Raw genomic sequence first — 55,745 nt, 5'->3', positions numbered from 1 at the left:
AGCCGCTGTGCGGAATGATCCCTCACGTTAGGCCCGGCGCATGAGGCTTTCGACGAGCAAGAGGCTTCCCTTGAACTTTGAGCAGTATAGTATGTACACAGATGTATATACGGAGATCAGGGATGGCGACCGCAAAGGTTTTCCGGTCCGGCAACAGTCAAGCCGTCAGACTGCCCAAGCAGTTTCGGCTGACGAGCGACAAGGTCGAGATCTATCGGCGGGGCGACGAAATTGTCCTGCGGGAGAAACCCAAAAGTTTGGCCCGTGCGTTCGAGCTGCTGTGTGATCTTCCGGATATCGAGCGCGAGGATGGCCCACCGCAGGAGCGCGAAGGCCTCTGATGGCTCAACCCCGTCACCTCCTCGACACCAACATCTGCATCTACATCCGCCGGGAGCGGCCGCAAGCTGTCATGGAGCGGTTCAAGATACTGCCTCCCGGCTCGACGGCGATTTCAGTCATAACCTACGGGGAGCTGGCCCATGGGGTTCGGAAAAGCCTAGATCCCCACAGAGCCATGATGATCTTGGAAGAGCTGATAGCGCTGATCCCGGTCATGCCGATGGCCGTTGATGTGGCCGAGACCTATGGAGCCATCCGATCCGATCTGGCCGCTCGCGGCGAACTGATTGGCAACAACGATCTCTGGATCGCCGCCCATGCCAAGCGCCTCAAGATGATCCTGGTTACCAACAACGAGAACGAGTTTCAGCGGGTGGATGGCCTCACAATCGAAAACTGGGCCAAGGGATAAATGCTCTTGGTTGGGCCTGGGATTGCCGCTGCGCTCGTGGGATTGCGGCGGGCGCACTTGTCGATGAGGCGGAGAGTTACTTCCGTGGCACGACGGTACCGTCGACCTTCTTCTTCCAGCGGCTCTGTCTACCGCAGGGGAGGGGGCGTTTGGTCTTCGCAGCGCCCAGATGGCGGATCTTCTGCCGTTTGGCTTTGGCGGAACGATGATGGTCGTTGCGTGTCTTGGCAGCTGCACACGTTTCGTGCGCAGGGCCCATGTTGTCGGGCTCGTCCGCGCCTCCCAATTCCAGCGCCCGAATGTGCTCGATGATCCAGCGTTCCCGGACACCATCAATGCGCCGATCACACAGGACGCAGATCCCTTTAGCCCTTTCCCAAATGGCAAGGCGCACCCGTGGCGAGAGCCGAGACCTTCGGGTCGTCCCAAGTTCTGATGGTTCAACAAGAGGCATGCCCCCGACCCTCAGTCGCTGATGGCATCAGGAGGGGCTTTGTCCACCGCCGGTGCAGACGCGCTGTCCTTCCGCTCTTCGGCTCGAGGGCTAGTGCTGCCATCAATCTCATACGGAACGAGCCGAACCCGCAGCCCGATTGAGGCGACGGTGAGCCCTGGGAGGTCATGAGGGGCGGACAGCAACTCGCCCTTGAGGGTCTGGCTTCCAGAGGGGGCACCGCACGGCTGACGAGCCTGAACTGTTTCGCCGTCTTGGCCGCGGTCCGACGTGACCGAAGGCAGGTTACGTGACGGCGAAGCGTCAACAAGGGCAAGCACGCGGTCTGCGCGGCGGACGAGAGCCGCCGTCATGACGGGATCCAGTCCGAATCGCTGATTGAGCGGATCCCGTAGCAGCAGCGCAAGCTCCCGGATCAGGCGGATCAGGAGATCGCAATCACGGCATGTACGCAGAGCCGCTTCCTCGGCGGCGTTGCTGTCACGGGCGATCAGAGCCTCAACAACGGCGCGAGCCGAGTGGATGGCATAACGGAGGTCAGCATGTAGATATAAGGGATGAGTGGATCGATCTCGATCATCAGTCATGCGAAGAACTCCCAAACAGTAAACTAACGATATAACGTTAATTTGCGTTAGGTCAACTTCTGTTGGAGTGAAAGGTTCCCTTGAACCGTTGGGTGCTTCTGCCTTTCAGCCTCTGGGTGTCTGATCTCGTAATCCCACGCCGAGAAATCGCAGATCATTTTTGGCAGAACGAAGCCAAATACCTCCGTCGTGGTTGATCCACGGACGCCACATGCTGCAATGCCTCAACCCACCCGACCTTTTCCCCGTTTCGGGTGTTGTGCCTCCTGTGACACCGGCGGGAGGATCGGAGAGGCATGGCGACCAATGGGGATATTCTGGACTGCCTGATCGTCGGCGGTGGGCCGGCGGGGCTGACGACGGCGTTGTATCTGGCCCGCTTCAAGCGCCGGTTTGCGGTGGTTGACAGCGGGACGCCCCGGGCGGCCTGGATCCCGACGAGCCATAACATCCCCATGTTCGCAGAAGGGATTTCCGGCAAGGACATCCTGGCCCGGGCCCGGACCAATCTCGAGCAGTACGGGTTCGCGATCCAGGCCGGGCGGATCACAGGCTTGAGCAAGCAGCCCGACCGTTTCATCGCGGTGGTGGAAGGGAATGACGGATCCACCAGTCAGATCGCCGCGCGCCGGGTGGTGCTCGCCACGGGAGCGGTTGACATCGAGCCCGACCTGCCGGACGTTCCCAATGCGGTCCAGCGCGGCCTCGTCCGCTATTGCCCGATCTGCGACGGCTACGAGTCCCGCGACCAGAAGATCGCCGTCATTGCCTTCGGTGCCCACGGCATAGGGGAGGCAGTCTTCATCGCCCGCACCTATTCGCGGGATGTGACGCTCCTGACCTTGGGGCAGCGTCTGGAGCTCGACCCGGAGCAGCAGGGGAGGCTCGACGAGCACGGGATTAAGGTGGTCGAAGCCCCGGTCGAGGCACTCGCCATGGAGAACGACCGGATCTCCGCTGTAAACGTGGCCGGCAAGGAGCACCGCTTCGACGTGCTTTATTCGGCGCTCGGCCTCAAGTACCGCTCGGACCTCGCCATCGCCTTGGGCGCCGAGCACGACCCGACGGGCAGCCTGATCGTCGACAGCCATTGCCAGACCACTGTCAAAGGCCTCTACGCGGCCGGTGACATCGTGCGGGGGCTCGACCAGATCGTCGTCGGCATGGGCCATGCGGCCTTCGCCGCCGCCCACATTCACAACCATTGCGAACTGCCCACCGAGGACGAGCCCGGCGGCACGTAAGCGCCGACCTTAAGTGAGCGCCTTCGCCAGGAGCGACAGGCTGACATCCATGCGATAATCGACGGAGGAGTGGTCGTCGTGGAATTCCTCATAGGTATGGGGGATGCCCGCGGCCTCAAGCTTCCGGCGCATGATCCGCGAGCCGTAGACCATGTTGTACTGGTCGATGTCGCCGCAATCGATGTAGAAGGCCTTCAACTTGCGCAGGTTCGCCTGCTGCTGCGCGTCGTCCACCATCCGCAACGGATCCCAGCGAAGCCAGTTGGCCCAGCGCTCCTCGATGATCTCGCAGGTCTCGAGATCCACCGGCAGGCGGATGCCGTAGAACTGGCTCGGGTCGGGATCGAAGCTCGCCGCCTGGGCAAGCAGCATCAGGGTGTGCCAGTCCTTGTCCTTCGCCTTGGGCCCCGTTTCGAACTTGCGCATGAAGGCCTCGATGGACATGCCATGATCCACCAGATGGCGGAGCGCTCCGGCGAACTCGCCCAGGTGATAAAGGTACTCGAAACCCACATCCCCCGAGTGCGAGGCGGCCGCCGACCACACCGAGCCGCCATGGCGGAGCGCATGCACCATGCTGCCATAGCCGCCCGAACTCTTGCCGAACACGCCACGGCGCCCGTCTCCGCCGCACCCGAAGCGCCCCTCGACGAAGGGCAGCATCTCGCGGATCAGGAAGGTCTCCCAGAGCCCCATGGCGGCGCTGTCGACATATTGGTTGCCGCCAAGGCGTGTGAAGCAGTCGGGGAAGGCCACCACGACCGGCGGCATGGCGCCGGTGCCGATCAGCCGGTCGAGTCGCTCAGGGACATTCTCGCCGTAGTTCTTCCAGTTGGTATGCGCAGGCCCCCCGGCCGTGTAGCCGACGAGGTCAACGAGGAGGGGAAGATCGCGGCCATCGTGGCCGGCCGGCACATAAACATCGACCCGGCGCCGGGAGGGATCACCGAGCAGGTTGTCTTTCAGGCAATCGCTCTCGATCCAGAGGCCGTGCACCGTTCCTGCCGGTACATCATGGTTCTTGCGCATCCTGATCCCTCGTGAGGCTTATTGTCCGAGATTTGCCCGTTGAAACGGCACTTGTCCAGGATCTGGGGCATCGCGCCGGTTAATAAGTCCTTACCGCACCTAGCCATTCCACAGGAGCTAAGTCTACGGTGCAGCCCCAGGTGTCAGACATTGATGTCATACTTGGGGGTGCAAAAATGAGCGATGGTTTCCTGCCGCGGTGGAGCCTGAAGACCGAAGGGCTCGTCATGCCGGACGAGCGGCTGCCGACCGGCCAGATGGTGGTGGTCGGCCTGCAGCATGTGGTGGCCATGTTCGGCGCGACCGTGCTGGCCCCGATCCTGATGGGCTTCGATCCGAACGTCTCGATCCTGTTCTCGGGCATCGCGACGCTGATCTTCTTCTTCGTGGTCGGCGGCCGAGTGCCGAGCTACCTCGGCTCGAGCTTCGCCTTCATCGGTCCCGTCCTCGTCGCCACCGGCGCGAGTGTCGGCAGCCCCAATCCCAACATTCCCCTTGCGCTCGGCGGCATCATCGCGGCCGGCGCGCTCTACTTCCTCATCGGCCTCGTGGTGCAGCTGGCGGGACACCGCTGGATCGAGCGCCTGATGCCGCCGGTGGTCACGGGTGCCATCGTGGCCGCTATCGGCCTCGTGCTCGCGCCGATTGCGATCAACAGCGCCTCCGGCATCACTCCCGATAACCAGAACGGCAGCGACTTCGCCCGGTGGATTGCGCTTGCTACCGTCGTGGCGGTCGGTCTCATGGCGGTTTACGCGCCGGGCATATGGCGCCGCCTGCCGGTGCTGATCGGCGGCGTGCTCGGCTACCTGATCTACTTCATCTGCGCGAACCTGCTGGGACTCGGCCAAGCGATCGATTTCTCGAAGATCGGCGCGGCAGCTTGGTTCGGCCTGCCGTCCTTCCAGAGTCCCGTTTTCGACATGCGCGCCATGAGCCTGATCGCCCCGGTGGCCGTGATCCTGGTGGCTGAGAACCTCGGGCACATCAAGGCCATCGGCGCCATGACGGGCCGCAACCTCGACCCGTATCTCGGCCGGGCCTTCATGGGCGACGGTGTCGCCACCATGTTGTCGGGTGCGGCCGGCGGCACGGGCATGACCACTTATGCCGAGAACATGGGCGTGATGGCCGTGACCCGCATCTATTCCACCCTGGTCTTCCTCATCGCCGCGGCCTTCGCGCTGCTGCTCGGTCTTTCGCCCAAGTTCGGCGCCTTCATCGGTACGATCCCCGGGCCCGTGCTCGGCGGCCTCTCCATCGTGGTGTTCGGCCTCATTGCCGCGACGGCCGGGCGGATCTGGGTAGAGAACAGGGTCGATTTCTCGAACCCGCGCAACCTGATCACGGTCGCGGTGGCGTTGGTTCTGGGCGCCGGCAACTTCAAGCTGAACGTGGCAGGCTTCACCCTCGACGGCATCGGGACGGCAACCTTCGGGGCCATCATCCTGTACCATCTCCTGAACATGGCATCGGGCACGGCAGACCGCACCGAGACCGTGCACTAGCATTCGGCTTTCCCAGGAACACGCTTTTCGAGCCCGCGTTGAGCTTCAACGCGGGCTTCTTCGTATGGTCCGGCCTTTCCACGAGGGTCGCCAGGAGGCTCGCATCCTCTTCGCACAAGGGATGTCAGCATGAGCTCCGACCAGAAACAGACCCTGCCGCCTCAGGTTCAGGACCAGCAGCCCGGCCACGAGACCGAGATGAACCCGCGGCCCGATTACGACCCGCGTTACCCGGGCAGCAACCGGCTGCAGGGCAAGGTCGCCCTCATCACCGGCGGCGACAGCGGCATCGGGCGCGCGACGGCCGTTCTGTTCGCCCGCGAGGGCGCCGATCTCGCGATCATGTATCTGAACGAGAACGAAGACGCGCAGGAGACGAAGCGTCTTGTGGAGAGGGAAGGGCGCTCCTGCCTGACGATTGCAGGCGATGTGGGCGATCCCGGCTTCTGCCGCTCGGCGGTGGATCAGGTGATCCAGCGCTTCGGCAAGCTCGACGTGCTGGTCAACAACGCGGCCGAGCAGCACCCGAAAAAGGAGATTGAGGAGATCACGCCCGAGCAGATCGACCGCACCTTCCGCACCAACATCTTCGGCTACTTCTACATGGTGCAGGCGGCCATGCCCCACCTCAAGAAGGGTGCTGCGATCATCAACACCACGTCGGTCACCGCCTATCGCGGCAGCTCCGAGCTTCTCGACTACAGCGCCACCAAGGGGGCTATCGTGGCCTTCACGCGGTCATTGGCGCAGAAGCTCGCGGGCGAGGGCATTCGCGTGAACGGCGTGGCGCCGGGACCGATCTGGACGCCGCTGATCCCTTCGACCTTCCCGGCCGAAAAGGTGAAGCAGTTCGGTGCCAACACGCCCATGAAGCGCCCTGGCCAGCCGAACGAGGTGGCGCCGTCCTACCTGTTCCTGGCGTCCGAGGATTCCTCTTACATCACAGGTTCGGTTTTGCACCCGAACGGCGGTGATCCCACAGAGGCCTGAAACAAGAAGGGCGGCTCAAAGGAGCCGCCTAATTCCTTGGGGTGCTGGGCAGGAGATCAGCGTCTGCGGCGCACGCGCACCGGAACCGGGCTTTGCGCAGGCGTCATCAGAACGAAGAGCAGCATGACCGCCGAGAGGGAGCCGCCGATCAGAAACAGCACTTCCGCGATCTCAACTTGGGAAGCCATCCCGGTGATCGCAGCAAAGGCAGTAACAACTGCAAAGATGAAAAGTGCGCGAAGGGCAACCGAACGATTCATTGGTCATCTCTCCCAAGTGTTCTTGAAAACGTGCTGGGGTAAGTCGGGTTCCATGCGAATAAAAGCCTGAAAGATTACTTTTGAACGACTGATGAACAGGTCCAAGAATTTGCAGAAGGCGGAACCTTACAGTCGCGCTTGGCGTTGTTTGAACATCGTCGGCTTACAGTCGATTGTCATGTTTAGCGAGGTAACACCATGCTCGGTTGGGCAGTCACTTTTCTCATCATCGCTCTCGTCGCAGCCCTGTTCGGCTTCGGCGGCATCGCCGGCACCGCCGTCGAAATCGCGAAGCTGATTTTCTTCGTTGCGATCGTGCTCTTCGCCATCTCCGCCGTCATCGGCCTGCTGCGCGGACGCAGCCCGATGTGATGCCGCTACGGCATACCTGACATCGAACGCCGCCCTCGAAGGGCGGCGTTTGTCATTCAGGACATTGTGGAGTTTCCTGCGTCAGCCCTGCAGAGCCGCTCGTGTCATGCTGTCAGGGCCAAGATCATCGATATCGTCGACATTCAGAAGCAAAGCGAGGCGCTGGCGTGCCCGGTTGACGCGGCTCTTGATGGTGCCGACGGCACAGCCGCAGATGTTTGCGGCTTCCTCATAGGAAAAGCCCGATGCTCCCACCAGCAGAAGGGCTTCGCGCTGGTCGGAAGGAAGCTGGGAGAGGGCGCTGCGGAAATCCTCGAAATCCAGATGGGAGCCTTGCTCGGGCTGAGCCTTCAGCCGTCCGGCATAGGATCCGTCGGGATCCTCGACCTCGCGGCGCCGCTTTCTGTATTCGGAGTGGAAGAGATTGCGCAGGATGGTGAAGAGCCAGGCATTCAGGTTCGTGCCGGGTTCGAACCGATGCAGGTTGGAGAGGGCTCGCAGGAGCGTATCCTGGACGAGGTCATCAGCTCTGTCGACCTGGCCTGAAAGTGAGATCGCAAAGGCGCGGAGGCTGGGGACCGCCGCGAGAAGAGCCTCCCGTAACTCGGGCTCCGGCTCAAGGGTCATTGAGACCCACCCTTTTGCCCGCTCTTGTCCAACTGGTCGAGCAGATCCCTGAAACGATCCGGAACGGGCTGCTGCATGAGCTCGTCGTACATGGCGCGGAGTTGGTCGCCGATCCGTTTCTGGCTGCCGCTGTCAAGTTTAGGATCGGTTGCAAGCTTTTCGCCGGAGCCATTGTCGAGACTGGCCCGAGCGAGCTTGTTCCCCTTATCAACCGTCATATTAGTCCCCTTGCCACCCCTCATTTGTCCGGGGTAGCCAACCTTGGCAGTATCCATATATTCGTTTTCGAGCAATAACGCTCATTGCTGCGCCCGGTTCCCAAGCTGCGGAACTTTTGCAGCTTTGCCGCGTTGAACGAACCATCGGTACAACGAGTCAAAAGCACAGTTAAGGGGAAGCGAATGTCGACAGCCCAGCTTGTCGTCCAGCACTTACCATACCTTCGTCGCTACGCGCGCGCTCTCACAGGCAGCCAGATGGCTGGGGACGCCTATGTGGCTGCCACTCTTGAGACGCTCGTGAGCGAGCCTGAGACCATCGGCCCTTCCGGAAACGTGAAGGTCGAGCTCTTCCAGGTGTTCACGCGGATCTGGAATTCTCTGTCGGTGAACGGCCGGAGCGAGCAGATCCAGCGCGACCTGCCGGCCGAGGTTCGGCTCGGGCAGATCACACCTCTTCCCCGTCAGGCTTTCCTTCTCTCCTGCCTTGAAGGCTTCGGAGAAGAGGAGGTCGGCCAGATCCTCGATGTCGACACGCGGACCGTGCGTGACCTCGTCGACGAAGCGGGCCGCGAGCTTGCGGCCGACATGGCCACCGACATCCTCATCATCGAGGATGAGCCTCTGATCGCCATGGACCTCGAGGCCCTCGTCGAAGGCTTGGGGCACAACGTCACCGGCGTCGCCCGTACGCGGACGGAGGCCGTCAAGCTGGCCGCCGCCAAGCAGCCCGGGCTGATCCTCGCGGACATCCAGCTGGCGGACGGAAGCTCCGGTCTCGATGCGGTGAACGACCTCCTTAAATCCTTCGAGGTCCCGGTCATCTTCATCACGGCCTATCCGGAGCGGTTCCTCACGGGCGAGCGCCCTGAGCCGGCCTTCCTGATCGCCAAGCCGTTCCAGCCCGCGAATGTGTCTGCGGTCATCAGCCAGGCGCTGTTCTTCCAGCAGAGCGCCCGTCGGCGCGAGGCTCGCGCGGCGACGGCATAAGACCAAACGGATACCAGCCCGAATAGTAATAGCCCGGCTTAAAGGCCGGGCTATTCTTTTGTGCTGATGTATTGGGCGCAAAAAAAGACGGGCTCTAAAGCCCGTCTAAGGTGCCGGCCAATGCACAAGGGGAATGCGGGGAGGACCAGGAGGCCGGTACCTTAAGAACGTCCTACCGAAAACAAAGGTTCCAGGCTTTTTATCCCTCTTTTTATTCTCCTCTCCTACGTAAGGATGCAGGAACATCAAAGATGTGGTCGCGTTGAAATTTGAAACGCTGAGGTTGAAGAGCAGGAGAGAGGGATGTTCCGTATCCCTGTGGCACTCGTAGGACTGGCTGGAATTTTCTTCGTTGCCGGAAGCTTCGTTCCCGCATCCTTTAACATATCGCATCAGGCCCAATCCGAAGTTCTGGTTGATGCTGGGCTGCCCCAGCGCTTGAACACTCCCGCCAAGGGAGACCGCATGATGGCCCCCGTTCCGAGCGCTAATCCAGCAAGCGTGTCGATCGTCGAGCTCGTGGGTGTTGCACAGGCGACGGTGATCCTGCGCGACCGGGACGGGAAGGTGCTCTACAAGTCCGACCCTCACGCAGGCACCACCATCTACGCCCGGGATACGGATCTGCCGGTGGTCACTCTTAAGGAAAACGTGCAGACGCCCGCAATCCAGCATCCCGTCAGCCGACGGGAGGGCAATGAGGCTCCCAGCGAGCAGAAGCAGAAGACGCGCAAGCCCGTCGGCTGCTTCGGCGATGTCAGTCCCCTGGCTAAGGCCAGCGCCGACCGGATGCCGAGCCTCTGCTTGGCGCTGCTCCAGCAGTCTCTGTCCTGACCGGCTCGGGCGAGCGAGGCCCACGCTTACAGAACGCAACCAAGAGCATTCATGAGACAGGCGCTGCAGCGACCAGGATCCTCATGCCGGATCTTGGCCGGTCCGCGCAGGAACCAATTCTCCCGGCAACGGTTTTTATTATCGGACCCGACGTTGCTGCTTCTCACGAGAGACGGCAAAGAAGCTTTTGTTATCTCAAAAATATTGAGAAGTATTCACATTGTGTTGGAATGTTAAACGGGCCATTCACATTGCCTTGAATAAGACAATGTTCGGAACGGTTGCTCAGGCTGAGCGTTTAACCCTCGCGCACTTTGGCGCTTAACGCGATTTAATGTACCCTCAGGAGAAATAAGCAATGCTGAAGAAGCATATGGCAGCTTGCCTTGTAGTGACGGCTTTCGCGGCTGCGCCCGCCCTTGCACAGACCTCCACCACTCCCTCGGCTCCGACCGATCGTCCGGCCGCCTCGGGCACCGGCACCACCACGACCGGCTCCCCGGCCATGCAGCCCGGCGCCTCTGGTTCTTCGTCGACGATGAGCCAGTCCTCGTCCACCATGAGCCAGAGCGGCGGCATGCAGGGTCAGTTCATGACCAAGATGGAAGCCAATCAGATGATGGCGTCCGATCTGATCGGCACCCGCGTGATTGGCGCCAACAACGAGTCGATCGGTGACATCAACGATGTGATCATGGACCGTAACGGCCAGATCATGGCGGCCGTGGTCGGCGTCGGCGGCTTCCTGGGCATCGGTGAGAAGGATGTGGCCGTTCCGTTCAATGCGCTCGAGTTCATGAACGCCCAGCAGGCCCAGGCCATGAACAACAACAACGCTGGCAGCAACAACAACGTGGCGACCACGGGCTCCACGACGGGCACGACCACCACGACGGGCAACACCGCCACTACGGGTGCAGGCACGGCCGGCACTTCCAACATGACGGCCAGTAACACTTCGAGCAACCAGAACCAGCCTGAGCGCGTGGTTCTGCGCATGACGAAGGATCAGCTTCAGGCTGCTCCGGCGTTCGACGATGACGGCGACAACGCCAACAACTCGAGCACCGGCTCCGCCAGCCCGGCGGGCACCACGACGGCTCCGAAGCAGTAATCTTTCACTCGGTTGAGAGACGATGCGGCGCCTGGGGAAATCCAGGCGCCGTTTTCATGCCTGCAGAAAGCCAGGGGGCGTTGAGCAAAATAAAAGGCGCAGCCAATGGCTGCGCCTCAAAGGTGCCAGTCCAAGGGGGCATTCGGACCGGTTATGGACATAACAACGAGCAGACACCTCGGTTCCGCAAGACAGCAAAAAATTTCCGCCGTCCACTCAGCCTGTACCGCCGCCGCCTCCGGACTTGTTGACGCACAAGGAACCGGGAGTCCGAGGCATACGTTGCCGTTTCAAGGACGATGCGGAGGACATCATGACTGCGACGAATGAGCTGGATGCCGTCTTGTGCCAGGAGGAGTTGCCGGACGAGTTTTCCCGGCTGACCTCGAGTTCCTCCGCCAGGGATAAGCCATCCGTGGCGTCCATGCTCAGTGGCATCATCCCGGTCTATCACCAGGATGAGGTGACCTGCCCCCTGATGCTGAGGCGGCATCTTGTCGTTCCGGCTTGGCCCCATGTCCTGCCGACCGGAGGAAGCCCCGGGCTCTGAATGATCGGCACTTCAAGGTTTTCTGTTTATGGTTGACGCCCTGTCATATCCGTCCGCAACCAACCCGGTAGCGATTTTACTCCATCCGAGCACCGTGCCGGTCATCGACGTGTTCCGTTCCCTGAACCGTCTCGAGGACCAGTATGATCTGGCCATGCTCGATGGTCCCGAGCAGGCGCTGGCAACCTATACCCAGCCTGAGACCGCGAAGGGGATCGTCTCGGACGCGCTTCTTCTGGCCTTTGCCATGACGCGGCAGCGTGGGCGCCCGTTCGTCCACAGGCCGGTCGGATCCAGGTATGGAAGCCTGGACGAATACTGCCTTTTGACGCTGATTGGAGCCTCGCGCGACCATGCGTCGGGGGTGGCCCTCGAGGCAGCCCGCTATCTGGAGATTGTCTCGCTCGACTTCATGTCTGCTCTAGCAGGCGATTTGGTTCGGCAGATCGATCTCGGGGCCGTTGCGTTCGAGGTCCCGAGCCTTCCCGAGTTCCGGGCCATCATGGGTCTCGGAGCGGCCGAGGAGGTTCTGGTGGAGGCCGCCCTGACCCGTGCCGAGTTCAACTTCCGGCACCAGTAATCATTCAACTGAATACAGCACCAAAAAAGTAAAGGGGCCGCTGAGCGGCCCCTTTGGTTGTTGCAATCGGCGAAACGATTATTCCTGATTGCCGCGGGTATTGCCCGAGGCCTGACCGCCTTTGCGGCCGGCTTCCGAGGCGAGTTCGCGATCCTGCGAGAAGGACCGCTTCTCGGCGGGAACGCTCTTGCCGCCCTTGCTGGCGATTTCACGCTGCCGGTCGGAATCCATCGACGCGAAGCCACGCTTCGAGGTCGAACCACCTGCCATTTATGCCTCCTAATCGAGTGGTGTTCGTGCATCATCAACCGCTCGCGGATTCGATGGTTCCGGTTGGGAAGGGTCAACCTTTGCAAAAAATTTTACGAAATTATTCAGCTCCTACGAATTGTTGTGCTTCGCGCAAATGTTTGCGTGAGCGAAACAAGGCAACATCTTGTTTGTAGGAATAAGAGCCAAGAAGGTACTTACCTCGATACAGGAGGTGAAGGGCATCTATATTTGCCAATAGACGAGTCTTGAAGAGAAAGTCATGGAGAGCTGAATATTCAGGCGACGATCTCGATTCGAATTCAAGGCATACGGGAACTGACGATTGCACGGGGTGAGAAGGTGGAGATCCGGCCGCCTACGCCCGTATAAGGAACAGAGCGCGGCGACCGAGCGCTCCGGGAGAAATGGTGAAGCATGGAAGACAGGATGACTTACGACGACAACAACGTGTTCGCAAAAATCCTTCGCGGCGAGCTGCCGTGCCACAAGGTCTATGAGACGGACCGGATCCTGGCCTTCATGGATGTCATGCCCCGCGGCGACGGGCATGTGCTGGTGATCCCCAAGGCGAAGGCGCGCAATCTTCTCGACATCGATCCGGACGATCTCGCGGAACTCGCAAAGGCCGTGCAGGTCGTCGGCAAGGCGACCAAGGCTGCATTTTCGGCCGATGGCCTGACGATCCAGCAGTTCAATGAGAGCGCAGGCGGGCAGGTGGTGTTCCATATCCACTTCCACGTCATCCCCCGGTTCGAGGGCGTGGCACTGAAGCCCCATACTGGCCAAATGGAAAAGCCGGAGGTCCTGGCGGGAATGGCCGACAAGATCCGGGCTGCGCTGCCGGACGCGTGATCGGCCGGCTCCGCTGATCACTCCCCACGTCATCACCGGCCTTGTGCCGGTGATCTCGATCTGTGAGGCGCTGCGCTTGCCTGATCGGGATGGCCGGTACGAGGCTGGTGATAACGTGGAGGATTCACGCCTCTGAATCAGTCCGTCCAGTCGAGGGAGCGGGACACGGCCTTGTTCCAGAGGGCGTTCAGGCGCTCGCGGCGGGAGGCGTCCATGGCGGGCGTCCAGCGCTTGTCCACGGCCCAGTTCTGCACCAGCTCGTCCGTCCCGCTCCAGAAGCCCGTCGCCAGACCGGCCGCATAGGCGGCGCCGAGAGCCGTGGTCTCGATCACCTTCGGGCGCACCACCGGCACATCGAGGATGTCCGCCTGGAACTGCATCAGCAGCTCATTGACCACCATGCCCCCGTCCGTGCGCAGCTCCGTGGCGGTGATGCCGGCGTCCTTGGTCATGGCGTCCAGCACCTCGCGGGTCTGGAAGGCCGTCGCCTCCAGCGCTGCACGGGCGATGTGCGCCTTGGTGGCGTAGCGCGTCAGGCCGCCGATGAGCCCGCGGGCATGCGAGTTCCAATGCGGTGCATAGAGGCCGGAGAAGGCCGGCACGATGGTGACGCCGCCATTGTCCTCGACGCTGCGGGCGAGGGTCTCGATATCGGAGCTCTTCTCGATCATGCCGAGATTGTCGCGAAGCCACTGCACCAGGGCGCCGGCAATCGCGATGGAGCCCTCCAGGGCATAGACAGCCTTTCCCTGGCCGAAACGGTAGCCCACCGTGGTGAGGAGGCCGCATTTGGACGGGTAGGGGGTCTCGCCGGTGTTCATCAGCATGAAGCAGCCGGTGCCGTAGGTGTTCTTGGCCTCGCCTTGTTCAAAGCAGGCCTGTCCCACGAGCGCCGCCTGCTGGTCGCCGAGAATGCCGGCAATCGGCACGCCGGCGAGATTGTCGGTGGCCTCGCCATACACTTCGCTCGACGAGCGGATCTGCGGCAGGCAGGCGCGCGGGATGTTGAAGGGGCTCAGGATCTCCTCGTCCCAGTCGAGAGTCCGCAGATTCATGAGCTGCGTGCGGCTGGCATTGGTCACATCGGTGATGTGGCAGCCGCCATTGACGCCGCCGGTCAGGTTCCAGACCAGCCAGGTGTCGATATTGCCGAACAGCACATCGCCGGTCGCGGCCTTCTCCCGGGCGCCGGGCACGTTGTCGAGGAGCCAGCGCAGCTTGAGGCCGGAGAAGTAGCTCGCCAGCGGCAGGCCCGTCTTGTCGCGCAGGCGATCGTGGCCCCCATCCTTCGCGAACTCCTCGACGATCGGATCGACGCGGGTGTCCTGCCAGACGAGGGCATTGTGGAGGGGCTTGCCGGTGCGCCTGTCCCAGATCAGCGTCGTCTCGCGCTGGTTGGTGATGCCGATGGCTGCGAGGTCCTGCGGCTTGAGGCCTTTCTTCGCCAGGGCTTCCTGGATCACGGCTTGCGTGTTGCGCCAGATCTCGAGCGCATCGTGCTCCACATAGCCGGGCCTGGGGTAGATCTGCTCGTGCTCCTTCTGCCCGACCGAGACGATGCTCCCGGCCTTGTTGAACACGATGAAACGCGAGCTGGTCGTGCCCTGATCGATGGCACCGACGTATTGAGCCATGACTATCCCCGAATTTTTGCCCCGAATTTATTGAGCCGCGACGGCTGCCGCTTTTGTCCTGGCCAAATAGGCATCGATCTTGGCCGGAGCGTCAACCGGCACATGCAGCCCGAGCTTGGAGCGGCGCCAGAGGATGTCCTCGGCGGTGCGCGCCCATTCGCGGCGCACCAAGTAGTCGACTTCCGCGGCGGTGAGCCCGGCGCCGAAATCCTCGCCGAGATCGGCCATGGACTTGGCGGAGCCCAAAAGCTCCTCGATCCGCGTGCCGTAGGCTCGGGAGAGACGGTGGGCGATCTGTTCGGGCAGGAAGGGCCAGCGCTGGCGCACGGTGGCGAAGAAACGGTCGAAATCCGCATCCGGCATGTCGCCGCCGGGCATCTTGGCCTTCTCGGTCCATGAGGGCTTCATGTTCGGGAAGTAGGATTTCAGCTCGTCGAGGGCGTGTTCCGAGAGCTTGCGGAACGTGGTGATCTTGCCGCCGAAGATCGACAGCACCGGTGCCTGACCCGGCGGTCCGTCCATGTCGAACACGTAGTCGCGGGTGACTGCCGAAGCGTTGCTCGATCCGTCGTCGAAGAGCGGACGCACGCCGGAATAAGTCCACACCACTTCGGCCGGGGTGACCTCGCGCTTGAAGAAGTGGTTCACCACATTGCAGAGATACTGGATCTCGTCCTGCGTGATCTCGACCTTCTTGTCCGGCACCGATTCAACCGGGATGTCGGTGGTGCCGATGAGGGTGAACTTCTCCTGATACGGAATCGCAAAGACGATCCGCTTGTCCGTGTTCTGGAGAATGAACGCTTCCTTGGTGTCGAAGAGCTTCGGCACCACGATGTGGCTGCCCTTCACGAGGCGCACGTTCTTGGTGGTGTTCAGCCCAAGCTTGGCATTGAGCACGTCGGCCACAAAGGGGCCGCCCGCATTGACGATCACCTTTGCGCGAACCTCCTCGGTTTCGCCGGTCTCCACGTTCTGGAGGGTGGCGACCCAGGTCTGCCCGGCGCGCCGGGCAGTGGTGAGCTTGGTGCGCACCCGAATGTCCGCGCCCTTCTCGAAAGCGTCGATGGCGTTGAGGGCCACCATGCGGCTGTCCTCGACCCAACAATCGGAATAGACGAAGGCGGTGTCGAAGCCGGGCTTGAGGGCTTGGCCGGCGGGATGCCGGGTGAGGTTGATACCCTCCGTGCCGGGCAGCTTCTTGCGGGGAGCGAGGTGGTCGTACATGAACAGGCCCAGGCGCACGAACCAGGCCGGGCGGATGCCCTTCTCATGCGGCAGGATAAAGCGCAGGGGCCAGATGATATGCGGGGCGGATTCCAGAAGCCGCTCCCGTTCGAACAGGGCCTCGCGGACCAGCCGGAATTCGTAATACTCGAGGTAGCGCAGGCCGCCGTGGATCAGCTTCGTGGAGGCTGAGGAGGTGTAGCCGGCGAGGTCGCCCTGCTCGCAGAGCACCACCGAGAGGCCCCGGCCCACCGCATCGCGCGCGATGCCTGCGCCGTTGATGCCGCCGCCTACAATCAGAAGATCGGTCACTGTCGTCACGGAATGCGTCTTTCCTTCATGCCGGGCTGTCCCGGTGCCCTGCACATGGTTTCTTTAGCCGCCTAAGGCAAGACAATTCTTGAACTTGTTCAAGGCTCCTTCGCCAAGGCCAAGTTTAGCATGAAAGCCACCAGGGAACACACGGCCATGACCAAGCATAGGATCAGGACGGCGTCGTAATTACCCCACCACGCCCAGAGCGTCCCGAAGGCAAAGGGCGCGATGGCCATGGTGATCCGGACCGGCATGGCGATCATGCCCTGGATGGCTCCGTAGTCCTCGCGTCCGAATAGCTCTGGCGGAAGCAGAGCCCGCACGATTGTCAGCATCCCATTGGAGGCGCCATAAAGCCCCGCGAAGACGAGGATCAGCCAGGACCCGGCCGGAATGAACGGCAGGAGCAGGAAGCCGAGGGCGCTCAGGCCCATGGTCACGACCCCGATTCCCCGCAGACTCATGGCTCGCTCCCCAAAGCCAGTGAGGAACCGCGCAGCCACCTGGGCCGGCCCGATCACCGCGTATGCGGCGACAGCCGCCTCGATGGAAAATCCCCGCTCGAGGAGGATCGGGATCAGGTGGACGGGAATTCCAACCGAGATGATCCCCTGGAGGACGCTGGTGATCACGAAGAGCCAGAAGGCGGGCTTGGCGAGAACACGGCGTGGGTTCGAGGCGGAGGGAAGACTTGAGCGGCTTTCGCCGGTATGCCTCGCCTTTGCGGGGGCGGCCGGGATGCCGAAGGCATGCAGCGCGGCGCCGATCCCGATATTCAGGGCCGCCATCACGAGGATCGTATCGCGCCAGCCGTAGCGGTCGATGAGCACGTGCAGGAGCGGGATGAACACCGTGCTGGCGAACCCGGCCACCAGGGTGATGATGGTGATGCCCCGGCGGGCCAGGAGGCCGAGGTTCAAGGCCAAAACGGCAAAGCCCGCCTCGTAGAAGAGGGCGCTCGTGGCAGCCCCCAGGCCGAGCCAGATCAGGACGAAGATCGGGTAACTGTCCGTATAGGCCCAGAGGACGAGGAGGAGGGCGGCCAGCACCGAGCCTCCGGTCATCACCGCCCGCCCGTAGCCCTGGTCGATCAGCCGTCCGACCGGCACGGCGAAGAAGGCAGAGGAGATGAGGGCGAGCGAGAAGGCGGCGGTGAGCGCCGTCTTCGACCATCCGAGATCCCGCTCCATCGGCTCGATCAGGAGCGCAAAGGCATAGAACAGCGTCCCGTAGGAGATCAGATGCGTGATCGACAGCGCCGAGACGATGCGCCAGGGCATGGATCCGGGAGGTGACATTCTTGCTTTATGTCAGGCCTTGAGGTTGACGGATAGGTTTTTACCCCCCATATGCACAGCAGGCGACGGCGCTTGGCATCCAAGCCGCTTGAGCGGGACTGCGTGACGGATATTCGCATGAGCGATGACCCCGGTCCCCTTCTTCAATCGCTCCATCATAAAACGGCCCCATCACGCGGGCTGTTTCCCAAAGAGCCCTGAAGCGCCTTTGCTTTATGAAGCCGACCTGCTTTCCGGCTCACTGTATCCGTTCGAAAGATACCTCCTTTGACACTCTTCACTGATTTCGGGTTGGCCCAGCCGATCCTGAAGGCCCTGACGGCCGAGGGCTATGAGAAGCCCACGCCGATCCAGGCCCAGACTATTCCATATGCCATGGAAGGCCGTGACGTCTGCGGCATCGCCCAGACGGGCACCGGCAAGACAGCCGCCTTCGCGCTGCCGATCCTGCATCGCCTGTCCGAGAGTCCGAAGCCGCGCCGGGCCAAGAGCCCCCGCGTGCTGGTGCTCAGCCCGACCCGTGAGCTGGCGAGCCAGATCGCCGACAGCTTCAAGGCCTATGGCCGCAATCTCAGGCTCAGCACCGAGGTGGTGTTCGGCGGCGTCACCATCTCCCGCCAGGAGAAGGCGCTGATGAACGGCGTCGACGTGCTCGTCGCCACGCCGGGCCGCCTGATCGACCTCATCGACCGCAGGGCGTTGTCCTTGCGCGAGATCGAGATCCTCGTCCTCGACGAGGCCGATCAGATGCTCGATCTCGGGTTCATCCATGCGTTGAAGCGCATCGTGACCCTGCTGCCGAACGAGCGCCAGAGCCTGTTCTTCTCGGCCACCATGCCGAAGACGATCTCGACGCTCGCCGAGTCCTTCCTGCGCAATCCGGCTCATGTGGCCGTCACCCCCGTGGCGACCACCGCTGAGCGCGTGGAGCAGAGCGTGATCTTCGTGCAGACCGGCCGCAAGCAGGTTCTGCTCGAGACGCTCCTGCGCGATCCGACCATTGATCGCGTGCTCGTCTTCACCCGCACCAAGCACGGCGCGGACAAGGTGGTGCGCGGCCTCGACAAGGCGGGCATCGCGGGCGCCGCCATTCACGGCAACAAGTCACAGCCGCAGCGCGAGCGTGCGCTGGCGGGCTTCCGTGACGGCTCGTGCCGTGTGCTGGTGGCCACCGACATCGCGGCCCGCGGCATCGACGTTGAGGGCGTGTCTCACGTGATCAACTATGACCTGCCGAACGTGCCGGAGTCTTATGTCCACCGCATCGGCCGCACGGCCCGCGCGGGCGCCACGGGTTCTGCCATCTCGTTCTGCAATGACGAGGAAAAGGCGTACCTGAAGGACATCGAGAAGCTGACCCGCCTCAAGGTGCCGGTCATGCCGTTGCCTGAGGGCCTTCCGGCCGGTTCCGCCCCGTCGGAATCGTCCGAGCCGCGCCGCGAGCAGCGCAATGGTCAGCCGCAGCGGGGCCGTCCGGCTCCTCATGCCCGCGGGCATCAGGGCCATGGCCAGCCGCGCAGCGCCGATCCGAACGCCGACCGGGGGCCGAAGCGCCGTCGCGGTCGCGGTGGGAAGCCTGCGGGCAACGGCCAGCCGCAGGGCGGCCAGCCTGGTGGCAACCAGCAGCGTCCCGCACAGGGACAGCGTCCGGCCCAGGGCCAAAGGCCTGCGCAGGGTCAACGCCCCGCACAGGCAAAGCCTGCAGCAGCCCGCCAGGATGGGCGCCGCGGAGACGGTGCCCAGGTGGCCTGGCTCGAAAAGAGCCCCCGCCGTCGCTAAGACAGTTTAAGGCGCCTTCGGGCGCCTTTTTCTTGCGTGCTGTTGATGGCATAGAACCTGCTCAAACACCCAAAACTCTGAGGAGATATTGCTCGATGGCGAAGCGCGCCGGAAGCGCCGATCTGCCGCTGCATTCGGGGCATGTGCCGAAATGGCTGGCCGACCGGATGACGCGCCTCGGCGGCGTGGTGTCTGAGGCCATCGTGCACCATTACGGGCGTGACGAACTGCTGCGCCGGCTCGCGCATCCGTTCTGGTTCCAATCCTTCGGCGCCGTGATGGGCATGGACTGGCACTCTTCCGGCATCACTACCAGCGTGATCGGCGCCTTGAAGCGCGGGCTGACTCCGCTCTCGAAGGAACTCGGCATCCATGTCTGTGGCGGACGCGGAAAGCATTCGCGGCAGACGCCGCACGAACTCGTCGCGATTGGCGAGCGCGTCGGCTTCGACGGCGTGGCGCTTGCGAATGCAAGCCGCCTCGTGGCGAAGGTCGACAGCGCGGCGATCCAGGATGGGTTCGACCTTTACCTTCATGGCTTCATCGTCACGGATGACGGCAAATGGGCGGTGGTCCAGCAGGGGATGAACGACACGTCCCGGGTCGCACGCCGCTACCACTGGCTGTCGGAAGATCTGAAGAGTTTCGTGGACGAGCCGCATACGGCCATCGACGGCAAAGGCCAGGGCACGATCGTCAATCTCACGGACCGGCGGGCGGCGGCGTCGCGCAAGGCGCAGATCGAGATCCTGGATTCACTTGGACCTGACGGCATCGCCCGCAAGTTCCTGGCGCTTGAGGAGCGCGAAGCGGCGCCTGCCGCGAGCCCGCAGCCCCTGCTGCCGCATCTGGTCATGCCCGAGCATCACGATGTGCGAGCAAAGGATGTGGTGCTGCGGCGGCTTCATGGGACACTTGCGGCTGCGGCCGACCGCGGACCTGAAGACTTCCCCGATCTGTTGATGACCCCAGGCGTCGGGCCGCGCACCGTGCAGGCGCTCGCCATGGTGGCCGAGGTCGTGCACGGCACGCCCTGCCGCTTCAGCGACCCCGCCCGCTTCTCCTTCGCCCATGGCGGCAAGGACCGGCACCCGTATCCCGTGCCGGTGCGGGTTTATGACGAGACCATCCGCGTGCTGAAATCCGCCGTGCTGAAGGCGAAGCTCGGGCAGCAGGAGGAGCTTTTCGCCCTCAAGCGTCTCGACGATCAGGCCCGGGCGCTTGAGCGCCATGCCACCGGCCCTGACGTGGAGGACCACATCAGGCAGGAGACAGCGAAGTCGCATGCTTACGGCGGCCGCTCGATCTTCGGTGACGAGCCGCCGCCGGAAACGGTTTAGCGTTGTGCTTTCTGCAACAGGCTCTTGTCGAGCATCACATGGACGCCCTTGTTGCCGTTGACCACCTGGGTGATGCGCAGGTCTGCCCCGAGGCTGCACAGGGCGTAAGCCTCAGCCTTGGTAATGCCGGTGCGTTCGACGATCAGGTCGATCATGCTGCGCAGCGCAATGACCACGCAATCGTCGAGGTCCGGATCGAACGCCATGGTCATGACGTGCGTCGGCGTCTCGGCCATGGGCCAGATGAGGCTCATGCTCTCGCGCAGATGCAGCTCGAAGGTGCCGATGAGGCCCGTCTCGATGGCCGTGACGCAGACCTCGCCGTCGCCCTGCACGCCGTGCCCGTCGCCGACTGAGAACAGCGCACCGTCCGTATGGATCGGCAGATAGAGAATCGTGCCTGCTACCAGCTCCTTGTTGTCGAGATTGCCGCCGTTGCGGCGCGGCGGTAGGGTGTTCACGCTGCCCCAGGAGGCTGGCGGCGCCACAGCCATCACGCCGAAGAATGGCTTCAGAGGGAGCTCCAGCCCCCATGGCAGCTTGCCGGTCATCCGCTCGCTGTCGAGCGGGATCGTCATGAAATGGATCTCGTCGAAATCGTCGGGAAGGGCGCCTTTCTGCGGGGCCGAATAAGTGAAGCCCCAGTCGTAGTGCAGCTGGATGTCCTTGATGCGCACTTCCAGAACCTGACCGGCCTTGGCGCCGCGCACCGCGACGGGGCCGGTGCAGATATGGCCCGGCAGCTTCGGCTTATGAACGGCATGGATGTCCGACAGCGCCCGCGGGATGACGAAGGGAGCCTTGGGCATCGCCTCCGGGCCGCCGGAGACGGTCGAGATCGTGACCGTGTCGCCTGAATCCACTGTGAGGAGCGGGGGAATGCCCGCGTCGAAATAGCCCCAGTGAACGCTCTCGGGCGACGCATCAATCCGGTATTCGGCCACGAAACACCTCTGCCGTTTTCATCGATGCAGGATGTCTCGCATTCCCTTGGATCCAGGACAACAGGCTTTGCGCCTAATGGTAAGGATCCGCCGCATCGCGCAGGCCGTCGCCCATGAAGTTGAAGGCGAGCACGACGAGCACCACGGGAAGCATCGGGAACAGAAGCCAGGGATGCAGTTGCACGGCTGCGAGGTTCTGCGCCTCGTTGAGCAGCACGCCCCAGCTCGTCACCGGCGGCCGCAGGCCAAGCCCCAGGAAGGACAGGGCGGTTTCGCCGAGGATCATGGACGGGATCGAGAGCGTCGCCGAGGCAATGAGGTGGCTCATGAAGTTGGGAATCAGGTGACGCGAGATCACGCGCTGCTTGGAGGCCCCCATCAGCTCGGCGGCCTTCACGAAATCCTCCTCGCGCAGCGAGAGCAGCTTGGAACGCACCGCGCGGGCAAGGCCCGGCCAGTCGAGCAGGCCGAGGATGATCGTGATGCCGAAGAACACCAGAATCGGGCTCCAGTTCGGCGGCAGGGCAGCCGAGAGCGCAAGCCACAAGGGCAGCTCCGGCAGGGAGCGCAGGATCTCGATCATGCGCTGGATCACATGATCCACCCAGCCGCCGAGATATCCGGCAAGCCCTCCGAAGAAGAGCCCTAAGGTGAACGAGACCGCGATGCCCACGATGCCGATGGTGAGCGAGATCCGCGCTCCATAGATGATGCGCGAAAGCAGGTCGCGCCCGAGCCGGTCGGTGCCGAGCAGGAACATCGTTCCGTTCTCCGGCGGGCAGACGAGATGCAGATTCATCCGCCACATCCCCCAGAACTCGTATTCGTCGCTCTGGCACAGGAAGCGGATGGGCTGCGGCCTCGATGTGTCCGCCGTGTAGACGCGCCGGAAGTTCTCCAGGTCGAAGCTGTAAGTGTAGGGATAGACGAAGGGGCGCATGAGCTGCCCTTCGTGCATCAGGTGAATCCCCTGCGGAGGCGCATAGAGGAAGTCGCCGTGCCGCTTGGTCTGGTTGTAGGGCGCCACCACCTCGACGAAGGGTACGAGGGCGTAGAAAGCCAGCAGCACGAAGGCGGCGGCGAGCGCCACCTTGTGCCGCCGGAACTTCCACCACATCAGCTGCCACGAGGAGGCGCGATAGAAGCTTTCGCTTTCCGCACCCACGGGCTCCGTGGCGCCCGGATCGAAGGGCCCGGGATCGACGTAGTGCCGCCGGGAGGTCACGACGTTGTTCATCGCGCGCCTCCCATGCGGATGCGTGGATCAAGCCACGCCAGCAGGAGATCGGAGACCAGCATGCCGACCACGGTGAGCACCGCGACGAACATGAGAATGAAGCCTGCCAGGAACTGATCCTGGCTCTTGAGCGCGCTCAACAGGATAGGCCCGACCGTCGGCAGGCTCAGGACCAGCGACACCAGCACCGACCCCGAGACGAGCTGCGGCAGCAGGTTGCCGATGTCGGCGATGAATGGATTGAGCGACATGCGGAACGGATATTTCAGCAGGGCCTTGGTGGGGCCGAGGCCCTTCGCCTTGGCGGTCACGTAGTACTGCTTGCCGAGCTCGTCGAGAAGGTTCGCGCGCATGCGCCGGATCATGGCGGCGGTGCCGCCGAGGCCAATGACCACGGTGGGAACCACCAGATGCGAGAGGAGGGACTGGACCTTGTCCCAGGTCCATGGCTGGCCTGCATATTGCGCATCGAAGAGGCCGCCGATGGAGATGCCGAACCAGCGGTTCATGTAATAGAGCAGGATCAGCGCGAGCAGGAAGCTCGGGGTCGCGAGCCCAATATAGCCGATGAAGGTCGCGATATAGTCGCCGATGGAATATTGCCGCGTGGCCGAATAGATCGCGATCGGGATCGCCACGAGGTGAATGAAGATCACCACCGCGAAATTGACGAGGAGCGTCAGCCACAGGGCATCACCCACCACGTCCACCACGGGCTTGTCGTATTCGAAGGACCAGCCCCAGTCGCCCTGCAGCAGGCCGGAGAAGCCGTTCGGGCCCGGCATCACGCCGAGCCAGACCAGGTATTGCTGCCAAGCCGGCTTGTCGAGGCCGTATTGCCGGATCAGGAACTCGGCCTTGGCAATGGATGCGGATTCCCCCTGCGCCCGCAGCTCGGCGATCTGGTTGGTCAGGAAGTCGCCCGGCGGCAGCTTGATGATGAAGAACACCAGGGCCGAGATGATCAGCATGGTCACCGCCATGGTGGCGATGCGACGCAACAGGAAGCGGATCATCGACGGGCCTCTTTGCCGGCGGCTTTGTTCCAGGAGATTTCATCGAGCCGGTAGATCCCAAGCATCGCCGTCGGCTCCCAGCTGTAAAGGGCCTTGGCGGGAAGGCCCTTGAGACCATTGCGCACCACGATGGGCTGGAGCGCGCCCGCGATGGTGCCGATGATCCACTGGTTCTCGGCATGGTTCTGCAGCATCTCGCGCCATGCCGCCCGCTGAACCTCCCGGTTTCCGGTGGTCATCCAGGTCTCGTAGGACTTGAGAAGGCGCTCCGCCTCGGGAAGGTCGACCGCCTCACCGTTCTTGCCCTTGGTCTCCACGTACTGCCCCCATTTCGGCCAGGCGTAGTTGTCCTGGCGCATGGGAGCAAGCTCTGTCGGAGGCATGATGGCGGTCGGGATGGCGTTGTCGAGGCCTGGAGCCGCCACCATGATGGTGAGGCCCGCATAGGAACGGTTGCGCAGCACCGTCCGGTCCTGCGGCTTCACGAAGAGCCGCACGCCGATCTCGCGCCAGAACTCCCCAATGAGCGTGAGCCCGTCCACCACGAGGCTGCTTTCGCCATCGGTCTCGACGATGATCTCCAACTCGCGTCCGTCCGGCAACAGGCGGATGCCGGCGCCGTTGCGCTTGGTCAGTCCGATCTCGTCGAGGAGGCGCGAGGCCTGGTCCGGATCGTAGCCTGCGTATTTTGTGCGCAGCTCCGGCATGAAGAGCGGGCTTTCCGCCACGATGGTGTTGTTGCCCTCGACGCCGAGCCCGAAGAGCAGCGCGTTGTTGAGGGTCTTGCGGTCGATGCCGAGGGACAGGGCGCGGCGGAAGCGGACATCCCGGTTGAGCCCGCGCCAGACCGGATCCACCGTGTTGAGGTTGGGATAGAGCGCAAGCTCCGTGCCGCGGGCATAGGGCCAGAGCAGGGTCGTGTAACCCTTCGCCTTCTCACCTTGCTTCAGCACGGGAATGTCGCCCATGTTGAGGCCGCGGAACAGCAGGTCCTCTTCGCCCGCATTGGCCTTGGCGGCAAAGAGCCCGCTCGCCGACACGTCCATGAGGATGCGGTCGACGTAAGGAAGCTGCCGGCCCTCGGCATCGACACGGTGGTAATAGGGGTTGCGCTCGAAGATGAAGCGGTTTGCCGGCGCCGCATTCATCACCCGCCATGGCATGAGGGTCGGCAGGTCGGGATTGGTCTGCTCCTTCATATCGTCCATGCGGTTGTGGAGCGCAGCCCAGGATTTCAGCTTCTGCTGCTTGGCCCTCTCCTCAAGGGCGGCCTTGTCGGCGTATTTGGTGTGGAACTGCTTGAGATAGGCCGACGCCCGGTAGATGCCCGGATCGAGCGGTCCGGCGAGCTGCGGCAGGAAACGCGGATTGGGCTTGTCCCAGGTGTAGCGCAATGTGCGCTCGTCGAGCACCTCGAAGCGGGGCGGCTTGCCGTCCACCAGCATGAACTCGGGCGGGCCCGCGGGCGAGAGTTCGAGGTTGTGCGCCACGTCTTCCCAGTAGTAGCGGAAATCCTCCGCCGTGAAGGGCGAACCGTTCGACCAGCGATGGCCGGCGCGCAGGGTGAAGGTGAAGACCCGGTCGTCCTCGTTCTCGAACCTCTCGAGCAGATCGGGCTGGAGGTCCAGGTTCCGGTCGTAGCCGACGAGACGCGTATAGGTGAAGGTCGAGATGTAGCGGATGTCGCGCGGGCGGGGCACCAGGGTGACGATGTCGCCGCCGTACTGGCCTGACGAGCCGACCACGATGGGCGGCGTCGGGAGCCGCTCGACTATCGGCGGGAGCTTCTTGTCCTGCGGCAGGTCGGCGAAGAAAGGCGGTTCCTGGTAATTCTGTGCCCAGGCGGGCAGCGCCAGCCATCCGAGCGCGAGCGTCAGGGCAAGCGTGGTTTTGCAGGTGTTGAGCATCATGCAGCCTCCCGGGCTGTCGGGCGCCCCAGCCGAACCTTATGGCCTGGCTCGATTTCCTTCATCACCCCGAACTCGCCGGGCGCGATGCGGAAGGGCTCCGGCCATGCGGAGGGCTGCGAGAAGCCGCCCGTGCGCAGCTTGGTGAAATCGAGGGGCCGGTCGATATCCGGGTCAGGCACGGCCGCGAGCAGCGCCTGAGTATAGGGGTGAACCGGGTTGCGGAACAGCGAGGATTTCGGAGCTTCCTCGACGATGTAGCCCCGGCACATGACCGCAATTGTGTCGGCGATGTAATCGACCACCGCGAGATTGTGTGACACGAAGAGATAGGACAGGCCGAGCGCCGACTGCAGATCCTTGAGCAGGTTCAGCACCTGCGCCTGCACCGAAACGTCGAGAGCCGAGACCGGCTCGTCGCAGAGCAGGACGCGCGGTTCGAGGGCAAGCGCCCGGGCGATGCCGAGGCGCTGGCGCTGGCCGCCGGAGAAGGAATGCGGGTAGCGCCGGAGCGCCCGCTGATCGAGCCCCACCATCTCGAGGAGATGCTTCACGCGCTCGTAGCGCTCGTCCGAGGTGCCGATGTCGTGGATGCGCAGGGGCTCGGTGAGCAACTCGTAGACCGTCATGCGCGGATTGAGGGACGAGAACGGATCCTGGAAGATGAACTGCACCGAGCGGCGATAGGTGGTCAGCGCCTCGCCTTCTAGCTTGTGCACGTCCTTGGGGCCGGTGCCGTCGTCGAACAGAACCTTCCCGGAATTGGGCGTGATCGCCCGCATGATCATCTTGGACACGGTGGTCTTGCCGCAGCCGGATTCGCCGACAAGCCCCAGGGTCGTTCCTGCCGGAAGGGAGAGATCCACCTCACTGACGGCGCGGATCTCGCGCGACTTGCCGGCGAACCAGCCCGAGCGGAGCGTGAAGGATTTCGTGAGGCGCTCCACCTTCAGGATCGGGCCTGCCGGCTGCACGCGCTGCGGTGCATCGAGACTTGCAAGGCTCGCACTTTTCACCTCGCGGATCGGCGTCAGGCGCTCATCATCCGCCATGGCGAAGCGCGGCACCGCGCGCATGAGCGCCTGGAGGTAGGGATGCTGGGCATTGCGGAAGATCTCCTCCCGTGAGCCGGCCTCCATGATCCGCCCGCGATACATAACCACCACCTCGTCGGCCACGTTGGCCACCACGCCGAGATCGTGGGTGATGAGGAGCACCGACATGCCCGTCTCGACCTGCAATTCCTTGATGAGATCGAGGATCTGCGCCTGCGTCGTCACGTCGAGCGCCGTCGTGGGTTCGTCGGCGATCAGCAGGGCCGGCCGCGTGATGAGCGCCATGGCGATCATGGCGCGCTGGCGAAGGCCGCCGGAGAGCTCGAACGGGTAGGTTCTGAGCGCGCGTTTCGGGTCGGGAAAGCCGACCCGGTTGAGCACGTCCATGGTCCTCTGGTTCGCCGTCGCCTGGTCCACATCGGCGTGGATCATCAGCGCCTCGGAGATCTGGTCGCCAATGGTGTGGAGCGGCGACAGGGAGGTCATCGGCTCCTGAAAGATCATGGCGATGCGTCCGCCGCGCAGGCTGTGCATGGCGTCGCTCTCAGCCGGCAGCGACGCGATGTCGATGCTTCCCCCGTTCGAGGGATCGTTGAAGAGAAGGGAGCCGTTCGTGATTTTGGCCTTCTTCGACAGGATCTGGAGGATGGCCTGCGCGGTCACGGACTTGCCGGACCCGGACTCGCCGACGAGCGCCACGGTCTTCCCCCTCGGGATGTCGAAGGTCAGGCCGTCGACTGCCCGGAAATTCCCGGCATCGGTGCTGAAGTCGACCGTCAGTTCGCGAACCGACAGGATGGGCGCTTCCATATGCTCCTCCAAGCCTACGAGCATAACGCTTCAGATCCCATTAGATCGCAAATGTGACCCTGTTTCCATTCCGAAACACGCATCGGGACTCAAGAAATGGACGCCGCGCGCGGTGAGGTGCGCGATAAGCCTTTCACATAACGACCAGATGACTTCGTCATGGACGAGATGATGGGTCAGGAGACCGATGGGCTCGTCCAGGTCGGCCTTGCCGGCGATGCGGCGCTCGATGGCTCCTGCAAGGTCGGCTATCATCTGTTCAGGCGCAACTGCACTGCGGGTGCCTCGCCAGTCGATGGGATCCACATGGGTGTTGATCTGAAGCAGGCCTAGGGCGGGGGTGGCGGCAGCTCGATCCGTGAAAGTCGACAATCCGGCAAAGCCCAGGCGCGGCAGGTGCGGAATCAATTCGCCGGAAATCCGGTTCCAGGGCGGCACGAAGACCGGCAGCAGCTTCGCTCCCAGTTGGCGGCGGGCTGCATGCAGAGCGCGCGGCGCTTCCGCCGCCATGATTTCAACCGGACGATGGGCGCCGAACTCCGCCTTTTTGGTCCCTGGAGGAGCGTGGTTGTCGTGGCTCCAGCCATGCACGAGGGCAAAAGCTGAACTTTCATCCGCAAGGCACGTCGCCAGAGAGGCTTGAAGGCTGCTCGGGATGACCGCCAGCCCGATCCCGGCATCATACCGGCGGGCCAGCGTCAAAAGGCGGCCGAGGGCGGGGGTGTGGGCGACCGCATCGTCATCCCGCCACCAGAGGCGAACCGGGCAGCCCTGATCCCTGGCACGGTCCAGGGCGCTGTTCAGAGGCGACCAGTCGAACTTCGGGTGCAGGGCAGGCCTGGACAGGATCAAGCTTTCTGCGATGGCGACGCTCTGCCGTGCTCCGTCGACGGCGACGGCTGGTGGGGGGGAGGCGGGCTGCGCCAGCTTCTGGCAGATTGCCTCCGCGAGGCGTGTCCTGGACAGCTCGTCCTCGGAGACGAGATCGGCAAGCCCTATCCTCTTCAGACGCTCGGCCCGCAGGCGCTGCTCCGTCTCGTGGCCTGCCTCGAAGGGGACGAGAACCGACCGCACGCCGCAGCGCAGAAGGTCCACCACCGTGTTGTAGCCGGCTTGGCTGACGGAGATTTCCGCTCCGGCGAGCAGGGCGCGGAAATCGGGCCTCGCCCACTCGACGACGGCATGGTCCGGGGCGCTGCCCCGGAGCGCCTGAAAGTCCTCTTCCGATACGCCTCGCCCGACGAGGATGCGCCAGGGGCGGTCGTTTACCAGACGTGCTGCTTCGAGAGAGGCACGATACAGCGGCAGGCTCGCGGCGCTCGATCCGCCGGAGACCACGATGCCGTGCCGGTGCGCCTCGGGTACGGCATTCTCGTTCTCATCCACGTAGCCGGTGTAGCGCAGGAGCGGCCTGATCCCCTCATCCACCGGCCATGAGGCCTCCAGGGGCACGAGGTTGGGATCGCCGTGGACGAGGATGGCGTCGTAGTCGCGCAGGATTCGATCATGCGCCTCAGCGATGCGCTCGGCCTTTGCGGGTGCCACGAGGATGTCGCGGATCGAGCACAGGACGAGCGGGCGCGGGTTCAAGGCACGGGCGGCCTCGATCAGCGCCGTGAACTCGCCCGCGAGCACCCGTCGTCCGAAGGGGAAGAGCTCGGTGATGAGGATGTCGGGCCGGGTGCTGCGGAGCGTGTCGAGCAAAATCGCTTGTCGCCGCTCAAGATACTCCTCGTCGACCGCATGGAGGTTCTCGTCGAGCAGCGTCTTGAAATCGGTTCCGATGGTGCGCACGGGCGGCAGCTGAACCAGCCTGGCTCCACCGAGATCGGCCAGACGAGCAGGGGTTCCGCCTGACACGAGGGTCGTCTCGTGCCCAGCCCCGGCGAAGGCGCGCGCCAGGGCGGCCGCCCGCGTCAGGTGGCCCGCGCCCAGAAGATGCGTGACGGCGATGAGAACGCGCAAGCTCATGCTCCCACTCGAGCCGTGATCGGGTCGAGCGCATTGCGCAAGCGCAAAGCGGCCTGATCGAGACCGCGCTCCTGCCGCACGAAGCGCAGGGCATTGGCACCGAAGCTTTGGAGCCGGGTGCGATCCTGCAGGAGCATGCTCAAGGCATCGGCAAAGGCCGTGATGTCGCCGGGCTGCGTCAGCACGCCGGTTTCCCCATGCTTCACCACGCTGGCGACGCCGCCATAGGCGCCGGCGAGCACCGGACAGCCCAGGACCTGAGCCTCCAGCAACACCATGCCATAGGCTTCGTTGACGGCAGGCCAGACGAAGAGTTCGGCGCTTTCATAAAGTGCTTTCAACTCGGCGCGACTCTCGATCCGCCCATGAAAGCGCACACGGTCAGCCATAGACGAGAAAAGCTGCGCGATCCGATCCTGCGCTTCGCCGTCTCCCACGATCTCGAGCGACCAGGGCAGATGCTGTACGCCTTCGAGGGCCGAGGCGAGGATGCCATAGGAGGCGAGCTTGTCGCCCTGTCGCATCATGGCGACGGTGAGCAGCCGCGGCACGTTTCCAGGTGAGGGAAGAGTGCTCGCCGCAGGCCAGTCCTGCAGGTCGAGAAAGGGAGGAAAATCGACCAACACCTGATGCCTTGGTTGGGCCTTTTCCAAGGCCTCACGATCATGGGCCGTCATGACGAAGATCGCGTCGGCCCGGTCGAGAGCAGCCTCCGCTCCCTCATGCGCCAGAGCCCATGAGCCGTGCGCTCGCTTTGCAGCCCGCGATCCTTCCGCAACGGCATAGGGAATGTTCAGCGCCTCGGCCACGCACGGGCCGATCCAGTCCGGCGCCTTGTAATAGACGTGGTAGGTGAACCACAGGCAGGGGTGGCTTTCCTCCGGCAGGGCCTTGTAGTGCTCGACAAGGCGCGAGGCCTCCGCGAGCGATTGCTGCCTGATGTGAGCCTGACGCTGCGGATCGCCGGCCTTGTCGAGGGTGCGCAGCTCGCTCGCGAGCTGCGGCGGATAACCTGCCCGGTCAAGCGCCTTCATCAGCAGGCGCGCCATGGTGCGGTCGCCTGACGGAAGCGGATGGTCCGGGCTCTTCAAGGGAGCGTAGAACGCCACTGGCCTTGCTTGGCTCACACCCGCTCCGCCTCTTTCTGGGTGTTGTCGCTGACGGCGCGCAGGCGCTCTTCCAGAACGTCGATCCCGCCTTCCATGGAGAAGTCGCGGCGCAGGCGCGCGAAGGCTGCGGAGCCGAGTGCCTTGCGCCGTTCGGGGTCGCGGGCGAGCAGGTTGAGCGCGTTGGACAACGCCTCCCAATCCGACGGCGGAACCAGTTCGCCCTCAGTGCCGCTGCGGATGAATTCGGGGATCCCGGCGAAGTCCGTCGCCACGATGGCAAGGCCCTGGCTCGCGGCTTCCATGATCACGTTCGGGAGGCCGTCCCGGTCGCCCGATTTCGCCTCCTTGGACGGCAGGACGAAGAGATCGGCCACCTGTAGCAGGCCGATGATGTCGGGCTGCGCCTTGGAGCCGAGGAACGCCACCTTGCTGGCGATGCCGGCCTGTTCGGCCTGCTTCTTGAGGCTGCCCAGCAGCTCGCCGCCGCCCACATGGGCGAAGCGCCAGTGCAGATCCGGCGGCAGGGCGGCGAGCGCCTGGATCAGATCGCCGTATCCTTTCTTCGCCACGGCCCGGCCGACCGAGACGATGCGCACCGGATCGAGCGGGTCCGAGCCGTCGCGGGCGGGGCGGCTCTCGGGCGGTGAGGGAAAGCGCGAGAGATGGAGCCCGTGATAGACGAGCGACACCTGCTCCGGCCGCGCCAGCGATTGCAGATGCGCGGTGCCTTGGGCCGTGCAGGTCACGCCCCAACGGGCCTCGGCCATCTTCTCCCGCTTTTCCCAATCCGGCGTCGTCCAGATGTCCTTGGCATGGGCCGAGAAGGTCCAGGTCCGGCCGGTCAGGAGCGCCGCATAGCGAACCACGGAAGCCGGTGTGTGCAGGTAATGCACATGCAGGTGCCGCACCTCCGCCGGCAGTTCCCGGGCCATCACGAAGGCCTGGCCGAGGCGGCGCACCCGGTTGGCGGTGAAGTCGCGCTTCAGGTCGCGCCAGAACGCCTTGATCGTGGCCCCGAAGCCTTTCTGGCCCAGGCTCCAGAATGCGCCGCGCAGCACGCGCAGGGGCTCTTCGTAGAGATACTCCGGCAGATATGTGACTCTCGCTCTGATCGCCTTGTGCATCGGATGCACGGCCCGCTCCGTCGGGTGCCGGAGAGACCAGATCTCGAGGTCGAGACCGCGCTGTTCGAGGGCCAGGATCTCCTGGGCGATGAAGGTCTCAGAAAGGCGTGGATAACCTTTGACGACGACGGCAATGCGTCGGGCTGCTGGGGAGGGGAGCATTCGTCACGCTACTCGGCCGCCTGATGGTAGGCAGGGGCAAACTGGGGTCGGGATTCGGTCAGCACTTTGAGCCGTTCCCGCACCCGGTCAAGCCCGTCGAGGAGACCCGGGATCACCACCTCCGACGGGCGTGCTTGAGACGAGAGGCTGCGCAGGGCCGCTGCCATGCGCTCGGGCGTGCGCGGTTCCTTGTAATCGCTCAGCATGCACACGAGGCCGAGGCGCTCGGCCTCGACCGCCCGGATATACTGCTCCAGCCGCGGCCGCGTGCGCGGGACGATCAGCGTGCGCTTGTCGAAGGACAGGGCCTCGCAGAAGGTATTGTAGCCGCCCATGGCCACCACCGCGTCGGCCTTCTTCATGAGCCACTCGATCTTGTTGTCGAAGGACATCACGTCGAGTTTCGGCTGCTTGGCAATGCGCTCCACGAAGGAGCGGCGCTTGTCCCGGTCAATGAAGGGGCCGAACAGGATCAGGGCAGGCTGGTCGAGGTCCGCATCCGCCTCGTAGGCCGAGATCACCCAGTCGATCAGGTCGTCCCCGTCGCCGCCGCCGCCGGTGGTCACCAGGATGAAGGGCTGCTTGGTGATCTTCGGGTATTTGGTCAGGGACGGGGTCGGCGGCACGTCCCGGCGCAGGTAGCCGGTATAGGTGATTCGATTCTCCACGTCCTGCGGCAGGTCCAGCGCCTTGAGGGGCTGGTAGACGTCCTTCAGGCCATAGACCCAGATCTCGTCGTAATACCGGATCAGGGCCGTCTTTGCGCCCTTGCGCTCCCATTCCGGAACCAGGAGGGCAGGCTCGTCCATGACGTCCCGGATGCCGAGCACGAGCTTGCAGCCAGCGGCCTTGAGATAGTCGAGCGCCGGCACAACCTCGCCGCGGAAGCCCGTGGGCTCCTTGTCGACGATGAACACGTCGGGCTGGAAGGCCTTGGCCGCCTGGAGAATGAGGGCCTGGCGCAGGCCCACCGCCTCGTCCAGGCTCACATTCAGGTTGAGGCTGCGGTAGTCGCCGTCGTGAAGCTTGGTGACCCCCGGGATGCGGATGTAGTCGACGCCGCTCTCGAACTCGAAATTGCCGATCACGGGCGATCCCGAGATGATGATCACCGAGGTGCCCGGCTGCGCCTCCACGATGGCATTGGCGAGCGCCCGCGACCGGCGTAGGTGGCCGAGCCCGAACGTGTCGTGGCTGTAGATGAGGACCCTTGCTCCCGAACGGGACTTGACCAGGGGCAGGCCTGTCTCTGTGTTCGGCTCCATGACCGCATTTGCCATGCAGGCTTCCCTTGGTGGGCAAACAATCGAAATTGGCGTATCGTTTATTGACGTTAGGCCAGCTATCTCTACCCTTGCAATAGCCCCCCTCGTCAAACTATGGCGATGCCCCTGAACGGAAAGAGGGATCACCGGCACATGAAGATGGCATCACGGCACTGATGGAAAAGAGCCTTTTCCGCTATATCTGGACACATTCCAAGCGCGACCAGATGATCGTCTGCGCGGTCGTTCTGGCGTCCCTGCCGTTTTACTTCATGTCGCTCGATCTGCCTCGCCAGATCGTGAATCAAGCGATCCAGGGCGAAGCCTTCCGTGACGGCAATCCGACGGCCCCCTTCCTCAACCTGTCATTCGACTGGCCGGGCTGGCTCGGTGGCGGCGGCACGTGGGAGATCTTCGAAGGCTTCCAGGTCAGCCGCGTCGGCCTGCTCATGGGCCTGTCCTTCGTGTTCCTGTTCTTCGTCATCGTGAACGGAGCCTTCAAGTACTGGATCAACGTCGCCAAGGGGGTGCTGGGCGAGCGCATGCTCAGGCGCATGCGCTTCGACCTGTTCGCCATGGTGCTGCGCTTCACGCCCGAAGCCCTGCGCACCGTCAAGTCGTCGGAAACCGCCACCATCATCAAGGATGAGGTCGAGCCGATCGGCGGCTTCATCGGCGACGCCTTCATCACCCCCGTGTTCCTGGGCACGCAGGCCATCACGGCTCTCGTGTTCATCATGGTGCAGAATGTCTGGCTCGGCATGATCGCGCTCTCCGTGATCGCCGTGCAGTTCACGATCATCCCGCGGCTGCGGCGTGAATTGCTTCGGCTCGGCAAGCAGCGGCAGCTCGCATCGCGCCAGCTCGCCGGCCGCATCGCGGAAGTCCTCGACGGGATCGAGGTCGTGCATGTTCACAATGCCTATGGCTGGGAGAGGGCCGAGATCGGGCATCGCCTGTTCAATCTCTTCTCCATCCGGCTGAAGATCTACAATCGGAAATTCTTCGTCAAAGCCCTCAACAATTTCCTGGCGCAGCTGACACCGTTCTTCTTCTACGCCATCGGCGGCTATTTCGCCCTGCGCGGCACCCTCGACATCGGTCAGCTCGTTGCGGTGATCGCCGCCTACCGCGAATTGCCGCCGCCTCTGAAGGAGCTGATCGACTGGGACCAGCAGCGTCTCGACGTTCAGGTGAAATACGATCAGGTCACGCAGCATTTTGCCGAGGACAGGCTGGGGCCGATGCTGGAGGCGCGCGAGGCGGCGGAGGCGGATCAGCCGCTGATCGGCCCTCTCGTTGCCGAGGACATCAGGATCGCTGGATCGCATGGCGACCTGATCGTCGAAGGGGGCGCCTTCGCGGTCGAATTGCCTGCAAGCGTCGCGCTGATCTCGAATGGCGGTGCGGCTGCCAGCATCCTGGCGCGCATCCTGGCCCGCCGAAGCCTGGAGTTCAGCGGCCGGATCCGTATCGGCGAGCGCGACCTGACACAGCTTCCCATCGCCGTGACCGGACGCAGGATCGCCTATGCGGGCGTGGACCCGATCCTCTTTCCCGGCAGCATTCGCGACAATCTCGTCTATGGCCTCCGCTCCAAGCCCCTGGGCCGGCTGAAGGAGGACAGGCAGGAGATGGACCGCCGGATTGCCGAGGCGCTCAGAACCGGCAACCCGATCGAGAGCATCTCGGACCAGTGGGTCGATTACGAGCGTCTCGGAGCAAAGGACGAGAACGAACTGGACCGCATTCTGCTCGATCTCCTCGACAAGGTCGGTATGGGAGACACGATCTATCTGTTCGGCCTTGCGGGCAGGATCGATCCCGAGCGCCATACGAGCCTCGCGGAACGGCTCGTCGAGGCCCGCCACCGCCTGCGGGACACCTTCCAGTCCAACGGCATGGCCGATCTTGTCGAGCCCTTCGATCCGGTGCGTTACAACACCCAGGCGACGGTGGCGGAAAACCTCCTCTTCGGGGTGCCGATCTCCGATGAGTTCAAGGGGCGCAACCTTGCCGAGAACGCCCAATTCCGCGGCGCCATGGACAAGGCCGGGATCACGGACGACCTCATCCACATGGGCCTGCAGATTGCCGAGACCATGACCGAGATCTTCGAGGGGCTGCCGCCCGGGCATTCCCTGTTCGAGCAGTTCTCCTTCATTGGCGCCGACGAGGTGACCGAGTTCGAAGCGATCCTGCGCCGCCGTGGCCGCGATGAGGGCAGCCTGAAGCGCGAGGACCGGACACGCCTTTTGTCCCTGCCGCTGGCCTATATCGAAGCCCGCCATCGCCTGGGCCTTCTCGACGAGGCCATGATGGGCCGGATCGTCGAGGCCCGGGGACTCGTCCGGGAGGTTCTCGAAAAGGCCGAGTCGGCCGGTGTCGAGTTCTACGATCCGGAGGGGATCTGCGCGGCCGCGCCTTTGCGGGACAACCTCCTGTTCGGGCGCGTCAGCTACCAGGTGGCCAATGCCCGCGCGCGGGTGGCCGAAGCGGTTGCCGCTGTCGTTCGCGACCTCGACCTTCAGGAGGAGGTCGAGAGGGTGGGGCTGGAATATCAGGTCGGCACGGCGGGCCGGCTTCTCTCGCCGCAGGAGCGGGCGAGCGTCAACCTGGTCCGCTGCCTGGTCAAGCGCCCGGACATTCTCGTGATCGACGGAGCGCTCGCGCCGTTCGATGAGGCGCGCAGCCAGCAGCTCATGCAGCTGCTGCTCGATCTCTTCGATCAACAAAGCCTGTTCATGGTACTTCCGAATGATCGACAGGCCGGCGCCTTCGATGTTCAGATACGTTTCCGCGATGGACAGATCATAACCAACAAGACGGCCGCTTCGGCTCCGAGGCCCTCCAGCCCCGAGCCGAACGCCCCCCAGAGGATAGCAGGAGAGGTGGCATGACCCTTGAGACGGAAGTTCAGTCCTTGCGGCAGGTGCCGATGTTCCGGGATGTGGACCCCGCTCGCCTGAAGCTTCTGGCCTTCACCAGCGAGCGGGTGCAGTTCGCCGGAGGGCAGCGGTTCTTCTCGCAAGGGGACCCGTCCGACGCCGCCTATGTCATCCTCGACGGCCGGGCCAACGTGCTGCTCAATACCCCTGGCGGCGACATCCAGGTGGCCGAACTGGGGAGCAACGCCCTGGTGGGTGAAATGGGGATTCTGTCCGACACCCCGCGCTCGGCCACGATCATGGCAGCCGAGCCGACCACGGCGCTCCGAATCGACAAGCGGGTCTTCCTGGAGCTTCTGGCGCAATTCCCGCAGATGTCCCTGGCCATCATGCGGGAGCTGGCGAAGCGCCTTGAGCGGACCAATGCCCAGCTTGTTGCGCAATCCTCATCCTAAATTTCCGGAAAAAACCTGAAGTTTTCCCGGGGAAAAGCCGGACAAGGTTAGCAAAATCCTATCTCGTATGGTCAAGCTGACCGATTCTCGACACATCTACCCGTCAACCCTGTTCCCAGAATAACACAAGGGAAGGCCCGATCATCGGTCGGGCCAAGCGGGATAAGTGATGATGAGTAACGCGAGAACGCTGCTGTGCGCAGTTCCGCAGCCTGCTGCGAATGTGCGTAAGACCGGAAGTCGCCGCTCTCTCCATCTTGCCCTGGCCGCAGGCCTGATCATGGGCTTCCAGGGCCTCACGGCCGGACCGGCCGCTGTGGCCACCGTCCCTACCGCCCTGCTGGCGCGGCCTGCCGCCGCTCCGCCCGTGCAGGCGGACATCACCGGCTCGGTGGTGACGGCGTCGGTGGCCTTCACCCCGAAGCTTGCCAAGGACCCAGGCCTCTTCAAGGCCATCCTGGACGGGGCCTTCTCCTTCACGAAGCCCCGCGCCGAGAAGCCCTCCTCTCCCACCATCTCGGAGACGGAAGTCGGGGATCCGGATGAGCTGATCCCCTTCAACGGCCGTAACGTGCCGCGTTGGCTGGTGCATTCCATCCTGAAGGCCGCCCATGTGACGGGCGTCGACCCGGTCTACATGATGACCCTGGCGGATGTGGAATCGAGCCTTTCGCCGGAAGCCAAGGCACCTACCTCCTCGGCTCAGGGCCTGTTCCAGTTCATCGACAGCACCTGGATCGAAACGGTCTACCAGCATGCTGCCGATTACGGGTTCAAGGCAGCCGCGGACGCGATCCGCTATGTCAATGGCGACCTCGCTGTCGACCCCAAGCACCGCGACTGGATCATGAGCCTTCGTACCGATCCCTTCTTCTCGGCGCTCATGGCCGGCGAGCTGATCAAGGACGTGGAGCGGGCCCTGCAGGCCCAAGGCGAGCGGGAACTGGCCGAGGCCGAACTCTACCTTGCCCACTTCCTGGGCGCGTCCAGCGCGGTCCGGTTCCTTGAGGTGCTGGATCAGGACCCGAACATGAAGGCCTCCAAGCTCTTCCCGAAGGCGGCTCGTGCCAATGCCGGCCTCTTCATGGACGGCAAGGGCCGCAAGCGCCGCCCTGTGAGCGTCGCAGAGCTCTACAACAAGATCGATTCGAAGATCGTCCGCCGCCTTGATCGCTATGAAGGCATCGGCCCGTATCTCGCCGAGATCACCCGTCCGGCCGAGCGCACGGCTGAAGCGACTGCCGTCGTCCAGTAAGTGGCTGGCTCCTGACGCGGGGCCACTCACCCGACCGCACTGATCGCCGATTGGGCTGAGGCCGGCAGCGTGCGGGTATGCACGAAATCTCCCTGGGCCAGATAGGCCAGCTCCTCCGGCGTGGAGGCCCGGCCCAGAACCGGGTTGCGATGCGGGAACCGCCCGAAGCGGGCGATCACGTCGACATTGGCCCTCGCCTGGCTCAGCGAGAATGCCCAGACGGGCTTGAGGTGATCCGGAGCTTCCTCGAGGGCCTGTTCCGAGATGGCAACGATGCGCCGCATCCGCTCCAGGTGATCCGGCCCCTCCGCGTGGGCGAGGGGGAGCAGATGGAAGAACCGCTCATAGGGGCTCCGCAGGGCATCGTAATGCCCGTTCCGAAGACCCTCCTCGGCGATCTTCAACGCATCCCGATCGGACGAATAGGCCTTGTCCGTGCCGGCAAAAAGGCCGCGCGGAAACTGATCCAGAACGATGATGAGGCACAGGCGGCCCTGCGGCGTTTCCAGCCAGTGATCCAGCTCGCCGCTCCTCGCCTTGCGTACGGCAGGCGCGAAGCGCGCCATCTCCGCATTGGCGCCCCCGCGCATCCACCAGGCGAGCATCTGCCAATGGGCGGCGATGTCGGCGTTTGAGAGATCGACCGGGAACCAGAACCGGTAGACCTGTTGCCAGTCCATGCGAGATGACATCGGCTCCTCCCTGAAGGAAGCCCGATGTTAAGCCACGCAGGTTCTCCCCGATGTGACCTTCATCACAGACGGATCGGCAGAAACGTCAGAACGCCTTGAAGGTGATGATCGTATGCGTGTCCGCGATCTCCGGGATGACCTGCACGTTCTCGGCGATGAAGTGGCCGATATCGACCCCGTCGTCCACGTGGAACTTGGCGAGGATGTCGTAGTTGCCGGCGGTCGAGTAGATCTCGGACGCGATCTCCCGGTCGGCGAGGGCGTTTGCGACGGCGTAGGTCTTGCCGAGCTTGCACTTGATCTCGACGAAGAAGGTCTGCATGGGCCGCTCCCGGTGGCGCTGTCTTTAAGATGCCCCTCTCATGGCATCGGCGGGACCGGCGCGCAAGCCGGTCCCAGGCAGGGGTTATGGACGTCCGATGCTGACGTATGTGAAGCCGTGGCGGCGCATCTCGTCCGGCCGGTAGACGTTGCGCAGGTCGACCACCACGGGCGAAGCGAGAGCAGCCTTCAGGCGCCGCAGGTCCAACGCCCGGAACGTATCCCATTCGGTCACGAGCACCAGAGCATCGGCGCCGCGCGCGCAATCATAGGCGTCCGTCGTGTAGGTCACGTCGGTGAGCATGGACCGGGCGGCTTTCATGCCTTCCGGATCGTAGGCTTTCACCCGCGCGCCCGCATCTTGCAGCGCCGTGATCACGTCCAGCGAGGGCGCATCGCGCATGTCGTCGGTGTTCGGCTTGAAGGTCAGACCCAGCACCGCAATGGTCTTGCCGCGCACGGAACCGCCGCAGGCGGCGATCACCTTGCGGCCCATGGCGCGCTTGCGCTGGCTGTTGACCGCCGCCACCGTCTCCACGAGGCGGATCGGCGCCTCATGGTCCTGCGCGGTCTTGATCAGGGCGAGCGTGTCCTTCGGGAAGCACGAGCCGCCATAGCCGGGACCGGCGTGCAGGAACTTGGAGCCGATGCGGTTGTCGAGCCCGATGCCCCGGGCCACGTCCTGCACGTTGGCGCCCACATGCTCGCACAGGTCCGCGATCTCGTTGATGAAGGTGATCTTGGTGGCGAGAAAGGCATTGGCCGCGTACTTCGTCAGCTCCGCCGTGCGCCGAGACATGGCGAGCACCGGGGACTGGTTGAGATAGAGCGGCCGGTAAATCTCGTTCATCACCATCTTGGCGCGCTCGTCGTCGGTGCCGATGACGATGCGGTCCGGGCGCTTGAAATCGTCAATCGCCGCGCCTTCGCGCAGGAATTCCGGGTTGGACACCACGGCGAAATCCGCATCGGGCCGGGCCTCGCGGATGATGCGCTCCACCTCGTCGCCGGTGCCGACCGGCACGGTGGATTTGGTGACGATCACCGTGTAGCCATCGATGGCCGCGGCGATGTCGCGGGCGGCCTGATAGACATAAGACAGGTCCGCATGGCCGTCGCCGCGCCGGGAGGGGGTGCCGACCGCGATGAACACGGATTCGGCGCTCCTGACCGCCTGGCCTAAATCGGTGGTGAAGGTCAGCCGCCCCTCGCGCACGTTCTTGGCAACGAGCTCGGCCAGCCCCGGCTCGAAGATCGGGATTTCGCCCCGGTTGAGGGCCTCGATCTTGGCCGGATCCTTGTCGACGCAGCAGACCTCGTGGCCGAAATCCGCAAAGCAGGCGCCGGAGACCAGGCCCACATAGCCTGCTCCGATCATCGCGACATGCATCCAAGGGCTCCCCGTTTGTTGGAGCCTTGGGTTTAGGGTGGCCAGGGCTCAGCCGCAAGCCACCGGTTGCGACGATTTCGCGGTGGCCCATTGGTAGATTGCAACAACGTCCCCTTTGACTTCTGCCGCCGGGGCCTCCACAACACCGCCGTTTTTCAAACGGGGCATTGATGGACAATCCATTTCTTGTCGAGGTCACTCGCGGCCATCTGGTCGAGTCGCGCCACAGGGGCAGCGTCTCGGTGGTGGACGCCGAAGGGGCCACGGTTCTGTCGATCGGCGATGTGGACCGGCGCGTTTTTCCGCGCTCCGCCGTCAAGGCGCTTCAGGCCATGCCGCTGGTCGAGAGCGGGATTGCGGACAAATACGGCCTCTCTGACGAGGAGATCGCGCTGGCCTGCGCGTCCCATTCGGGCGAGCCGGCCCATGTGGCAGCGGCAGAATCCATGCTGGCCAAGGCGGGTCAGGACGTGGGCTGCCTCGAATGCGGCACCCACTGGCCCATGGGCGAGGCCGCGAACCGTGCCCTGGCGGCGTCGGGAGGCAGCCCCAGCGCCCTGCACAACAACTGCTCGGGCAAGCATGCGGGCTTCGTCTGCCTCGCCTGCGGCCAGGGGGACAATCCAACGGGCTACGTGCTGGCGGACCATCCGGTCCAGCGCACCGTGCGCGATGCCCTGGAAGACATCACCGGAGCTTGTCATTCCATCGAGAAGAGCGGCATCGACGGCTGCTCGATTCCCACCTATGCAATCCGGCTTCCGTCGCTCGCCTTCGGGTTCGCGCGGTTCGGCACCGGAATCGGCCTGCCGGGCGAGGGCAGGGCCGCCGCTGCCCGCATCCGCAAGGCCGTGGCCCGCCATCCTTTCATGGTCGCCGGCACCGGCCGGTTCGACACCAAGCTGATGGAACTCCTGGGCGAGCGCGCCTTCGTGAAGGTGGGCGCGGAGGGCGTCTATTGCGCGTCGTTCCCGGAACTCGGCTACGGTGTCGCTCTCAAGGCCGATGACGGCAATGCCCGCGCGGCCGAGGCCATGATGGCAGGCCTCGCCCTGCGCTTCCTCCCCTTGAGCGACAACGAGCGCAAGGCTGTCGAGGCCTTGGCCCAACCTGTGCTCAAGAACTGGAACGGGATCGAGCTCGGGCAGATCCGGCCGACCACGGAGATCACGGGCGCGGCTTGAGCGCGCCGCCCATGCGCTCAACTGGCCTGTCGAACTAGATCCCCAGCAGCTTCACGATCTCGCTCGCTGCCGCATTGGGCGACAGGGCGCCGTCGGCGATGGCGCGCTCGATCTCCGGCACGCGGCGGCGGAGATGAGGATCGTGGGTGAGGCGCTCGTGCAGGCGCTCGTGGACGAGGGTCCACATCCACTTCGTGTCCTGCGCCCGGCGCTTCGCGGCAATCTCGCCGGTGGCCTCCAGGCGCTTGCGATGGTCGAGCACCTTGGTCCAGAGCTCGTCGAGCCCCTGGCCGGTGAGTCCCGAGACCGTCAGCACGGGCGGCGTCCAGGTGGCCGAGGCCGGGGCCAGGATGTGGAGGGCCGCCTTGTACTCGGCCGCCGCAGCCTTCGCCTTCGCGCCCGCATCGTCCGCCTTGTTGACGGCGATCAGGTCGGCCAACTCCAGAATGCCTTTCTTGATGCCCTGCAACTCGTCGCCGGCGCCGGGCAGCATGAGCACGAGAAAGAAATCGGTCAGATCGGCCACCGCCGTTTCCGACTGCCCGACGCCCACGGTCTCCACCAGGATCACATCGAACCCGGCGGCCTCGCAGAGCAGCATGGTCTCGCGGGTCTTGGCCGCGACGCCGCCTAAGGTGCCGGAGGAGGGCGAGGGGCGGATGAAGGCGTTGGGGTCGGCTGCGAGCCGCGCCATGCGGGTCTTGTCTCCGAGGATCGCGCCGCCGGTCCGCGTGGAGGAGGGATCGACGGCGAGCACGGCGACCTTGTGGCCCTTCTCGGTGAGCATGGAGCCGAGCGTATCGATGGTGGTGGACTTGCCCACGCCGGGAACGCCGGTGATGCCGATGCGCACGGCCTTGCCGGTGCGGGGCATCAGTTCCTGAAGCAGCGCCCGCGCCGCCTCCCGGTGGTCGGGACGGCGCGATTCCATGAGCGTGATGGCGCGCGCCAGCGCAGCCCGGTCGCCGCTGGCGACCATCTCGGCCGTCACTGATTTCTTTGGTGAGCCCCCGGTCATAGGGGAGCTTTAGCGCATTCAGGCGCTAGTTTCACCAGGTGATCGGGTCCATGCCGAACCGTCCCCAGGCGGGAATCTTGATCGCCGGGCGGCGCAGGTCGAGGCCGGCGACGAGGCCCATGAAGTCGAGCTCGATGCCCTCGATCCAGCCGACCGCGATGCCCGCATAGCCGCCGAGGGAGATCTGGATGCCGGTTCGGCTCGGGGTCAGGCCCACGATGTCGCGCCAGGGCTGCCAGTCCTTGCCCAGCGCCGTGGGCGGCAGGGGCGCAGCGAGTTCGGGAACCGAGCGCATCACATGGGCCACGAAGGTGTTGGAGTTCGGGCCCGGCCAGGCATTGTAGGCGCCGAAGGTCTGGTAGGGGTAGCTCGCCACGGCCTGCCGAACCTGCGGAATCAGCCGCTCGGCCTCCGAACCTTCGATCACCACCACGGGATGGGGCGCGTTGCCGAACCAGCGCCCGTCCGGCGCCCAGCCGTTGGTGCGCACCGGGCTGCCCCAGCCGACCTTGTCGTAGCGGGTGTACTGGCGCGCACCGGCTTCCTTCACCACCACCCAGGTGTGGTGGGCGAAGATGCCGCGCCAGCGCCCGACCCGCGCCGCATAGACCGCCACGATGGCCCCGGGGGCCTCGGAAGCCGCCGGCAGGAGCTTCGCGCTCGACCAATCGGCTGCCCCCCAATTCGGCGCGATATCGTCGCGCATGGCCCACCAGAGGGCATGAGCCCCCAGGGGGATGAGAAAAAGCGCAACGATGACAAGGAGAGTACGGGACAAGACGGCAAGCATCGGATGAAGGTACGGTCGGGTCCTGCCTTCATCAAGGCGCTGGGCCCTATGCTCACGTTCACCAATGCTTTACCGGGATCCGGCACGAGTGAGGGTGCCGCAGGGCTTTCGCCTTGCGCATGCCATGATCGAGGGCAAAACAGCATGACCTTCCCTGTCTCCTGTCGAATCCCGGACCTCATGCGTTTTTCCTTCTCCCGCCTCGCGATTCTCTGCCTTGCCGGCGTTGCCCTGTCCGGCTGCGTCGGGGAGGATTCGGCGCTCGTCAGCCCCGCTGCCTTCAAGATCGGCCTTGAGAGGGACCCGAAGCTGCTGATCGCCACTACGCGGCTGCCCGTGGGCGATCCGCCCCAAAAGCCCTGGTTCAGCAGCGAGCGCTCGGCCGACATGATCTTCGCGGAGGCGCGCCTGACGCCGCCGTCGGACTCGCTCCTCGGCCGCGTAACGGCGAGCGACTGGAGTATCGCCAAGGTCGACAACGTGAGCCGCAGCAACGCCGCGCAGGCCTTCGCCCAGGCGGCTTTCGGCCGCGACCTGCTGCTCTACATCCACGGCTACAAGGAAAGCTTCGAGACCGCTGCCACCTCGACGGTCGATCTCTCCGAGGGCATCAAGTTCGCGGGCGTGACCGGTCTCTTCACCTGGCCGTCTGCCGCCTCGACCTTCAGCTACGTGGCCGACCGCGAAAGCGCCATGTGGTCCCGCGACTCGCTGGAGGATCTGCTCGCCGCCATCGCCAAGACCCCGAGCGGCGGGCGCATCCACCTCGTGGCGCACAGCATGGGCACGCTGCTGACGCTGGAGACCCTGCGCATGCTGCGCGCCTCCGGCGGCGAGAGCGCCATGGAGCGCATCGGCGCGGTGGTGCTGGCGGCGCCCGACATCGACATAGACCTGTTCGCCCGCGGCCTGGAGCGTCTTGGGTCGGATGCGAAGAAGATCACCGTGATCAGCTCCACCAACGACCGGGCGCTTGCCGTCTCGAGCCGACTTGCCGGCGGCATCGTGCGGGCAGGGGCGGCCGATCGCGAGCGGCTGGAGGCCCTGGGCGTGCGCGTGGCCGACGCCTCGGAATTCGGCGGCGGCATCATCAACCACGACCTGTTCCTGTCGAACAAGGAAGTGCAGCAGGTAGTCAAGCGGGCGATCGAGCGGTCGTGAGCGACCGCTCGACAGAGCACTCTCACACGATGAGGAAGTCGTCGTAGGCGAGCTGGGCCTTCCTCACGCCGTCGAAGGTGATGGAGCCGCCGTCCGCCAGCTTGAGAACCGCATCGCCGGCGGCATCGTCCTTGATCATCCGATAGAGACCGGAAAAGTTCTTCTGGCCGGCGATCGCCTTCGTGATGCGCACCACGTCCCCGCCGAGCGGATCGAAGTCGAGGATCACGTCGTGCCCGGTCGGGCCGGTGCGATAGATGAATGTATCTGCACCGCCTCCACCCTTTAGAGTGTCGTTGCCCTTCAGGCCCTCGAGCGTGTCGTTGCCGCCATAGGCGAAGATGATGTCGTTGAGAGCCGTCGCCACCTTGTCACCGACAAGCACATTGGGGCTGTCGTTGCCCGAAATCGTCGGCTTGATGCTGGGAGCATAGGCCCGGATGTAGTCGATCTGGAACTCGGCCGGAAATACGGTCGTACTGTCCGGCGCACCGGGCCAGTTGCCGCCGACAGCGAGACCCGCGAGGAGGTACATCGGCTCGTTCATGCCCGCCGGCGTCGCCATGGAAAACACCTGGGTGCCGTCGAGATAATAGGTGATCGTATCGGCGGTCCACAACGTGCCGTAGCTATGGAAGCCGTCCGAGAGATCGACCCCAGTAGAGATCCCCTGCGTCTTGAAGGCATGCTTGCCCGTGGCATCCTTCCAGTGCGAGCCGACGTAATAGGTCGATGGGTCGTGGCCGAGCAGTTCCAGCACGTCGATTTCCGGCGGCCAGTTGCCGCTCTGCGGCAGCAGCCAGAAGGCCGGCCACAGGCCCTGGCCGGAGGGCACCTGGGCTGAAATCTCGAAGTAGCCGTAGGTCTGCGAGAAGGTGCTGTGGGTATTGATGAGCCCTGAAATGTAAGGAAGGCCATCCGTCAGGCTGGTGTCCGGAGAAGGCCGGGCCGTGATGGTCAGGATGCCGTCGCCAGCCTCATGGGGATCAGCCTCGATGCTGAAAGGGTCGAGATGCGGGTTCTGCTGAATCACCGCCGTCGAGCGGTCGGCAAAATACTGCATCTCGCCATTGCTGGCGAGCGAGCGCCCGCCCCACCAGTACTTCGTGCCCCAGACTGAGGTATTGAGATAGCTGCCCGTGAACTCGTCGGAAAAGGTCAGCGTGTAATTATCGAGATTGATGGCCATGGGATCCCCGCAATCGCTTTAAAAAACTGCAGGAAGCTTCCCATGCGGAATCTTACCGATCAATGAAACGGGCGGTGTAACTCGCCCGGGCCGGCGAGGTCGGATCCCTTATCTGTTCAGAGGGTTAGCGCGGCGTTGATAGGCTCCGGATCGCCACGGGCAGGGGCGGAGAGGCAGCGCTATTCCGCCGCCTGCTTCGGCCCGTATCCGAGCCTATGGTTGAGATCCTCGATCAGGTTCACGGCGGCATCCGCGATCACGGTTCCGGGCGGGAAGATCGCCGAGGCGCCGGCTTTGGTGAGCGCGTCGAAATCCTGCGGCGGGATCACGCCGCCGACCACGATCATGATGTCCTCACGCCCGTACTTGGCGAGTTCGCCCTTCAGCTCCGGCACCAGGGTCAGGTGGCCCGCCGCCAGCGATGAGACGCCGATGATGTGCACGTCGTTTTCGATGGCCTGACGGGCCGCTTCCGCAGGGGTTGCGAAGAGCGGGCCGATGTCCACGTCGAACCCGAGATCGGCAAACGCCGAGGCGATCACCTTCTGGCCCCGGTCGTGACCATCCTGGCCCATCTTGGCCACGAGAATGCGCGGGCGGCGCCCGTCGTCATGCTCGAACTGCTCGACGAGATTGCGGACCTTCTCCACGGCTGGCGACGCCATGCCGACCTCCCGTTTGTACACGCCCGAGATCGCCTTGATCTCGGCCCGGTGACGGCCCCAGACCTTTTCCAGAGCATCCGAAATCTCCCCCACGGTCGCCTTGGCGCGGGCGGCCTTTACGGCGAGATCGAGCAGATTGCCATTGCCCGCAGCACCCTGCGACAGGGCGGCGAGCGCCGCATTGACATCGGCCTGGTTGCGGTCGGCTTTGAGGCGCTTCAGCTTCTCGATCTGGCTCGCGCGCACGGCGGCGTTGTCCACCTTCAGGATGTCGATAGAGGCCTCGTCCGTCGACTTGAAGCTGTTCACACCGATGATCTTCTGGTGGCCGGAATCGATGCGCGCCTGCGTGCGGGCGGCGGCCTCCTCGATCTTGAGCTTCGGAATGCCGGCCTCGATGGCCTTCGCCATTCCCCCTAAGCTCTCCACCTCCTGGATGTGCGCCCAGGCCTTTTGGGCAAGTTCGTAGGTCAGCCGCTCGACATAGTAGGAGCCGCCCCACGGATCGATGATGCGCGTGGTGCCGCTTTCCTGCTGCAGGAAGAGCTGCGTGTTGCGAGCGATGCGCGCAGAGAAATCGGTGGGAAGCGCCAGCGCTTCGTCGAGCGCATTGGTGTGCAGTGACTGGGTGTGGCCCTGCGTTGCCGCCATCGCCTCGATGCAGGTGCGTGTGACGTTATTGAACACGTCCTGCGCGGTGAGCGACCAGCCGGAAGTCTGCGAATGCGTGCGCAACGGCAGCGACTTCTCGCTCTGCGGGTTGAAGCCCTTCACCAACTTCGCCCAGAGCAGGCGCGCGGCGCGCATCTTGGCCACCTCCATGAAGAAGTTCATGCCGACCGCCCAGAAGAACGACAGGCGCGGCGCGAACTGGTCAATGGTGAGGCCTGCTGCAATGCCGGCGCGGATGTACTCGACGCCGTCAGCCAGCGTGTAGGCGAGTTCCAGGTCCTGCGTCGCGCCCGCTTCCTGCATGTGGTAGCCGGAGATCGAGATGGAGTTGAACTTCGGCATGTTCGCGGACGTGTAGGCGAAGATGTCCGAGATGATGCGCATCGATCCTTTGGGCGGGTAGATGTAGGTGTTGCGCACCATGAACTCTTTGAGGATGTCGTTCTGGATCGTGCCCGACAACTTGGAGGCCGGTACGCCCTGTTCCTCGGCCGCGACGATGTAGAGCGCCAGAATCGGCAGCACCGCGCCGTTCATGGTCATCGACACGCTCATCTGATCGAGCGGGATGCCGGCAAACAGCGTGCGCATGTCGTAGATGGAATCGATGGCCACACCCGCCATGCCCACGTCGCCCGACACGCGCGGATGGTCGGAATCGTAACCGCGATGGGTCGCGAGATCGAAGGCGACCGACAGGCCCTTCTGGCCGGCAGCCAAGTTGCGGCGGTAGAAGGCGTTCGAATCCTCGGCCGTGGAGAAGCCCGCATATTGGCGCACGGTCCAGGGCTGGTTGACGTACATGGTCGGGTAGGGGCCGCGCAGGTATGGCGCGATGCCCGGATAGGTGTCGAGGAAGTCGAGCCCGGCGCGATCCTCAGGGCCATAGGATCCCTTCACCGCAATGCCCTCCGGCGTCAGCCACGGCTCGGCCTGGGCCTGCGGAGAGGATGCCTGGGGAGCGTCGGAAAAGGCGACGCTCGAAAAATCCGGGATGCTGGTCATGGGATGAAGCGGATGCCCTTGCCGGTGAAAACGGATCGAATGAGGTGCATTCTAGGGCATCCCTATGCGCGATGCTATCGGCGCAAGGTCTGAGCCGAGCGGAACCTCAATGTCATCCCCGGCGAGCCGAAGGCGGGGGGAGGGGATCCACTTTCACGCTCTGCAATATGGATTCCCTTCCCCTCCGCTGCGCTCCGGACCGGAATGACAAGGGTGTGTCACCCCCGTTTCTCGGCATTCCAGTAGCCGGAGCAGACCCGTCCGCCCGAGGTCGTCCAGGTGCCGCGCCCCGTAGCTCCAGACAGCCGGCCCGAAACATTGGCCCTATCCTGTCCCCGCGAGATGCTCGCGGAAACGGAGCCGTTCTGCTGCACGCGGCCGCTGACGTTGAAGTTCTCCGGGCCGCCATAGCGGGCCTGGCCGTTCTGGACGACGACCGCGTAGCGGTAGGCGCGGTCGCAGGCGCCCTGTTCGGTGACGACCTCCACGCTCCAGTTGCCGTCGAACCGGTTGGTTTGGGCTTGGGCCTGGGGAACCACTACAAGGGTCGCCATGACGGCACCGCCAAGCCAGGAAAGAACACGCATCAAACACTCCTGAAACAACATTGGGTTGGTTGAACCAACGTGGGTGTTTCGGGCGGGGTTCCTCTTCATGGCAGACGGTCGCAGGCACGAAAAAGCCGCCGCATCATCGATGCGGCGGCTCGAGATAAGCGCGGCCGGTCAGCTTTGCGCCACGCTGGAGCGCTTCTGGGCATTCCAGCGGCCGGAGCAGCCGTAGGAATCGACCTTCCAGACGCCCGAACCGGACTGGCCCGCCAGGCTGCCCGAGGCCTGAGCCTGCGCGGAGCTGCGGCGGACCGCTAGGCTCACGGAGCCGTTGGAGGCGATCTGTCCGCTGATCTGCGCCGGGGTGTCGCCGGGACTGCCGTGGTAGCGGACATTCCCCTGCTCGACGGTGATGGCATAGGTGTTGGTGCCGCAGATGCCGGAGTCGGTCACCATCTGCACCTGCCAAGTGCCGTCGTGCTTGTTCTTGGGGGCGGCCAGGGCCGCGCTTGTGCAAATCATGCCGAGGCTGAGGGCCGCAGCCGAAATCTTCATGAACGTCATAACCGTGATCCTCCCGATTGCCGGCCGGGAGGAAAATCTCAAGGCTCCGCGCAGGCCGTGTCGAGGGCCTCGGCGAGGATCTTGAGGGTATCGCACCCGGTAAAAATAAAGGTTGTGATGCCGGCCTCGGTCAGCTCTTTTTGATCTTCCCCGGGGCGGCCAGCCAGGAACATAAGTTTTGTTCCCGCCTGCTGCAAGGTCCTTGCTGTCGCAGGGGCATGAAGTTTGTAAATCTCGTCAGTAGAGCAGATGCAGCTAATCTTGGCTTTACTATCGATGAATGCCTGTTCAGTTTCTTTCTGGTCCGTTAATCCCTCGTTCATCATGGCTTCCATGCCTCCGGCCTCAAAGAAGTTCTTGGCGAAGGTTGCGCGGGCAGTGAAGTCCGCGATGGAGCCGAGGTTCGCGAGAAACACCTTCGGCCGCTCTCCGGTTTTCGCCCGGTAGGCGTCCGAGCGGTCGCGCAGGCGTTCGAAAGGCTCGGCGACACGGACCGAGGGCAGGGGTGCGACCGCCACGGCTTCCGGCGCGGCAGCCGTGGCAGCAAGCTGCGGCAGCGTTGCTCCATCAGCAGCCATCTTCACGAGAGTCGGGAAGGGAGTCTCTGCTCCCCCTTTTCCCTCCCCCTTGTGGGGAGGGGCAGGGGTGGGAGTGTGAGCGCTGGACTGGACCAGCGGAGCGCCGACACCCCCACCTCCAACTCCTCCCCACAAGGGGGAGGAGGGCTTGTCCGGCATCGGCATCAGCACCGTCACGCCCGCTTCGTTGATGTTCGGGAATTCGCTCGTGCCGGTGATCGGCTCCCTGCGGGTGGCCACGGCCTTCTCCCGCTGGGCGCGCACGGCGGCGATGCGGGCCTGCAGCGTGCCGCTCTTCAGGCTCTCCAGGATGCCGCCCTCGCGCTCGATCTCCTGGAACAGCCCCCAGGCCTTCTCGCAGAGCGCATCGGTGAGCGCCTCGAACCCGCCGGCGCCGGCTGCCGGATCGGCTACGCGGGCGAGGTTGGACTCGTCGAGCAGGATCAACTGAGTGTTGCGCGCAACCCGGCGGGCGAAGGCATCGGGCAGGCCGAGCGCGGTCGTGAAGGGCAGCACCGTGACCGCGTCCGCGCCGCCGATGCCAGCCGAGAAGGCCGCAACCGTGGTGCGCAGCATGTTCACCCACGGATCGCGCCGCGTGGTCATGCGCCAAGCGGTTTCCGCATGCAGGCGGATCGGCTTCGGCTCCAAACCGCAGGCCTGCTCGATCCGTGCCCAGAGCCGGCGCAGGGCTCGCAGCTTCGCGACGGTGAGGAACTCGTCTGCATCGGCCACGAGCAGGAAGGAGAGCGCCCGGCGTGCCGCATCGAGCGAATGTCCTGTGGCTTCCAGGCCGCGCAGATAGCTCAGGCCCGTCGCCAGCACGGCCGCGAGCTCCTGCGCCTCGCTGGCGCCGGCTTCGTGATAGGCACGTCCATCGGCCAGGAAAGCACGGCCGGCGAAGCCCTTGGACGTCAGGTGGGCGAGGGTGTCGCCCATACGCTGCGCCATCGCGTCCCAAGCGGCCGACATCCGGCCCATGGCCGCCATGGCCCCGACAGGATCGAGGCCAAGATCGAGCGAGAGATCGGAGAGGGTGTGGCCGCGCCGCTCGGCGAGCGCCAGCACCAGCGCTGCTATCTGGCGGCCGTGTCCGCCGGCATCGACGCGCAGGTGAATGAGGTCGAGCATGACGTCGTTGAGCGTCCGGTCGAGATCCTCGACGGAGTTGATCTGCACCCCGAAACCACGCGCCGCGGGAGCCTTTCCGGTGACGAGAGTCAGCGCATCGGCGCCGCCTTCAAGGTCGAGGAGCGCCAGCTCGTTCGCCTTGACCGGATCGGGATGATCGACCCGCTGCGACACGCGCCAGCGGCCAGCCTGTTCTCGCGCCACCGGCGCGGAGCCTTCCGCCTTCGGGTAGAGCGGCTGAATCGCGATGCCGTCATGGCTGCGGGCGACGAGCTTCTTCTCGAAGTCGGCGCCCTTCAGCACGCCCTCGACCAGCCTGAGCCATTGCTCGCGGGTCGCTTGCGGAAAATCGGCGGCGAGAGAGAGATCGTCCATGGAGGCCTCGTCCGGAGCACGGCTGCGCGAATGGCGCGGACAATACCGGGAGGAGGGGGCGGTGGGAATGCCCCAAAGGATGGGGATGAGACAGCGTCATCCTGAGGCTGCGCAGCCTCAGGATGACGAGCTTTGGGCGATCAGACGAACTGCGACAGACCCGGAATCGAGCCGACGATGGGGCCCATCACATCCTCGCCGGCCTTCTCGCGGCCGTAGGTGAAGAGCTCCTTGCCCAGCGGCTGCATCTGGCCCATGGACACGCCGATGCCCATGAGCTGGCCGCCGAGCGCCATCACGCCGCCGCCCATAGAGCCCATCATGCCCATGAGACCGCCGCTGGCGCCGGTCTTGCCCTCCTCGATGGCGTCCATTGCACCCGGAAGAGCCTGGATCAGCTGATTGACCTCGTTCTGGGGGCCCTCTTTCTGGAGGTAGCCGAGAATGATGCCGATTGCCTTGCGGGCGGTGGCCTGGTCGAGACCGGTCTTCTGCGTCACACGGGCGATGAGCTCTTCCATCTGATTCTCCTGAAACTGGAACGGGGCCGATAGTTCAAATCTGAACTGTTTAATCAAGAATTCCGAGAGTGGAAACTCGCGGCAACGCTTCTAAGATCCATCAAGAAAATCTGGAGAGACGCGATGCTGCAGGACGGGAAAATTTTCATCGGGAAGAGCACGAAACCCGAATATCTCGATCTCAGGCTCGCCAACCGGCACGGCCTCGTGACCGGGGCCACGGGCACGGGCAAGACCGTCTCCCTGCAGGTGCTGGCCGAGGGCTTTTCCAACGCGGGCGTTCCGGTCTTCGCCGCCGACATCAAGGGCGATCTCTCCGGCATGGCCGCTCCCGGCAACGGCAAGGAACCCCTGGTCCGGCGCGCCAAGGACATCGACGTCGAGTACGTGCCGGACAAGTTCCCTGTCGTGTTCTGGGATTTATTCGGCGAGCAGGGGCATCGGGTGCGGGCGACGATCTCCGAGATGGGGCCGCTGCTGCTCTCGCGCCTGCTCGATCTCAACGATACGCAGGAGGGCGTGCTCAACATTGTCTTCCGCATCGCCGACGAGCAGGGGCTCCTGCTGCTCGACCTGAAGGACCTGCGCGCGCTGCTGCAACTCGTCTCCGACAATGCCAGCCAGCTCACCACCACCTACGGCAATGTGTCGAAGGCTACCATCGGCACTATTCAGCGCCAGCTCCTCGTGCTGGAGAACCAGCAGGGCGACGAGTTCCTCGGCGAGCCGGCGCTCGACATCAAGGACCTGATGCGCACCGATCGCGACGGGCGCGGCATCGTCAACATCCTGGCGGCGGACAAGCTCATGAGCAATCCGCGCCTCTACGCCACCTTCCTCCTGTGGCTCATGTCGGAACTCTTCGAGGAACTGCCCGAGGTAGGCGATCTCGACCAGCCCAAGATGGTGTTCTTCTTCGACGAGGCGCATCTGCTGTTCAACGATGCGCCGAAGGCCCTGGTCGAAACGGTGGAGCGCGTGGTGCGTCTCATCCGCTCCAAGGGCGTCGGTGTCTATTTCCATCACCCAGAACCCGATCGACGTTCCCGAAAGCGTGCTGGCGCAGCTCGGCAACCGGGTGCAGCATGCGCTGCGCGCCTATACCCCGCGCGAGCAGAAAGCCGTGCGGGCGGCGGCCCAGTCCTTCCGGGAGAATCCTGCCTTCGACACGCAGAAGGCCATCACCGAACTCGGTGTCGGCGAGGCGCTGGTCTCGACCCTCGAGGGCAAGGGAGCGCCCTCCATGGTGGAGCGCACGCTGATCGCGCCGCCCATGGCGCAGGTCGGGCCGATCGCATTGACCGAGCGCCAGCAGATCATCGCATCGAGCCCTATGAAGGGAAAATACGATCAGTCCATCGATGTGGAATCGGCCTATGAGATGCTCGCCAAGCGCGCCGAGCAGGCGGCTGCCGAGGCGAAGGCAGCGGAAGGGGGTGGCGGCATCCTCGACATGCTGGGCGGCCTCTTCGGTGCCGGCCCGCAGCGCAAGGGCTCCATGACGGTCGGCCAGCGCGTCACCCGCGAGGTGACGCGGACCATCGTCAACCAGACGGTCGGCAATCTCGCGGCCGAGATCGGCAAGTCCATCGGCGGCCGCCAGGGCAGCTCCATCGGACGCGCCATCGTGCGGGGGACTTTGGGTGGTTTGTTGAGACGCTAGAGAGATGCGTCATCCCGGGGCTGCGGAGCAGAACCCGGGATCGCTGGACGAGAATGGCTCGACTCGCCCTCCTCCCTACAAGGGGGAGGGAAACACGCACCACATCCTGTACCCGATCCCGGATCTGCGCTCCGTCCGGAACGACGGTTTGGGCAGATGCCTCTTGCAGCTCACCTCTGTTGGATGCACCTTGTCGGCCGCCATACACACCAACACAGGGCCACCATGTCCCAGCTCGACCAAGTTCTGCAGCGTATCGATTCCGACCTCGATTCCTCCCTGGAGCGCCTGTTCCAGTGGCTCAAGGTTCCGTCCATCTCCACCGATCCCGCCTACAAGGACCATTGCCGCACGGCCGGCCAGTGGCTCGTCGACGAGCTGAAGAACATCGGCATCGAAGCTTCCTTGCGCGAGACGGGCGGGTACCCGGCCGTGGTCGGGCACGCCAAGGGCGACGCGAAGCTGCATGTGCTCTTCTATGGACACTATGACGTGCAGCCCGTCGATCCGCTGGAGCTGTGGGAGACGCCGCCCTTCGAGCCGCGCATGATCACGCTGCCCGACGGCCGCAAGGCCATCAGCGCCCGCGGCTCCTCCGACGACAAGGGGCAGGTGATGACCTTCGTCGAGGCCTGCCGCGCCTGGAAGGCCGTGACGGGCTCGCTGCCGATCAACATCACCTTCTTGGTCGAGGGCGCGGAGGAGGACGGCTCCAAGTTTCTCCCTGAGTTCATCGAGGCCAACAAGGACGAGCTGAAGGCCGACGTGGCCCTCGTCTGCGACACGGGCATGTGGGACCAGAACACGCCCGGCATCACTTCTTCCTTACGCGGTATGGTCTATGAGGAGATCATCGTCCGCTGCGCTGACCGCGACCTGCATTCCGGCACCTTCGGCGGCGCGGCACGCAACCCGATCCATGTGCTGTCGAAGATCATCGCGGCCCTCCACGACGACACTGGCCGGATCACCATTCCCGGCTTCTACGACGGCGTGCACGAGACGCCCACGCAGGTGCTGGAGCAGTGGCGGGGCCTGAACCTCACGGAGGAGGAGTTCCTCGGGCAGGTCGGCCTCAAGCATTCGGCCGGCGAGAAGGGCCGCATGCTCATCGAGCAGATCCAGTCGCGCCCCACCTGTGACGTGAACGGCATCATCGGCGGCTATACGGGCGAAGGCACCAAGACGGTGATCGCGTCGGAGGCACGCTGCAAGGTCTCGTTCCGCCTCGTGGGCGATCAGGATCCGGTTGCGATCTCCAAGAATTTCGAGGCCTTCGTGCGCGAGCGTATTCCCGCCGATTGCTCGGTGGAGTTCATCCATCACAAGGGTTCGCGGGCGCTCGCCCTGCCGCACGACTTCCCGGCCATCACGGCTGCGAAGTCCGCTTTGCACGACGAGTGGAAGAAGGATCCTATCGTCATCGGCATGGGCGGCTCGATCCCGGTGGGCGGAGACTTCAAGCGCACTCTGGGAATGGACACTCTGTTCGTCGGCTTCGGCCTCGACGACGACCGCATCCACTCGCCGAACGAGAAGTACGACCTCAACAGCTTCCACAAGGGCACTCGGTCGTGGGCGCGCATCCTGGCCGCGATGGCGAAGTAAGCCTGACACCAACTATCACTCCGGGGCGGCCAAAAACCGAGCCCGGAGTCCATAAACACCGGATTTCTTATAAGGGTGCTGCGGTTCACGTAGCGCCCTTTTTTCATGCCGTCAGCGGATGTGGATTTCCACGCCTTCGGCGCGGCCCTTCGGGTCGGGCTCCGCTGCGCGGCCCCGGAATGACAGTGGGAAACTCAAACCAACTGCTCAAGTGAAGAAATCACTGCGCTTGGAGGAAGCTCCTCGTACTCGTCCGGAAGGCCGAGCCGGTTGACCCAGACAGGTGTGAACCCGAATGCGGCTGCGCCGGCGATGTCCCAGCGGTTGGACGACACGAATACGACTTCGCCTGCCGTGACGGATAGAGCCTGCAGCACGAGATCGTAGGTTTGCGGGCTCGTCTTGAAGATCTGCATGGCATCGACGGACAGAACCACATCGAGATTCTCGGAAAGGTTCGCCGAATCCACTGCCGCGTTCAGCATGCCGGGATCACCATTCGACAGGATGCCTGTGTGAAGGCTGCGGGCGCGCAAGGCCTGCAGGGTCTGCTGAGCCTCCGGATAAGCATCAAGCGTGCGATAGGCTTCGAGCAGAAGCGGTCTCAACGAGCTGTCTATGTCCGGAAATCGTGCAATGG

The 55,745-nt window shown here is 64.1% G+C and carries 52 protein-coding genes and 1 pseudogene (2 of these 53 running past the window's edge); 22 read left to right on the top strand and 31 right to left on the bottom strand.

Translation table 11 applies throughout. The features are described 5' to 3' along the window. The 3 genes from JQC81_RS08580 to vapC form a co-directional block, all read left to right on the top strand. A protein-coding gene (locus JQC81_RS08580) for a hypothetical protein (RefSeq protein WP_203271387.1) crosses the window boundary here: on the top strand, positions 1-31 show its end. 401 nt of this gene lie to the left of the window's left edge; the window shows 31 of its 432 coding nt (coding positions 402-432); its start codon lies beyond the left edge, outside the window; its stop codon occupies positions 29-31. Between the two features lie 91 nt (positions 32-122). Continuing rightward, positions 123-341: an antitoxin gene (locus JQC81_RS08575; RefSeq protein ID WP_203271386.1), complete on the top strand. Its 219-nt coding sequence runs from the start codon at positions 123-125 to the stop codon at positions 339-341. Then, a complete protein-coding gene (gene vapC, locus JQC81_RS08570) occupies positions 341-754 on the top strand; it encodes a type II toxin-antitoxin system tRNA(fMet)-specific endonuclease VapC (protein WP_203271385.1) in 414 nt (137 codons plus the stop codon). The genes JQC81_RS08575 and vapC overlap by 1 nt, the downstream gene beginning before the upstream one ends. Positions 755-830: 76 nt before the next feature. Here vapC and JQC81_RS34295 read toward each other — a convergent pair whose 3' ends face one another. Continuing rightward, positions 831-1,208 carry an HNH endonuclease signature motif containing protein gene (locus JQC81_RS34295; RefSeq protein WP_376772381.1) on the bottom strand — a complete coding sequence of 126 codons (378 nt, stop codon included), beginning with the start codon at positions 1,206-1,208 and terminating at the stop codon, positions 831-833. Between the two features lie 11 nt (positions 1,209-1,219). Further along, positions 1,220-1,795, bottom strand: coding sequence for a hypothetical protein (locus JQC81_RS08560; RefSeq protein ID WP_203271383.1), 576 nt, complete (start codon positions 1,793-1,795; stop codon positions 1,220-1,222). Positions 1,796-2,091: 296 nt separating this feature from the next. On the opposite strand from JQC81_RS08560, the gene JQC81_RS08555 reads away from it, so the two are divergent. Then, on the top strand, positions 2,092-3,039 hold the full coding sequence (locus JQC81_RS08555) for an NAD(P)/FAD-dependent oxidoreductase (RefSeq protein WP_203271382.1): 948 nt from the start codon (positions 2,092-2,094) through the stop codon (positions 3,037-3,039). Between the two features lie 9 nt (positions 3,040-3,048). On the opposite strand, the gene JQC81_RS08550 is transcribed toward JQC81_RS08555, so the two are convergent. Beyond that, positions 3,049-4,068 (bottom strand): alpha/beta hydrolase, encoded by a 1,020-nt coding sequence (locus JQC81_RS08550; RefSeq protein ID WP_203271381.1) that lies wholly within the window; start codon positions 4,066-4,068, stop codon positions 3,049-3,051. A 176-nt stretch (positions 4,069-4,244) separates the two neighbouring features. Here JQC81_RS08550 and JQC81_RS08545 point away from each other — a divergent pair, with 176 nt between their 5' ends. Next, positions 4,245-5,576, top strand: a complete 1,332-nt coding sequence (locus JQC81_RS08545) for a solute carrier family 23 protein (protein WP_203271380.1) — start codon at positions 4,245-4,247, stop codon at positions 5,574-5,576. A gap of 129 nt (positions 5,577-5,705) precedes the next feature. Continuing rightward, positions 5,706-6,566, top strand: a complete 861-nt coding sequence (locus JQC81_RS08540; protein ID WP_203271379.1) for an SDR family oxidoreductase — start codon at positions 5,706-5,708, stop codon at positions 6,564-6,566. Positions 6,567-6,622: 56 nt separating this feature from the next. Here the strand turns inward: JQC81_RS08540 and JQC81_RS08535 are convergent, their stop codons facing one another. Further along, the gene (locus JQC81_RS08535; RefSeq protein WP_203271378.1) at positions 6,623-6,826 is read right to left on the bottom strand and encodes a hypothetical protein; all 204 of its coding nucleotides are present in this window, start codon (positions 6,824-6,826) and stop codon (positions 6,623-6,625) included. A gap of 198 nt (positions 6,827-7,024) precedes the next feature. Between JQC81_RS08535 and JQC81_RS08530 the strand changes: the two genes are divergently transcribed. Further along, a complete protein-coding gene (locus tag JQC81_RS08530; RefSeq protein ID WP_009494036.1) occupies positions 7,025-7,198 on the top strand; it encodes a DUF1328 domain-containing protein in 174 nt (57 codons plus the stop codon). 81 nt (positions 7,199-7,279) lie between these two features. Here the strand turns inward: JQC81_RS08530 and JQC81_RS08525 are convergent, their stop codons facing one another. After that, positions 7,280-7,825 (bottom strand): sigma-70 family RNA polymerase sigma factor, encoded by a 546-nt coding sequence (locus tag JQC81_RS08525; RefSeq protein WP_203271377.1) that lies wholly within the window; start codon positions 7,823-7,825, stop codon positions 7,280-7,282. After that, a complete protein-coding gene (locus tag JQC81_RS08520; RefSeq protein WP_246520309.1) occupies positions 7,822-8,118 on the bottom strand; it encodes a NepR family anti-sigma factor in 297 nt (98 codons plus the stop codon). The genes JQC81_RS08525 and JQC81_RS08520 overlap by 4 nt, the downstream gene beginning before the upstream one ends. Positions 8,119-8,226: 108 nt before the next feature. On the opposite strand from JQC81_RS08520, the gene JQC81_RS08515 reads away from it, so the two are divergent. The 5 genes from JQC81_RS08515 (at position 8,227) to JQC81_RS08495 (ending at position 12,111) form a co-directional block, all read left to right on the top strand. After that, positions 8,227-9,033, top strand: a complete 807-nt coding sequence (locus tag JQC81_RS08515) for a response regulator (RefSeq protein ID WP_036347878.1) — start codon at positions 8,227-8,229, stop codon at positions 9,031-9,033. A gap of 303 nt (positions 9,034-9,336) precedes the next feature. Next, the gene (locus tag JQC81_RS08510; protein WP_203271376.1) at positions 9,337-9,867 is read left to right on the top strand and encodes a hypothetical protein; all 531 of its coding nucleotides are present in this window, start codon (positions 9,337-9,339) and stop codon (positions 9,865-9,867) included. A gap of 358 nt (positions 9,868-10,225) precedes the next feature. Continuing rightward, on the top strand, positions 10,226-10,981 hold the full coding sequence (locus JQC81_RS08505; protein ID WP_203271375.1) for a PRC-barrel domain-containing protein: 756 nt from the start codon (positions 10,226-10,228) through the stop codon (positions 10,979-10,981). Between the two features lie 313 nt (positions 10,982-11,294). After that, positions 11,295-11,531 (top strand): hypothetical protein, encoded by a 237-nt coding sequence (locus JQC81_RS08500; protein WP_203271374.1) that lies wholly within the window; start codon positions 11,295-11,297, stop codon positions 11,529-11,531. A gap of 28 nt (positions 11,532-11,559) precedes the next feature. After that, positions 11,560-12,111 (top strand): hypothetical protein, encoded by a 552-nt coding sequence (locus JQC81_RS08495; RefSeq protein ID WP_203271373.1) that lies wholly within the window; start codon positions 11,560-11,562, stop codon positions 12,109-12,111. Between the two features lie 78 nt (positions 12,112-12,189). Here the strand turns inward: JQC81_RS08495 and JQC81_RS08490 are convergent, their stop codons facing one another. Continuing rightward, the gene (locus JQC81_RS08490) at positions 12,190-12,381 is read right to left on the bottom strand and encodes a con-10 family general stress protein (protein ID WP_009494027.1); all 192 of its coding nucleotides are present in this window, start codon (positions 12,379-12,381) and stop codon (positions 12,190-12,192) included. Positions 12,382-12,810: 429 nt separating this feature from the next. On the opposite strand from JQC81_RS08490, the gene JQC81_RS08485 reads away from it, so the two are divergent. Beyond that, entirely contained in the window at positions 12,811-13,236 is a 426-nt protein-coding gene (locus JQC81_RS08485) for an HIT family protein (protein ID WP_203271372.1), read from the top strand. A gap of 137 nt (positions 13,237-13,373) precedes the next feature. Here JQC81_RS08485 and glpK read toward each other — a convergent pair whose 3' ends face one another. From glpK to JQC81_RS08470, 3 genes are all read right to left on the bottom strand, one after another. Continuing rightward, positions 13,374-14,870 (bottom strand): glycerol kinase GlpK, encoded by a 1,497-nt coding sequence (gene glpK / locus JQC81_RS08480; RefSeq protein ID WP_203271371.1) that lies wholly within the window; start codon positions 14,868-14,870, stop codon positions 13,374-13,376. 27 nt (positions 14,871-14,897) lie between these two features. Then, positions 14,898-16,418, bottom strand: a complete 1,521-nt coding sequence (glpD, locus tag JQC81_RS08475; protein ID WP_203271370.1) for a glycerol-3-phosphate dehydrogenase — start codon at positions 16,416-16,418, stop codon at positions 14,898-14,900. A gap of 89 nt (positions 16,419-16,507) precedes the next feature. After that, on the bottom strand, positions 16,508-17,710 hold the full coding sequence (locus tag JQC81_RS08470; RefSeq protein ID WP_203271369.1) for an MFS transporter: 1,203 nt from the start codon (positions 17,708-17,710) through the stop codon (positions 16,508-16,510). A 267-nt stretch (positions 17,711-17,977) separates the two neighbouring features. On the opposite strand from JQC81_RS08470, the gene JQC81_RS08465 reads away from it, so the two are divergent. Continuing rightward, complete coding sequence (locus tag JQC81_RS08465) at positions 17,978-19,489, top strand: DEAD/DEAH box helicase (RefSeq protein WP_203271368.1); 1,512 nt, start codon at positions 17,978-17,980, stop codon at positions 19,487-19,489. 95 nt (positions 19,490-19,584) lie between these two features. Then, a complete protein-coding gene (locus tag JQC81_RS08460) occupies positions 19,585-20,829 on the top strand; it encodes a DUF763 domain-containing protein (protein ID WP_203271367.1) in 1,245 nt (414 codons plus the stop codon). Here the strand turns inward: JQC81_RS08460 and JQC81_RS08455 are convergent. From JQC81_RS08455 to JQC81_RS08415, 9 genes are all read right to left on the bottom strand, one after another. Next, on the bottom strand, positions 20,826-21,773 hold the full coding sequence (locus JQC81_RS08455; RefSeq protein ID WP_203271366.1) for an acetamidase/formamidase family protein: 948 nt from the start codon (positions 21,771-21,773) through the stop codon (positions 20,826-20,828). The two genes, JQC81_RS08460 and JQC81_RS08455, sit on opposite strands and share 4 nt — an antisense overlap. Before the next feature lie 73 nt (positions 21,774-21,846). Further along, complete coding sequence (locus JQC81_RS08450) at positions 21,847-23,010, bottom strand: ABC transporter permease (protein ID WP_203271365.1); 1,164 nt, start codon at positions 23,008-23,010, stop codon at positions 21,847-21,849. Then, positions 23,007-24,026, bottom strand: a complete 1,020-nt coding sequence (locus tag JQC81_RS08445; protein ID WP_203271364.1) for an ABC transporter permease — start codon at positions 24,024-24,026, stop codon at positions 23,007-23,009. Before JQC81_RS08445 ends, JQC81_RS08450 begins: the two co-directional genes overlap by 4 nt. Further along, positions 24,023-25,936: an ABC transporter substrate-binding protein gene (locus JQC81_RS08440; protein ID WP_203271363.1), complete on the bottom strand. Its 1,914-nt coding sequence runs from the start codon at positions 25,934-25,936 to the stop codon at positions 24,023-24,025. The genes JQC81_RS08445 and JQC81_RS08440 overlap by 4 nt, the downstream gene beginning before the upstream one ends. Next, on the bottom strand, positions 25,933-27,798 hold the full coding sequence (locus JQC81_RS08435; RefSeq protein WP_203271362.1) for an ABC transporter ATP-binding protein: 1,866 nt from the start codon (positions 27,796-27,798) through the stop codon (positions 25,933-25,935). Before JQC81_RS08435 ends, JQC81_RS08440 begins: the two co-directional genes overlap by 4 nt. 30 nt (positions 27,799-27,828) lie before the next feature. Then, on the bottom strand, positions 27,829-29,769 hold the full coding sequence (locus tag JQC81_RS08430; RefSeq protein ID WP_203271361.1) for a glycosyltransferase: 1,941 nt from the start codon (positions 29,767-29,769) through the stop codon (positions 27,829-27,831). Next, positions 29,766-30,896 carry a glycosyltransferase family 4 protein gene (locus tag JQC81_RS08425; protein ID WP_312887494.1) on the bottom strand — a complete coding sequence of 377 codons (1,131 nt, stop codon included), beginning with the start codon at positions 30,894-30,896 and terminating at the stop codon, positions 29,766-29,768. Before JQC81_RS08425 ends, JQC81_RS08430 begins: the two co-directional genes overlap by 4 nt. Beyond that, entirely contained in the window at positions 30,893-32,164 is a 1,272-nt protein-coding gene (locus JQC81_RS08420) for a glycosyltransferase family 4 protein (protein WP_203271360.1), read from the bottom strand. Before JQC81_RS08420 ends, JQC81_RS08425 begins: the two co-directional genes overlap by 4 nt. Before the next feature lie 8 nt (positions 32,165-32,172). Continuing rightward, the gene (locus JQC81_RS08415; protein ID WP_376772383.1) at positions 32,173-33,429 is read right to left on the bottom strand and encodes a glycosyltransferase family protein; all 1,257 of its coding nucleotides are present in this window, start codon (positions 33,427-33,429) and stop codon (positions 32,173-32,175) included. A 176-nt stretch (positions 33,430-33,605) separates the two neighbouring features. Here JQC81_RS08415 and JQC81_RS08410 point away from each other — a divergent pair, with 176 nt between their 5' ends. The 3 genes from JQC81_RS08410 (at position 33,606) to JQC81_RS08400 (ending at position 38,027) form a co-directional block, all read left to right on the top strand. Next, positions 33,606-36,329: an ABC transporter transmembrane domain-containing protein gene (locus tag JQC81_RS08410; RefSeq protein ID WP_203271358.1), complete on the top strand. Its 2,724-nt coding sequence runs from the start codon at positions 33,606-33,608 to the stop codon at positions 36,327-36,329. Then, positions 36,326-36,772 carry a Crp/Fnr family transcriptional regulator gene (locus JQC81_RS08405; RefSeq protein ID WP_203271357.1) on the top strand — a complete coding sequence of 149 codons (447 nt, stop codon included), beginning with the start codon at positions 36,326-36,328 and terminating at the stop codon, positions 36,770-36,772. Before JQC81_RS08410 ends, JQC81_RS08405 begins: the two co-directional genes overlap by 4 nt. A gap of 172 nt (positions 36,773-36,944) precedes the next feature. Beyond that, complete coding sequence (locus tag JQC81_RS08400) at positions 36,945-38,027, top strand: transglycosylase SLT domain-containing protein (protein ID WP_203271356.1); 1,083 nt, start codon at positions 36,945-36,947, stop codon at positions 38,025-38,027. 26 nt (positions 38,028-38,053) lie between these two features. On the opposite strand, the gene JQC81_RS08395 is transcribed toward JQC81_RS08400, so the two are convergent. From JQC81_RS08395 to JQC81_RS08385, 3 genes are all read right to left on the bottom strand, one after another. Then, positions 38,054-38,719, bottom strand: coding sequence for a DUF924 family protein (locus JQC81_RS08395; protein ID WP_203271355.1), 666 nt, complete (start codon positions 38,717-38,719; stop codon positions 38,054-38,056). Positions 38,720-38,804: 85 nt separating this feature from the next. Continuing rightward, complete coding sequence (locus JQC81_RS08390; protein ID WP_009494007.1) at positions 38,805-39,041, bottom strand: Lrp/AsnC ligand binding domain-containing protein; 237 nt, start codon at positions 39,039-39,041, stop codon at positions 38,805-38,807. Positions 39,042-39,125: 84 nt separating this feature from the next. Beyond that, positions 39,126-40,430: a UDP-glucose dehydrogenase family protein gene (locus JQC81_RS08385; RefSeq protein ID WP_203271354.1), complete on the bottom strand. Its 1,305-nt coding sequence runs from the start codon at positions 40,428-40,430 to the stop codon at positions 39,126-39,128. A 170-nt stretch (positions 40,431-40,600) separates the two neighbouring features. Here JQC81_RS08385 and JQC81_RS08380 point away from each other — a divergent pair, with 170 nt between their 5' ends. Next, positions 40,601-41,614, top strand: a complete 1,014-nt coding sequence (locus JQC81_RS08380) for an asparaginase (protein ID WP_203271353.1) — start codon at positions 40,601-40,603, stop codon at positions 41,612-41,614. 34 nt (positions 41,615-41,648) lie between these two features. Here JQC81_RS08380 and meaB read toward each other — a convergent pair whose 3' ends face one another. After that, positions 41,649-42,632: a methylmalonyl Co-A mutase-associated GTPase MeaB gene (gene meaB, locus JQC81_RS08375; protein ID WP_203271352.1), complete on the bottom strand. Its 984-nt coding sequence runs from the start codon at positions 42,630-42,632 to the stop codon at positions 41,649-41,651. A gap of 31 nt (positions 42,633-42,663) precedes the next feature. Then, complete coding sequence (locus JQC81_RS08370) at positions 42,664-43,410, bottom strand: DUF3750 domain-containing protein (RefSeq protein ID WP_376772380.1); 747 nt, start codon at positions 43,408-43,410, stop codon at positions 42,664-42,666. Positions 43,411-43,602: 192 nt separating this feature from the next. On the opposite strand from JQC81_RS08370, the gene JQC81_RS08365 reads away from it, so the two are divergent. Continuing rightward, positions 43,603-44,583, top strand: coding sequence for an alpha/beta hydrolase (locus JQC81_RS08365; protein ID WP_203271350.1), 981 nt, complete (start codon positions 43,603-43,605; stop codon positions 44,581-44,583). 22 nt (positions 44,584-44,605) lie between these two features. Here JQC81_RS08365 and JQC81_RS33010 read toward each other — a convergent pair whose 3' ends face one another. The 6 genes from JQC81_RS33010 to JQC81_RS08335 form a co-directional block, all read right to left on the bottom strand. Beyond that, the gene (locus JQC81_RS33010) at positions 44,606-45,772 is read right to left on the bottom strand and encodes a family 16 glycosylhydrolase (protein WP_246520308.1); all 1,167 of its coding nucleotides are present in this window, start codon (positions 45,770-45,772) and stop codon (positions 44,606-44,608) included. A 179-nt stretch (positions 45,773-45,951) separates the two neighbouring features. Further along, positions 45,952-48,114 carry a methylmalonyl-CoA mutase gene (gene scpA, locus JQC81_RS08355; protein ID WP_203271349.1) on the bottom strand — a complete coding sequence of 721 codons (2,163 nt, stop codon included), beginning with the start codon at positions 48,112-48,114 and terminating at the stop codon, positions 45,952-45,954. A 218-nt stretch (positions 48,115-48,332) separates the two neighbouring features. After that, the gene (locus tag JQC81_RS08350) at positions 48,333-48,701 is read right to left on the bottom strand and encodes a hypothetical protein (RefSeq protein WP_203271348.1); all 369 of its coding nucleotides are present in this window, start codon (positions 48,699-48,701) and stop codon (positions 48,333-48,335) included. A gap of 138 nt (positions 48,702-48,839) precedes the next feature. Beyond that, positions 48,840-49,229, bottom strand: coding sequence for a hypothetical protein (locus JQC81_RS08345; protein WP_203271347.1), 390 nt, complete (start codon positions 49,227-49,229; stop codon positions 48,840-48,842). 38 nt (positions 49,230-49,267) lie between these two features. Further along, entirely contained in the window at positions 49,268-51,313 is a 2,046-nt protein-coding gene (locus JQC81_RS08340) for a methylmalonyl-CoA mutase family protein (RefSeq protein ID WP_203271346.1), read from the bottom strand. Positions 51,314-51,453: 140 nt separating this feature from the next. Continuing rightward, positions 51,454-51,834 (bottom strand): DUF2267 domain-containing protein, encoded by a 381-nt coding sequence (locus tag JQC81_RS08335; RefSeq protein WP_203271345.1) that lies wholly within the window; start codon positions 51,832-51,834, stop codon positions 51,454-51,456. Positions 51,835-51,957: 123 nt separating this feature from the next. On the opposite strand from JQC81_RS08335, the pseudogene JQC81_RS08330 reads away from it, so the two are divergent. Both JQC81_RS08330 and JQC81_RS08325 read left to right on the top strand, forming a co-directional pair. After that, positions 51,958-53,497 (top strand): annotated as a pseudogene (locus JQC81_RS08330) (helicase HerA-like domain-containing protein). A 225-nt stretch (positions 53,498-53,722) separates the two neighbouring features. Next, the gene (locus JQC81_RS08325; RefSeq protein WP_203271344.1) at positions 53,723-55,105 is read left to right on the top strand and encodes a M20/M25/M40 family metallo-hydrolase; all 1,383 of its coding nucleotides are present in this window, start codon (positions 53,723-53,725) and stop codon (positions 55,103-55,105) included. Between the two features lie 194 nt (positions 55,106-55,299). Here JQC81_RS08325 and JQC81_RS08320 read toward each other — a convergent pair whose 3' ends face one another. Then, positions 55,300-55,745: the 3' portion of a haloacid dehalogenase type II gene (locus JQC81_RS08320; RefSeq protein ID WP_203271343.1), read on the bottom strand. It continues 232 nt past the right edge of the window; 446 of the gene's 678 nt are visible here — the last part of the coding sequence; the start codon falls outside the window, past its right edge; it ends in the stop codon at positions 55,300-55,302.

Origin of the sequence: Microvirga arabica, from assembly GCF_016811235.1 — a bacterium.
GTDB lineage: Bacteria > Pseudomonadota > Alphaproteobacteria > Rhizobiales > Beijerinckiaceae > Microvirga > Microvirga arabica.
This window is presented reverse-complemented; position numbering and strand designations above follow the sequence as displayed.

What these genes read in the sequence shown, in the direction of transcription:
- JQC81_RS08575 (WP_203271386.1), top strand. Translation starts at nt 123, where the DNA reads ATGGCGACCGCAAAGGTTTTCCGGTCCGGCAACAGTCAAGCCGTCAGA.
- vapC (WP_203271385.1), top strand. Translation starts at nt 341, where the DNA reads ATGGCTCAACCCCGTCACCTCCTCGACACCAACATCTGCATCTACATC.
- JQC81_RS34295 (WP_376772381.1), bottom strand. Translation starts at nt 1,208, where the DNA reads ATGCCTCTTGTTGAACCATCAGAACTTGGGACGACCCGAAGGTCTCGG.
- JQC81_RS08560 (WP_203271383.1), bottom strand. Translation starts at nt 1,795, where the DNA reads ATGACTGATGATCGAGATCGATCCACTCATCCCTTATATCTACATGCT.
- JQC81_RS08555 (WP_203271382.1), top strand. Translation starts at nt 2,092, where the DNA reads ATGGCGACCAATGGGGATATTCTGGACTGCCTGATCGTCGGCGGTGGG.
- JQC81_RS08550 (WP_203271381.1), bottom strand. Translation starts at nt 4,068, where the DNA reads ATGCGCAAGAACCATGATGTACCGGCAGGAACGGTGCACGGCCTCTGG.
- JQC81_RS08545 (WP_203271380.1), top strand. Translation starts at nt 4,245, where the DNA reads ATGAGCGATGGTTTCCTGCCGCGGTGGAGCCTGAAGACCGAAGGGCTC.
- JQC81_RS08540 (WP_203271379.1), top strand. Translation starts at nt 5,706, where the DNA reads ATGAGCTCCGACCAGAAACAGACCCTGCCGCCTCAGGTTCAGGACCAG.
- JQC81_RS08535 (WP_203271378.1), bottom strand. Translation starts at nt 6,826, where the DNA reads ATGAATCGTTCGGTTGCCCTTCGCGCACTTTTCATCTTTGCAGTTGTT.
- JQC81_RS08530 (WP_009494036.1), top strand. Translation starts at nt 7,025, where the DNA reads ATGCTCGGTTGGGCAGTCACTTTTCTCATCATCGCTCTCGTCGCAGCC.
- JQC81_RS08525 (WP_203271377.1), bottom strand. Translation starts at nt 7,825, where the DNA reads ATGACCCTTGAGCCGGAGCCCGAGTTACGGGAGGCTCTTCTCGCGGCG.
- JQC81_RS08515 (WP_036347878.1), top strand. Translation starts at nt 8,227, where the DNA reads ATGTCGACAGCCCAGCTTGTCGTCCAGCACTTACCATACCTTCGTCGC.
- JQC81_RS08510 (WP_203271376.1), top strand. Translation starts at nt 9,337, where the DNA reads ATGTTCCGTATCCCTGTGGCACTCGTAGGACTGGCTGGAATTTTCTTC.
- JQC81_RS08505 (WP_203271375.1), top strand. Translation starts at nt 10,226, where the DNA reads ATGCTGAAGAAGCATATGGCAGCTTGCCTTGTAGTGACGGCTTTCGCG.
- JQC81_RS08500 (WP_203271374.1), top strand. Translation starts at nt 11,295, where the DNA reads ATGACTGCGACGAATGAGCTGGATGCCGTCTTGTGCCAGGAGGAGTTG.
- JQC81_RS08495 (WP_203271373.1), top strand. Translation starts at nt 11,560, where the DNA reads ATGGTTGACGCCCTGTCATATCCGTCCGCAACCAACCCGGTAGCGATT.
- JQC81_RS08490 (WP_009494027.1), bottom strand. Translation starts at nt 12,381, where the DNA reads ATGGCAGGTGGTTCGACCTCGAAGCGTGGCTTCGCGTCGATGGATTCC.
- JQC81_RS08485 (WP_203271372.1), top strand. Translation starts at nt 12,811, where the DNA reads ATGACTTACGACGACAACAACGTGTTCGCAAAAATCCTTCGCGGCGAG.
- glpK (WP_203271371.1), bottom strand. Translation starts at nt 14,870, where the DNA reads ATGGCTCAATACGTCGGTGCCATCGATCAGGGCACGACCAGCTCGCGT.
- JQC81_RS08470 (WP_203271369.1), bottom strand. Translation starts at nt 17,710, where the DNA reads ATGTCACCTCCCGGATCCATGCCCTGGCGCATCGTCTCGGCGCTGTCG.
- JQC81_RS08460 (WP_203271367.1), top strand. Translation starts at nt 19,585, where the DNA reads ATGGCGAAGCGCGCCGGAAGCGCCGATCTGCCGCTGCATTCGGGGCAT.
- JQC81_RS08450 (WP_203271365.1), bottom strand. Translation starts at nt 23,010, where the DNA reads ATGAACAACGTCGTGACCTCCCGGCGGCACTACGTCGATCCCGGGCCC.
- JQC81_RS08445 (WP_203271364.1), bottom strand. Translation starts at nt 24,026, where the DNA reads ATGATCCGCTTCCTGTTGCGTCGCATCGCCACCATGGCGGTGACCATG.
- JQC81_RS08440 (WP_203271363.1), bottom strand. Translation starts at nt 25,936, where the DNA reads ATGATGCTCAACACCTGCAAAACCACGCTTGCCCTGACGCTCGCGCTC.
- JQC81_RS08435 (WP_203271362.1), bottom strand. Translation starts at nt 27,798, where the DNA reads ATGGAAGCGCCCATCCTGTCGGTTCGCGAACTGACGGTCGACTTCAGC.
- JQC81_RS08430 (WP_203271361.1), bottom strand. Translation starts at nt 29,769, where the DNA reads ATGAGCTTGCGCGTTCTCATCGCCGTCACGCATCTTCTGGGCGCGGGC.
- JQC81_RS08420 (WP_203271360.1), bottom strand. Translation starts at nt 32,164, where the DNA reads ATGCTCCCCTCCCCAGCAGCCCGACGCATTGCCGTCGTCGTCAAAGGT.
- JQC81_RS08415 (WP_376772383.1), bottom strand. Translation starts at nt 33,429, where the DNA reads ATGGAGCCGAACACAGAGACAGGCCTGCCCCTGGTCAAGTCCCGTTCG.
- JQC81_RS08410 (WP_203271358.1), top strand. Translation starts at nt 33,606, where the DNA reads ATGGAAAAGAGCCTTTTCCGCTATATCTGGACACATTCCAAGCGCGAC.
- JQC81_RS08405 (WP_203271357.1), top strand. Translation starts at nt 36,326, where the DNA reads ATGACCCTTGAGACGGAAGTTCAGTCCTTGCGGCAGGTGCCGATGTTC.
- JQC81_RS08400 (WP_203271356.1), top strand. Translation starts at nt 36,945, where the DNA reads ATGAGTAACGCGAGAACGCTGCTGTGCGCAGTTCCGCAGCCTGCTGCG.
- JQC81_RS08395 (WP_203271355.1), bottom strand. Translation starts at nt 38,719, where the DNA reads ATGTCATCTCGCATGGACTGGCAACAGGTCTACCGGTTCTGGTTCCCG.
- JQC81_RS08390 (WP_009494007.1), bottom strand. Translation starts at nt 39,041, where the DNA reads ATGCAGACCTTCTTCGTCGAGATCAAGTGCAAGCTCGGCAAGACCTAC.
- JQC81_RS08385 (WP_203271354.1), bottom strand. Translation starts at nt 40,430, where the DNA reads ATGCATGTCGCGATGATCGGAGCAGGCTATGTGGGCCTGGTCTCCGGC.
- JQC81_RS08380 (WP_203271353.1), top strand. Translation starts at nt 40,601, where the DNA reads ATGGACAATCCATTTCTTGTCGAGGTCACTCGCGGCCATCTGGTCGAG.
- meaB (WP_203271352.1), bottom strand. Translation starts at nt 42,632, where the DNA reads ATGACCGGGGGCTCACCAAAGAAATCAGTGACGGCCGAGATGGTCGCC.
- JQC81_RS08365 (WP_203271350.1), top strand. Translation starts at nt 43,603, where the DNA reads ATGCGTTTTTCCTTCTCCCGCCTCGCGATTCTCTGCCTTGCCGGCGTT.
- JQC81_RS33010 (WP_246520308.1), bottom strand. Translation starts at nt 45,772, where the DNA reads ATGGCCATCAATCTCGATAATTACACGCTGACCTTTTCCGACGAGTTC.
- scpA (WP_203271349.1), bottom strand. Translation starts at nt 48,114, where the DNA reads ATGACCAGCATCCCGGATTTTTCGAGCGTCGCCTTTTCCGACGCTCCC.
- JQC81_RS08350 (WP_203271348.1), bottom strand. Translation starts at nt 48,701, where the DNA reads ATGCGTGTTCTTTCCTGGCTTGGCGGTGCCGTCATGGCGACCCTTGTA.
- JQC81_RS08345 (WP_203271347.1), bottom strand. Translation starts at nt 49,229, where the DNA reads ATGACGTTCATGAAGATTTCGGCTGCGGCCCTCAGCCTCGGCATGATT.
- JQC81_RS08340 (WP_203271346.1), bottom strand. Translation starts at nt 51,313, where the DNA reads ATGGACGATCTCTCTCTCGCCGCCGATTTTCCGCAAGCGACCCGCGAG.
- JQC81_RS08335 (WP_203271345.1), bottom strand. Translation starts at nt 51,834, where the DNA reads ATGGAAGAGCTCATCGCCCGTGTGACGCAGAAGACCGGTCTCGACCAG.
- JQC81_RS08325 (WP_203271344.1), top strand. Translation starts at nt 53,723, where the DNA reads ATGTCCCAGCTCGACCAAGTTCTGCAGCGTATCGATTCCGACCTCGAT.